This is a genomic window from Streptomyces sp. NPDC102360 (assembly GCF_044766085.1).
Lineage (GTDB): Bacteria > Actinomycetota > Actinomycetes > Streptomycetales > Streptomycetaceae > Streptomyces.
On sequence record NZ_JBIWLG010000003.1, the window covers coordinates 559170 to 616177 of the forward strand.

General features: G+C 71.8%; 48 protein-coding genes (2 of these 48 cut by a window edge). 20 read left to right on the forward strand and 28 right to left on the reverse strand.

Translation table 11 applies throughout. The features are described 5' to 3' along the window. From ACIRHA_RS16925 to ACIRHA_RS16935, 3 genes are all read right to left on the reverse strand, one after another. Positions 1–698, reverse strand: the 5' portion of a protein-coding gene (locus ACIRHA_RS16925; protein WP_403845781.1) for an LLM class flavin-dependent oxidoreductase. It extends 439 nt beyond the left edge of the window; 698 of the gene's 1137 nt are visible here — the first part of the coding sequence; the start codon lies at positions 696–698; the stop codon falls past the left edge of the window. 450 nt (positions 699–1148) lie between these two features. Next, complete coding sequence (locus tag ACIRHA_RS16930) at positions 1149–2351, reverse strand: amidohydrolase (RefSeq protein WP_403845783.1); 1203 nt, start codon at positions 2349–2351, stop codon at positions 1149–1151. Next, complete coding sequence (locus ACIRHA_RS16935; RefSeq protein WP_403845785.1) at positions 2348–3748, reverse strand: MFS transporter; 1401 nt, start codon at positions 3746–3748, stop codon at positions 2348–2350. Before ACIRHA_RS16935 ends, ACIRHA_RS16930 begins: the two co-directional genes overlap by 4 nt. A 156-nt stretch (positions 3749–3904) precedes the next feature. Between ACIRHA_RS16935 and ACIRHA_RS16940 the strand changes: the two genes are divergently transcribed. Continuing rightward, positions 3905–4924, forward strand: a complete 1020-nt coding sequence (locus ACIRHA_RS16940; RefSeq protein ID WP_403845788.1) for an Lrp/AsnC family transcriptional regulator — start codon at positions 3905–3907, stop codon at positions 4922–4924. Positions 4925–5099: 175 nt separating this feature from the next. Then, positions 5100–6806 (forward strand): amidohydrolase, encoded by a 1707-nt coding sequence (locus tag ACIRHA_RS16945; RefSeq protein ID WP_403845791.1) that lies wholly within the window; start codon positions 5100–5102, stop codon positions 6804–6806. 18 nt (positions 6807–6824) lie between these two features. Here the strand turns inward: ACIRHA_RS16945 and ACIRHA_RS16950 are convergent, their stop codons facing one another. After that, positions 6825–7706, reverse strand: coding sequence for a LysR family transcriptional regulator (locus tag ACIRHA_RS16950; RefSeq protein ID WP_403845793.1), 882 nt, complete (start codon positions 7704–7706; stop codon positions 6825–6827). Positions 7707–7842: 136 nt separating this feature from the next. Here ACIRHA_RS16950 and ACIRHA_RS16955 point away from each other — a divergent pair, with 136 nt between their 5' ends. Next, complete coding sequence (locus ACIRHA_RS16955) at positions 7843–8214, forward strand: YybH family protein (protein WP_403845796.1); 372 nt, start codon at positions 7843–7845, stop codon at positions 8212–8214. Positions 8215–8579: 365 nt separating this feature from the next. Here ACIRHA_RS16955 and ACIRHA_RS16960 read toward each other — a convergent pair whose 3' ends face one another. After that, positions 8580–9326 (reverse strand): IclR family transcriptional regulator, encoded by a 747-nt coding sequence (locus ACIRHA_RS16960; protein ID WP_403845798.1) that lies wholly within the window; start codon positions 9324–9326, stop codon positions 8580–8582. A gap of 103 nt (positions 9327–9429) precedes the next feature. Here ACIRHA_RS16960 and ACIRHA_RS16965 point away from each other — a divergent pair, with 103 nt between their 5' ends. Beyond that, positions 9430–10125: a type 1 glutamine amidotransferase domain-containing protein gene (locus tag ACIRHA_RS16965; protein WP_403845801.1), complete on the forward strand. Its 696-nt coding sequence runs from the start codon at positions 9430–9432 to the stop codon at positions 10123–10125. A 91-nt stretch (positions 10126–10216) separates the two neighbouring features. Beyond that, positions 10217–10825, forward strand: a complete 609-nt coding sequence (locus ACIRHA_RS16970; protein WP_403845804.1) for a histidine phosphatase family protein — start codon at positions 10217–10219, stop codon at positions 10823–10825. Positions 10826–10849: 24 nt separating this feature from the next. Here ACIRHA_RS16970 and ACIRHA_RS16975 read toward each other — a convergent pair whose 3' ends face one another. Together ACIRHA_RS16975 and ACIRHA_RS16980 are read right to left on the reverse strand one after the other, a co-directional pair. Further along, positions 10850–11680 carry an aldo/keto reductase gene (locus tag ACIRHA_RS16975; protein WP_403845806.1) on the reverse strand — a complete coding sequence of 277 codons (831 nt, stop codon included), beginning with the start codon at positions 11678–11680 and terminating at the stop codon, positions 10850–10852. Positions 11681–11803: 123 nt separating this feature from the next. Further along, positions 11804–12907 carry a diaminopropionate ammonia-lyase gene (locus ACIRHA_RS16980; RefSeq protein WP_403845808.1) on the reverse strand — a complete coding sequence of 368 codons (1104 nt, stop codon included), beginning with the start codon at positions 12905–12907 and terminating at the stop codon, positions 11804–11806. Positions 12908–13223: 316 nt separating this feature from the next. Here ACIRHA_RS16980 and ACIRHA_RS16985 point away from each other — a divergent pair, with 316 nt between their 5' ends. Together ACIRHA_RS16985 and ACIRHA_RS16990 are read left to right on the forward strand one after the other, a co-directional pair. Then, entirely contained in the window at positions 13224–13511 is a 288-nt protein-coding gene (locus tag ACIRHA_RS16985; protein ID WP_403845810.1) for a hypothetical protein, read from the forward strand. After that, a complete protein-coding gene (locus tag ACIRHA_RS16990) occupies positions 13508–16669 on the forward strand; it encodes an alpha-N-acetylglucosaminidase TIM-barrel domain-containing protein (RefSeq protein WP_403845813.1) in 3162 nt (1053 codons plus the stop codon). The genes ACIRHA_RS16985 and ACIRHA_RS16990 overlap by 4 nt, the downstream gene beginning before the upstream one ends. Positions 16670–16732: 63 nt before the next feature. On the opposite strand, the gene ACIRHA_RS16995 is transcribed toward ACIRHA_RS16990, so the two are convergent. After that, a complete protein-coding gene (locus ACIRHA_RS16995; protein ID WP_403845815.1) occupies positions 16733–18214 on the reverse strand; it encodes a GntP family permease in 1482 nt (493 codons plus the stop codon). Between the two features lie 155 nt (positions 18215–18369). On the opposite strand from ACIRHA_RS16995, the gene ACIRHA_RS17000 reads away from it, so the two are divergent. Both ACIRHA_RS17000 and ACIRHA_RS17005 read left to right on the forward strand, forming a co-directional pair. Then, entirely contained in the window at positions 18370–19284 is a 915-nt protein-coding gene (locus tag ACIRHA_RS17000; RefSeq protein WP_403845817.1) for a LysR family transcriptional regulator, read from the forward strand. A 70-nt stretch (positions 19285–19354) separates the two neighbouring features. Next, positions 19355–20422, forward strand: coding sequence for a tartrate dehydrogenase (locus tag ACIRHA_RS17005; protein WP_403845819.1), 1068 nt, complete (start codon positions 19355–19357; stop codon positions 20420–20422). Between the two features lie 87 nt (positions 20423–20509). Here the strand turns inward: ACIRHA_RS17005 and ACIRHA_RS17010 are convergent, their stop codons facing one another. After that, entirely contained in the window at positions 20510–20962 is a 453-nt protein-coding gene (locus ACIRHA_RS17010) for a hypothetical protein (RefSeq protein WP_403845821.1), read from the reverse strand. Between the two features lie 380 nt (positions 20963–21342). Between ACIRHA_RS17010 and ACIRHA_RS17015 the strand changes: the two genes are divergently transcribed. Continuing rightward, positions 21343–22842: a translation initiation factor 2 gene (locus ACIRHA_RS17015; protein ID WP_403846504.1), complete on the forward strand. Its 1500-nt coding sequence runs from the start codon at positions 21343–21345 to the stop codon at positions 22840–22842. Here the strand turns inward: ACIRHA_RS17015 and ACIRHA_RS17020 are convergent. Further along, the gene (locus tag ACIRHA_RS17020) at positions 22839–24803 is read right to left on the reverse strand and encodes a hypothetical protein (RefSeq protein ID WP_403845823.1); all 1965 of its coding nucleotides are present in this window, start codon (positions 24801–24803) and stop codon (positions 22839–22841) included. The two genes, ACIRHA_RS17015 and ACIRHA_RS17020, sit on opposite strands and share 4 nt — an antisense overlap. 106 nt (positions 24804–24909) lie before the next feature. Further along, positions 24910–25491 (reverse strand): TetR/AcrR family transcriptional regulator, encoded by a 582-nt coding sequence (locus ACIRHA_RS17025; RefSeq protein WP_403845826.1) that lies wholly within the window; start codon positions 25489–25491, stop codon positions 24910–24912. A gap of 105 nt (positions 25492–25596) precedes the next feature. Here ACIRHA_RS17025 and ACIRHA_RS17030 point away from each other — a divergent pair, with 105 nt between their 5' ends. Next, complete coding sequence (locus ACIRHA_RS17030; RefSeq protein WP_403845829.1) at positions 25597–26478, forward strand: SDR family oxidoreductase; 882 nt, start codon at positions 25597–25599, stop codon at positions 26476–26478. Between the two features lie 24 nt (positions 26479–26502). On the opposite strand, the gene ACIRHA_RS17035 is transcribed toward ACIRHA_RS17030, so the two are convergent. Together ACIRHA_RS17035 and ACIRHA_RS17040 are read right to left on the reverse strand one after the other, a co-directional pair. Beyond that, positions 26503–27816 carry an amidohydrolase gene (locus ACIRHA_RS17035; protein WP_403845832.1) on the reverse strand — a complete coding sequence of 438 codons (1314 nt, stop codon included), beginning with the start codon at positions 27814–27816 and terminating at the stop codon, positions 26503–26505. Positions 27817–27852: 36 nt separating this feature from the next. After that, on the reverse strand, positions 27853–29127 hold the full coding sequence (locus ACIRHA_RS17040) for an MFS transporter (RefSeq protein WP_403845835.1): 1275 nt from the start codon (positions 29125–29127) through the stop codon (positions 27853–27855). A 158-nt stretch (positions 29128–29285) separates the two neighbouring features. On the opposite strand from ACIRHA_RS17040, the gene ACIRHA_RS17045 reads away from it, so the two are divergent. Next, complete coding sequence (locus ACIRHA_RS17045) at positions 29286–30440, forward strand: Lrp/AsnC family transcriptional regulator (protein WP_403845837.1); 1155 nt, start codon at positions 29286–29288, stop codon at positions 30438–30440. A gap of 18 nt (positions 30441–30458) precedes the next feature. Here ACIRHA_RS17045 and ACIRHA_RS17050 read toward each other — a convergent pair whose 3' ends face one another. Next, positions 30459–31511, reverse strand: coding sequence for an alcohol dehydrogenase catalytic domain-containing protein (locus ACIRHA_RS17050; protein ID WP_403845839.1), 1053 nt, complete (start codon positions 31509–31511; stop codon positions 30459–30461). Continuing rightward, entirely contained in the window at positions 31508–31996 is a 489-nt protein-coding gene (locus ACIRHA_RS17055) for a DUF4334 domain-containing protein (protein ID WP_403845842.1), read from the reverse strand. Before ACIRHA_RS17055 ends, ACIRHA_RS17050 begins: the two co-directional genes overlap by 4 nt. Positions 31997–32151: 155 nt before the next feature. On the opposite strand from ACIRHA_RS17055, the gene ACIRHA_RS17060 reads away from it, so the two are divergent. After that, positions 32152–33360: an oxygenase MpaB family protein gene (locus ACIRHA_RS17060; RefSeq protein WP_403845845.1), complete on the forward strand. Its 1209-nt coding sequence runs from the start codon at positions 32152–32154 to the stop codon at positions 33358–33360. A 31-nt stretch (positions 33361–33391) separates the two neighbouring features. Here ACIRHA_RS17060 and ACIRHA_RS17065 read toward each other — a convergent pair whose 3' ends face one another. After that, a complete protein-coding gene (locus tag ACIRHA_RS17065; RefSeq protein WP_403845848.1) occupies positions 33392–34558 on the reverse strand; it encodes a TetR/AcrR family transcriptional regulator in 1167 nt (388 codons plus the stop codon). A gap of 229 nt (positions 34559–34787) precedes the next feature. Between ACIRHA_RS17065 and ACIRHA_RS17070 the strand changes: the two genes are divergently transcribed. The 3 genes from ACIRHA_RS17070 to ACIRHA_RS17080 all read left to right on the forward strand — a co-directional run bounded on the left by ACIRHA_RS17070 (position 34788) and on the right by ACIRHA_RS17080 (position 39175). Continuing rightward, positions 34788–35987, forward strand: a complete 1200-nt coding sequence (locus ACIRHA_RS17070; RefSeq protein ID WP_403846507.1) for an EfeM/EfeO family lipoprotein — start codon at positions 34788–34790, stop codon at positions 35985–35987. After that, a complete protein-coding gene (gene efeB / locus ACIRHA_RS17075) occupies positions 35984–37210 on the forward strand; it encodes an iron uptake transporter deferrochelatase/peroxidase subunit (RefSeq protein ID WP_403845851.1) in 1227 nt (408 codons plus the stop codon). Before ACIRHA_RS17070 ends, efeB begins: the two co-directional genes overlap by 4 nt. Before the next feature lie 129 nt (positions 37211–37339). Continuing rightward, entirely contained in the window at positions 37340–39175 is a 1836-nt protein-coding gene (locus tag ACIRHA_RS17080; protein WP_403845853.1) for a phospholipase C, read from the forward strand. Between the two features lie 70 nt (positions 39176–39245). Here the strand turns inward: ACIRHA_RS17080 and ACIRHA_RS17085 are convergent, their stop codons facing one another. The 5 genes from ACIRHA_RS17085 to ACIRHA_RS17105 form a co-directional block, all read right to left on the reverse strand. Then, positions 39246–39659: a VOC family protein gene (locus tag ACIRHA_RS17085; protein ID WP_403845855.1), complete on the reverse strand. Its 414-nt coding sequence runs from the start codon at positions 39657–39659 to the stop codon at positions 39246–39248. A gap of 103 nt (positions 39660–39762) precedes the next feature. Beyond that, entirely contained in the window at positions 39763–40875 is a 1113-nt protein-coding gene (locus tag ACIRHA_RS17090; RefSeq protein WP_403845858.1) for an FAD-dependent oxidoreductase, read from the reverse strand. A gap of 184 nt (positions 40876–41059) precedes the next feature. Then, the gene (locus ACIRHA_RS17095; protein ID WP_403845860.1) at positions 41060–41707 is read right to left on the reverse strand and encodes a class I SAM-dependent DNA methyltransferase; all 648 of its coding nucleotides are present in this window, start codon (positions 41705–41707) and stop codon (positions 41060–41062) included. 134 nt (positions 41708–41841) lie between these two features. After that, positions 41842–42948, reverse strand: a complete 1107-nt coding sequence (menC, locus tag ACIRHA_RS17100) for an o-succinylbenzoate synthase (protein WP_403845862.1) — start codon at positions 42946–42948, stop codon at positions 41842–41844. Beyond that, positions 42945–43745, reverse strand: a complete 801-nt coding sequence (locus ACIRHA_RS17105) for a chorismate synthase (protein ID WP_403845865.1) — start codon at positions 43743–43745, stop codon at positions 42945–42947. Before ACIRHA_RS17105 ends, menC begins: the two co-directional genes overlap by 4 nt. A 116-nt stretch (positions 43746–43861) precedes the next feature. On the opposite strand from ACIRHA_RS17105, the gene ACIRHA_RS17110 reads away from it, so the two are divergent. Further along, a complete protein-coding gene (locus ACIRHA_RS17110) occupies positions 43862–45439 on the forward strand; it encodes a PucR family transcriptional regulator (RefSeq protein ID WP_403845867.1) in 1578 nt (525 codons plus the stop codon). Here the strand turns inward: ACIRHA_RS17110 and dapE are convergent. Continuing rightward, positions 45428–46513 (reverse strand): succinyl-diaminopimelate desuccinylase, encoded by a 1086-nt coding sequence (gene dapE, locus ACIRHA_RS17115; protein WP_403845870.1) that lies wholly within the window; start codon positions 46511–46513, stop codon positions 45428–45430. The two genes, ACIRHA_RS17110 and dapE, sit on opposite strands and share 12 nt — an antisense overlap. A gap of 207 nt (positions 46514–46720) precedes the next feature. Between dapE and ACIRHA_RS17120 the strand changes: the two genes are divergently transcribed. Then, the gene (locus tag ACIRHA_RS17120) at positions 46721–48181 is read left to right on the forward strand and encodes an APC family permease (protein ID WP_403845872.1); all 1461 of its coding nucleotides are present in this window, start codon (positions 46721–46723) and stop codon (positions 48179–48181) included. Positions 48182–48217: 36 nt separating this feature from the next. On the opposite strand, the gene ACIRHA_RS17125 is transcribed toward ACIRHA_RS17120, so the two are convergent. The 5 genes from ACIRHA_RS17125 to ACIRHA_RS17145 all read right to left on the reverse strand — a co-directional run bounded on the left by ACIRHA_RS17125 (position 48218) and on the right by ACIRHA_RS17145 (position 54070). Continuing rightward, the gene (locus ACIRHA_RS17125) at positions 48218–49699 is read right to left on the reverse strand and encodes an FGGY-family carbohydrate kinase (protein ID WP_403845874.1); all 1482 of its coding nucleotides are present in this window, start codon (positions 49697–49699) and stop codon (positions 48218–48220) included. Positions 49700–49719: 20 nt separating this feature from the next. Further along, entirely contained in the window at positions 49720–50589 is an 870-nt protein-coding gene (locus ACIRHA_RS17130) for a carbohydrate ABC transporter permease (protein ID WP_403845877.1), read from the reverse strand. Then, entirely contained in the window at positions 50579–51463 is an 885-nt protein-coding gene (locus ACIRHA_RS17135) for a carbohydrate ABC transporter permease (RefSeq protein WP_403845881.1), read from the reverse strand. Before ACIRHA_RS17135 ends, ACIRHA_RS17130 begins: the two co-directional genes overlap by 11 nt. A gap of 77 nt (positions 51464–51540) precedes the next feature. Further along, positions 51541–52893: an ABC transporter substrate-binding protein gene (locus ACIRHA_RS17140; RefSeq protein ID WP_403845883.1), complete on the reverse strand. Its 1353-nt coding sequence runs from the start codon at positions 52891–52893 to the stop codon at positions 51541–51543. Between the two features lie 73 nt (positions 52894–52966). Beyond that, on the reverse strand, positions 52967–54070 hold the full coding sequence (locus tag ACIRHA_RS17145; RefSeq protein ID WP_403845885.1) for a glycoside hydrolase family 172 protein: 1104 nt from the start codon (positions 54068–54070) through the stop codon (positions 52967–52969). Positions 54071–54355: 285 nt separating this feature from the next. Here ACIRHA_RS17145 and ACIRHA_RS17150 point away from each other — a divergent pair, with 285 nt between their 5' ends. Then, complete coding sequence (locus ACIRHA_RS17150) at positions 54356–55375, forward strand: LacI family DNA-binding transcriptional regulator (RefSeq protein ID WP_403846509.1); 1020 nt, start codon at positions 54356–54358, stop codon at positions 55373–55375. Positions 55376–55435: 60 nt separating this feature from the next. Further along, positions 55436–56374, forward strand: a complete 939-nt coding sequence (locus tag ACIRHA_RS17155; protein WP_403845887.1) for a fumarylacetoacetate hydrolase family protein — start codon at positions 55436–55438, stop codon at positions 56372–56374. Positions 56375–56392: 18 nt separating this feature from the next. On the opposite strand, the gene ACIRHA_RS17160 is transcribed toward ACIRHA_RS17155, so the two are convergent. Continuing rightward, positions 56393–57008, reverse strand: the end of a protein-coding gene (locus tag ACIRHA_RS17160; RefSeq protein WP_403845890.1) for an FAD-dependent monooxygenase. Its footprint extends 875 nt past the window's final position; only the last 616 of its 1491 coding nucleotides appear in the window; its start codon lies off the right edge, out of view; its stop codon occupies positions 56393–56395.

The window sequence follows — 57008 nt, forward strand, 5'->3', positions numbered from 1 at the left end:
ATGATCGGGCGGAAGGCGACCTGGATGCGCGGGACGTCGGTACGGCCCGCGGCCTTCGCGGCGGCCTTCACGGTCTCGATCTGCTCGGCAGTCTTCGCCAGCGGCTCGCCCCACAAGCAGTAGATGTCGGCCTCCGCGCCCCCGGCAGCGTACGCGGCGGCCGAGGAACCTCCGAACGAGACACCCGGGCGGGGCTGTTGGACGGGGAAGACATCGCTGACGAAATCGTGGAAGCGGTAGTGCTCGCCCTCGTGGTCGAAGGGCTCGTGGGTGGTCCAGATCTTCTTGACGAGCCGGATGTACTCGCGGGTGCGGCTGTAGCGCTCGTCCTTGGTGAGGGTGTCGCCCTCCCGGCCCTGTTCCTGGTCGTTGCCGCCGGTGATGAAGTGGACGGTGAGCCGCCCCTCACTGATCTGGTCAAGAGTGGCGAAGGTCTTGGCGGCGAAGGTGGGGTACGAGACGTTGGGCCGGTGGGCCAGCAGGATCTGCAGGCGGTCGAGGTGACTCGCGATGTAGGCGGCGGCCGGTGCCGGGTCGGGCGACCCGGAGCCGTAGGCGAACAGCACCCGGTCCCAGTCGTGGTCCTCATGGGCGCGGGCGAGCCGGAGTGTGTACTCCTTGTCGAAGGCGGCGCCGGAACGGGGAGTGGTTTCGGAGCCGTCGTTGGTGGCGGCGATGCCGAGGAATTCCACGGGCATGGGGTGGGCCTTTCGGAGGCGGCGAAATCCGTCCGCGGGCATGCCTGAACAGCCGTGCACGCAGGCGGGATTGACGACGCGTCACAGAGACGGGTCGATACGGGCGTGACGACGCGGGGCGTCGTGGGATGCGGTGTGGTGGCAGCGCGCGAGGCGTCAGAACTCGGCCCGGGGCGGCGTCACAGGGGGAACTGGAGCCGCCGAGGAGCTTGCCGAGAGAGAAAAGGGCCGGTCAGAGGGCCCACTGCCGGTTCAGGCGCAACACGCCGCGGACCACACCCGACCGAAGTCGATGTGGTCACGCGAGACCAAGCGCTGGGCAGTCATGGATCAATTGAGCCGTCCGCAGGGCCGTTTCGTCAAGCCGCGCTCGAATGTCGGACGGCGCCGAAGTGTCGTTCCGTGGGCGTTTGTTGCAGCAGTGTGTCGTGCGTGTGTACGTCGCCCCGCTCAGGCGGACCGGGCCGCGTCCTGCCGTTGGACTCGGCGCCGCTCGACACCGGCCAGCAGCCGGCTCCGCTGCTCCTCGTCCGTTGCCGCGGCCGCGGCCGCCAGGGCCAGCGCCGCCGCCGCGTCGGTCACGGCGAGGTCCGCGCCGGGGGTGGTGCCGTGTGCGGTGAACTCGACCGTGTGCTGGCTCGCGCCCGCGGTGTCGTAGCCGATGGTGGGGTGGATCGCGGGCAGGAGGCGGGAGACGTTGCCCATGTCGGTGGACGCGGTGGTGGCGCCGTGCCGGGGCAGCGGAGTGCGGCCGAGGGAGCGGGCGGCAGCCGCATAGGTCTCGGTCAGGAACGGGTCCTGCCGCAGGTCATCGAAGTCCCGGCCGTGCGGGGCGAGTTCGAGGTGGGCGCCGGTGGCGAGGGCGCCCGCCTCGAAGCAGGCGCGGACCCGGCGCTTGACCGCCGTGAGCTGTTCGACGGTGGGGGCCCGTACCTCGTAGCGGGCCGCGGCGGTGTCGGGGATGACGTTCGGGGCCCGGCCACCGTCGGTGACGATGCCGTGGACCAGGGAGCCCGGCGGCAGTTGCTGGCGCAGCACGCCGATCGCGGTCTGGGCGACGGTCAGCGCGTCGAGGGCGTTCACACCCTCCCACGGCGCGAGGGCCGCGTGCGCAGGACGGCCCCGGTAGGTGATGTCCCAGGCCCCGATCGCGAGGGAGGAGGCGCCGACGGTGTCCTCCGGTGCGGCGTGTGCCATGAGTGCCGCGGCCACGTCGTCGAAGACGCCGGCGTCGATGAGCAGCACCTTGCCGCCGATGTCCTCCTCGGCGGGGGTGCCGATGAGCCGTACGGTGACGCCGAGCCGGTCGGCGACGGCCGCGAGCCCGAGTGCCGCGCCGACCGCCGCCGCGCCGTTCACGTTGTGCCCGCAGGCGTGACCGATACCGGGCAGCGCGTCGTACTCGGCGCAGAAGGCGAGCACCAGCTCACCGCTGCCGTACGTCGCGTCGAGCGCGGTGGGCAGCGAGTCGAGGGGGCGGGTGACCGTGAAGCCTGCGTCGTCGAGGAGTTCGGCGATCTTCGTGGCCGAGCGGTGTTCCTCGAGGGCGGTCTCGGGCTCGGCGTGCAGGCTGTGGCTGAGGGCGACGAGCCGTTCGCGCCAGGCGCGGACCGCCCGGGTCACCTCGTCGTACAGGGAATCCGAGGTCGTCACGCGAGGCTCTCCTTCACGGCGGTGTGTGCGACGGTGCCGGCCGTGGCCCCGCTCCCGTACAGCAGCGCGAGCGCCCCGCCGAGCAGTGCGACCGCGGCACAGGTGCCCCAGCCCCACAGATAGCCGGAGAGGGCGATGTGGCCGCCGAGCCGGTGTGCGGAGAAGAGGCCGCCGAGTACGGCGGCGCCGATCGCCGCGCCCAGCGACAGCGCGAGTTCGTTGATGCCGACGGCGAGCGCGGTCTGCCGTTCGGGCACGATCTCCGCCGACAGGGTCCGCGTAATCGACTCGAAGACGCCGGTGGCCAGGCCGACGACGAGCGCCGAGGCGACGTACTGCGGGAGCGTGGCGTGGAAGAGGATCATGCCCAGGAAGCCGAGCCCGACGAGGGCGCCGCCGGAGACGAGGACGGCGCGGTCGCCGATGCGGCGGGCCAGGCGCGGGGTGACCGTGGAGCCGACGAAGCCCAGCACCACCATGGCCAGGGACACCGTCGCGATGGACCGCGGGCCGAGCCCCATGCCGTACCCGACGGCAGCCGGATCGGCGCCCAGGAAGAGGGCGTTGGCACCGAGGAATCCGATGCACCCGAAAGCGGCGCAGAACGTGTGCGCGCTGACCGCCGCGAGCCGTCGGTCCCGCAGCATGCGGACACTCACCAGCGGCTGGGCCGCGCGGCGCTCCACCGTCACCCAGGCGAGGAACACCACCACCGCGAGGGTGCCCGTTCCCAGGGAGCGCGCCGAGGTCCATCCCCACGTACCGCCCTGCGCGAGCACCAGGACCAGCGCGACGAGCCCGATGGTCAGCAGCGCCGCCGCCCCGTAGTGGAACCGGCCGCCGAACTCCCCGTCGCTGTCGGGCAGTACGAGGCCCGCGGCCATGGCGAGCACCGCGACCGGCACCGCCGCCCACAGTCCTGCCTCGGCATGCCGCTCGCTGAGGGCGCCCGCCACGAGGCCGCCCACACCGACGGCGATCAGCAGGGCGCCGACGAGGAGTGACATGCCGGTGCGGCCGCGTTCGGGGGCGCGGGAGCGCAGGATCCCCGCGAGCAGCGGGAAGAATCCGACCACTGCTCCTTGCAGCACCATCCCCACGGCGAGCGTCGCCACCGTCGGCCACAGCGCCATCAGCAGCGAACCGGCCGCGACCATCGTGAGCGCCACCCGCAGCAGCCGGCGGTGCCCGTACAGGTCGCCGAGGCGGGAGAGCAGTGGGGTGAGCACCGCGAACGCGCACTGCGACAGCAGATAGAGGTTGTTCTGGGCCACTCCGTCGATGCCGAGCCGCTGCCCCAACTCCGGGAGGAGCGGGGTGAGATAGCCCTGGACGACGCCGCTGAACACGACGACGACCGCCATCGCGCCGAGCATGCCGCGGCCGGTTCCCACCACTGATCTGTGTGTGCCCGCACCTGTGCCCATAGGAGACGCCCTTCTCATGGCCGGCCGGAATCGAAGCTGGCCGGAATCGAATGCGGTGGCTACTGTGCGGGCTGCGGTCGCGGCGGGCCGCGGATTCTTCGGAAACGAGCAGTGAACGGATGCCGGATGCGAGAAACGGTCACGACGAGCGAGCTGGACCTCGCACTCGTCAACGCCCTCCAGGTGCGCCCCCGCGCCTCCTGGACCGAGCTCGCGGCGCCGCTGGGTGTCACCGCGAGCACCCTCGCCCGCCGCTGGGAGCGGCTGACCGAGGAGGGGCTCGCGTGGGTGTACGCGGCGCCGGGGCGGGAGTTCTCACGCACGCGCTGCACGGCGTTCGTCCTGGTGCGCTGCCGGCCCGGCACCCGCGCACGTGTCGCTGAGCGGCTGTGCGAGCGGGCCGAGGCCGTGACCATCGAACTCACCGGGCCCGGCAGCGCCGACCTGCTCATCGACGTCCTCGCCCCCGACCTGCCCGCGCTCACCCGGTTCGTGACGACACACCTCGAACCGCTGCCCGGTGTCACCGCCGTCGACTGCCTCTTCGCCACGTCCCTCTACGTGGAGGGCAGCCGCTGGCGGCTCCGCTCGCTGGACCCGGCGCAGGTCACCGCCCTGGGCCGGGCGGGCGCGCGGCCGTCCGAGCCCGCGCCGACCGTCGAACTCGACGCGGTGGACCGGGGGTTGCTCGACGCCCTGGTCGGCGACGGCCGCCTCGGCCTCGCGGCGCTCGCCGAACACACCGGCACCAGCCCCGCCACCGTCCGCCGCCGCCTGCACCGGCTCACCGACTCGGGTGTCCTCACCCTGCGCTGCGACATGGCGAACGCGCTCGCGGGCCGCCCGCTCCCGGTCTCGCTGCTCGGCCGCGTTCCGGCCCGTGACATCGCCGCCGTCCACCGCGCCCTCGCCGCACTGCCCGAGTGCCGTCTCGTCGCCGCGGTCACCGGCCGGACGAACGTCTTCGCCACTCTGTGGGTGCGCGACCTCGGTGACATCCAGCGCCGCGAGACCGCGATGGGCGCACGCCTGCCGACCCTGGAGGTCACCGACCGCATCGTCGGCCTGCACACGGTCAAGCGCATGGGCCATCTACTGGACGAGGACGGCAGACGTATCGGGGTGCGCCCGATCAGACCCTGGTGAGCCGCGGCGCCGGGAATCGGGAGCGTAGGGGATCTTGACCACCAGGCGGTGACTGCTTAGCTTCGGGCAGTGATCCGATTCGATCATCTTGTGGCCAACTCTCCAGGCCGCAAACCTTGTTGTTGGGAGACGTCGAATGTGTGAGTCCTGCTGCCCCACACCGCGTACGCCCCGCATGAGCCGCGCGCGGTTCCTGCAACTGGCGGGTGCCGGGGCCGCCGCGTTGGCAGGGTCCGGCGCGTTCACCGGGTCGGCCTCCGCCACTTCCCGGTCCGCGAAGGCCGAAAGGCCGGGGCCCCTGCTCGTCGACAACGTCCGCGGCTACACGCTCTCGCGCGGCAAACTGCGCAGATTCTCCCGGATGCTGCTCACCCCCGAGGGGCGGGTCGCCGCGCTCGACATCGGCGCGGCCCCCAAGGGCATCCGCCGCCTCGACGGCCGCGGCCGCGTCCTGCTGCCCGGACTGCACGACGCGCACGGGCACTTGTGGGGGCTCGGCGCCCTCGCCGTCGAGCTGAACCTCGTCGGGACCCGTTCCCTGAAGGAGGCGATGGACCGGCTCGCCGCGTACGACACCGCGCACCCCGACGACGCGTGGATCCTCGGCCGGGGCTGGAACGAGGTCGTGTGGGGTCTTGGCCGGCTGCCCAACGCGGCCGACCTGGACGCCGTCGTCGACGACCGGCCGGTGTGGCTCGGCCGGGTGGACGGACACGCCGGTGTCGCCAACTCGGCGGCGTTGAAGGCCGTGGGCGTCACCGCGGACACCCCCGACCCCGACGGCGGCCGGATCGTGCGCGACGGCGCGGGCCATCCGACCGGAGTCCTCATCGACGCCGCGCAGTCGCTGGTCGAGGACAAGCTGCCCGAGCCCACGCTGGAGGACGTCCGGGCCCGTGCGCTCGCCGCGCAGAAGCAGCTCGGCGGCGTCGGCATGACGTCGGTGTCGGAGGCCGGCACGGACGCGAGCGGTGTCGTCGTGCTGCGCCAACTCGCGGACGAGGGCGCGCTGACGATCCGCGTGAACGCCTTCCTCTCCTACAAGGCGTTCACCGACATCGGCGCGGACGCCCGCACCGACTCCTACGCCGACGACATGATCCGCATCCGCACCGTCAAGCAGTACATCGACGGCGCGCTCGGCAGCCACGGCGCCGCGCTCCTCGCCCCGTACGCCGACGACCCGGACACCAGCGGGCTGCTCCAGGTGGAGCCGGAGGAGTTGCGACGCCGCGTGGAGCAAGTGGTGCGCGGCGGCTACCAGTCGGCGGTGCACGCCATCGGCGACCGCGGCAACCGCGTCGTCCTGGACGCATACGAGCAGACGTTCCGGCGCGTCGGCGACGCCGGGATGCGGCACCGTATCGAGCACGTACAGGTGCTCTCGCCCGAGGACATCCCTCGGCTGCGCAGGTTCGGCGTCATCGCGTCCATGCAGCCGGTGCACGCCACCGACGACATGAACATGGCCGAGGACCGGATCGGGCCCGAGCGCATCAAGGGTGCCTACGCCTGGCGCACATTGATCGACCAGGGCACGCATCTGCCGTCCGGCTCGGACTTCCCCGTGTCGTCCGAGAACCCCTTCGACGGTCTGCACGCCGCCACCACCCGCACCGACCGGGACGGAAAACCGGCCGGCGGCTGGCACCCGGAGCAGGCCATGACGCCGGTGGAGGCGCTGCGTTCGTTCACGCTCGAGCCCGCGCACGCCGCCCACCAGGAGCACGTCCTCGGCACGCTGGAGCCGGGCAAGTGGGGCGACTTCGTCCTCACCGACACGGACCCGTTCGACCTGCCGTCCGGCCGGGCCGTGTGGCAGACGAAGGTGCTCCAGACGTGGGTCGCGGGGAAGCGGGTCGGCGAGTACGGCGAGCTGTGACGCGCGGCGGGCGGGGCATCACGCCGGTGCGAACGCCCGCCGAGCGTGCTCGAGCAGCTCGCGCAGCGCCGGGTTGTGCGCCCGCTTCCAGACCAGGGCGAGCAGCGCCGGTGTGTCGACGTCGTCGATGGTGCGGGCGGTGAGCCGGTCGCCGTAACCCGCGGCCATCGACTCGCTCAGGACGGCGACGCCGAGGCCGCGGTCGGCGAGCGCGGCGATGGAGTCCGCGGCGCTCGCCTCCAGGGCGATGGTGGGGTGCAGCCCCTGCGCGGTGCAGGCCCGGTCGAAGACGGTGCGCAGGCCGGTGCCGGGCGGCATGCAGACGATCGGGTGTGCCATCAGATCCTTGAGCGCGACGCGCCGTCGTTTCGCCAGCGGATGTCCGGCCGGGACCGCCACGACGAGCCGTTCGTCGACGATGGTCAGCGCGTCGAGGCCGTCGGGGGTGGTGTGCGCGGCGCCGATGAGCGCGAGGTCGACTTCGCCCGCGCGCACCCCCTCGACGAGCCGGTCGGAGCCGTCCTCGAGCAGCGAGAGCTCGACGCCAGGGTGTGCCTCGTGGAACGCGGCGAGTGCGTCGAACAGCGGCGTGATGGTGCAGCCGATGACCATGCCGACGGTGAGCCGCCCCCTGACCAAGTCGGACACCTCGGCCACCGCCCGGCCGATCGTCCCGGCCGCGGCGAGGGTGGCGCGGGCGTGTTCGAGCGCGGCCTTGCCGGCGACGGTGAGCGTGACGGTGCGGGACGAGCGGTCGAAGAGCTCCGCCCCGAGCTCACGCTCCAGCTGCCGGATCTGGGCGCTGACGCCGGACTGGCTGATGTGCACCCGCTCGGCGGCGCGCGTGAAGTTCCGCTGCTCGGCGACCGCGACGAAGTATTCGAGCTGCCTCAGCTCCATGACCCGCCCCTCCACGTCCCATCCATGTCCACCATGACCACAGGTTCTGGTTTCCAGCCAAACCATCTGTTGGACTTCTCACCGTCGCACGCCGAAGCTGGAAGCACCAAGCCCGGAACCGACGCAGGAGGAACCCATGCAGGAGTCCGCGTACGAGAAGGCCATGCGCCCCGAGGACATCACCCGCCTGTTCGTCGAGCGCTCCAACGCGGGCGACGCGGCCGGTGTCGCCGCGCTCTACGAAGAGAACGCGGTGCTGGCCTACCCGCCCGGCCAGGAGACGGTCGGCCGGGAGGCGATCCGCGAGCTGTGGGAGAAGGTGCTGGCGAACCGCCCCCACTTCGAACCGGAACAGCCGCTGCCGACGCTCGTCAACGGCGACATCGCCCTGACGTCGACACCGCCGAAGGACGGCACCGGCGCCCGCGCCCAGGTCGTCCGCCGCCAGCCGGACGGCAGCTGGCTGCGCTTCCTCGACCAGCCCGAGTTCGCCCCGCCGACGGCCTGACCGACCGCCGCCCAGGCCCCGCACGACGGGGCCTGGGGAACTTCCCGCCTACACCGACAGCAACGGCGCCAGTCGCGCCACCGGCGGCAGTTCCCCACGCCTCTCCGGGGACGCCGCGAAGGCCTCGATCACGAAGGCGGCCATGCGGCGGGAGGCGGCGACGCGGGCGGGGGCCGATCCGGCCTCGACCGTCTCAACCCCGACGGCCGCCTGGTGGCGATCGGCATGGTCGCGGGGCCGCCGCCCGCGGACCTCGCGGCGCGCATGACGGCGGCCTGGGCAAGGCAGTCCGGGCGCACAGGTTGTTGGACTCCGGTGAGGCCTTCGGCCGGATCGTGCTCGTGCCCTGATCCCCCTCGACCGGCTCAGCGCGCCAGCGCTCTGCCGATCTCGTCCGCCGCGTCCGTGACCTGGGCCGCGAGGTCCGCCCGGGCGCGGCCGGCCTCGGTCAGTCGGCGGGTGGGGCCCGCGATGCTGATCGCGCCGACCGTTCGGCCCGAGCCGTCTCGGAGCGGTGCGCCGATCGCGGCCTTGCCGTCCTCGTGTTCGTCGACGGCGGCGGCCCAGCCGCGGCGGCGTATCTCGTACAACTCCGCGGCCAGGGCGGCCTGTTCGGTGAGGCTGCGGTCGGTGAGAGCCGGGAGCTTCTCGGGTACGTCCAGGTCGTGGTCGAAGGCGAGCAGCACCTTGCCGACGGCCGAGGCGTGAAGCGGCAAGTGCGCGCCCATGCGCAGGACTTGGGCGCTGTCGTCGGGGCGGAAGACGTGGTGGATGACAAGGGCCGCCCCCTTGTGCGGGGTGGCGATCCAGACCGATTCGCCGCTGCGCGCGGCGAGGGTGTCGGCGCTGTGCAGGGAGCGGGCACGCAGCTCGTTCGTGTCGAGGTCTCCGTTGCTCAGGTGGAGCAGCGAGGCACCGATCCGGTACTTGGCCGTGGCCGGGTCCCGTTCCACCAGGCCCGCCGCGACCAGCGTGCCGAGAATCCCGTGCAGGGACTCCTGCGGCAGCCCCATCGCGCGGGCCAGCTCCGTCACCCCGAACGGCCGGGGCCCGGACGCGAGCAGCCGCAGGACCAGCGCCGCCCGCTCCACCGCCTGGATCCGCTCTGCCACGCGGGCACGGTAGCCCACCGCTGGTCGGCCGCGGCCCCCGGCCCTACCTTCGTAGACGTCAAGACATCACCGCACCGACGTCTCGCGAGGAGATGCGCACCCCATGTCGAAGATCCTTTTCGTGGTGACCGGCGCCGACCACTGGACGCTGGCCGACGGCACCCGCCACCCCACCGGCTTCTGGGCGGAGGAGGCCATCGCCCCGTACGACGCGTTCAAGGCGGCGGGGTACGAGGTCGTCGTGGCGACGCCGGGTGGTGTGGTCCCCACCGTCGACGCGGGCAGCCTCGCGCCCGAGTTCAACGACGGCCAGGAGAACGCCGCCCGGATGGCCGCCGCCGTGTCCTCGAACACCGAGCTGCACTCCCCCATCAAGCTGGAGGAGGTCGACCTGGACGACTACGCGGCCGTCTTCTACCCCGGCGGCCACGGCCCGATGGAGGACCTCTCCTCCGACGCCGAATCCGGCGCCCTGCTCACCCGCACCCTGGAGTCCGGCAAGCCGCTCGGTGTCGTCTGCCACGCGCCCGCCGCGTTGCTGGCCGCCACGAAGTCCGACGGCAGCAACGCCTTCGCCGGTTACGACATCGCCGCGTTCACCAACGTCGAGGAGGCCCAGGCCGGCTTCGCCGACAAGGCGCGGTGGCTGCTCCAGGACCGGCTCACCGAGGCCGGGGTGAACGTCCGGGTCGGCGAGCCGTGGGCGCCGCACGTGATCGTCGACCGCAACCTGGTCACCGGACAGAACCCGGCGTCCTCCGCCCCGCTCGCGGCCAAGCTGCTGGAAAAGCTGGCCTGACCGCCGATAAAGCTGGCCTGACCACCGGTTTCCCCCACGGATGGCACAGTGGACCCACGTGTTCCGTTCGTCTCGTGGAGGTTCCCCCCGCATGCGTCTGCTGCTCATACGTCACGGCCAGACCCCGTCCAATCTCAAGCGGCTCCTGGACTCCGCGGCGCCGGGCCCCGGCCTGACCCCGCTCGGCCTCGAGCAGGCGGCGGCGCTCCCCGGGACGCTGGCGGACGAGCGGATCGACGCCCTGTACGCCTCCACCCTCGTGCGCACGCAGCTCACCGCCGAGCCCCTGTCCCGGGCGACCGGCCTCGACGTCGTGGTCCGGGACGGGATCCGGGAGATCGCGGCCGGCGACCTGGAGATGCGCGGCGACGACGAGTCCGCCCAGAAGTACCTCAACACCGCCTTCTCCTGGTCCTCCGGCGACACCTCGCTGCGGATGCCCGGCGGCGAGAGTGGCGAGGAGACGCTCGGCCGCTTCGACTCCGTGGTCGCGGAGGCGGCCCGGACGGGCGCGGACACCGTGGCCATGGTCAGCCACGGCGCCGTGATCCGGACGTGGACGGCCGCGCGGGCGGCCAACGTGGACGTCGCGTTCGTCGCCGCCCACCCGCTGCCCAACACGGGCATCGTCACCCTCTCCGGCTCACCGGAACTGGGCTGGCAGCTCGAGCTGTGGGAGGGGCGGCCGCTCGGCCAGTGAGCCGCCCCTACGGGTCCGGCTTCCTCAGGACCCGAGGACGGCCGGGTCCGGGCCCACGCGCTCGCCGGTCTCCAGGCCGGCGAGCGCGGCCATGTCGTCCGCGGCCAGCTCGAAGTCGAAGACGGCGATGTTCTCGCGGATGCGCGACGGGGTCACCGACTTGGGGATGACGACGTTGCCGAGCTGGAGGTGCCAGCGCAGCACGATCTGCGCGGGGCTGCGCTCGTGCTTGCGGGCGAGCGCGGTGACGATCTCGTCGTCCAGGACGCCGTTGCCGCGACCCAGCGGGGACCACGCCTCCGTCGCGATGCCGTGCTTCGCGTCGTACGCGCGCAGCTCGCTCTGCTGGAGGCGCGGGTGCAGCTCGATCTGGTTGAGGGCCGGGACGGCGGACGTCTCGGCGGCGAGCCGGTCAAGGTGCTCCGGAAGGAAGTTGGAGACGCCGATGGCGCGCGCCCGGCCACTGGCGAGGATCTCCTCGAACGCCTGCCACGTCTCGACGTACTTGTCGCGCGACGGCACCGGCCAGTGGATCAGGTACAGGTCGACGTAGTCCATGCCGAGCCGCTCCAGCGAGGCGTCGAACGCGCGCAGCGCGCTGTCCCGGCCCTGCTCGGTGTTCCACAGCTTCGTGGTGACGAAGACGTCCTCGCGAGCCAGACCGTAGTCGGCGATCGCGCGGCCGGTGCCCTTCTCGTTCTCGTACAGGGCCGCCGTGTCGATGCTGCGGTATCCGGCCTCCAGGGCGCTCGTGACCGCGGCGTGCGCCTCGTCGTCGGGGACCTGGAAGACGCCGAAGCCGAGCTGCGGCATGGTCACGCCATTGTTGAGGGTGACCTCGGGAGTGGTGCTCATGACTCGTGTGTCCTTACGTGGTGACTCAAGTCCGGTGTCTCGCGCGACGGGCGTACGTCCCTGGAGGCGCATGCCCGCCCCATCCAACGTACGTCTCATCGAAGCGGACGGTTCACGAGGCGGTCAGCATGCCGCGGCGCCGGTGGTCGCGGACGGGTTCGCCGCGCTGCCCTCCGTGCTCAGCAGCACGACGACCGATGCGGGACCGAGTCCCAGTGCCGCGCGCCGCTCGTGGGCGCCTGTGCCGCTGAGTGCCGCGCGCAGGCCGGCGAGGGGTGCGGCGCCACAGGGGCCGCAGGAGACACCGAGGTCCGCGAGGCGGGCGGCCGCGCGGGCGCTGTCGGTGTCACGGACGGCGACCGCGGCGTCGAGGCCCTCGGACAGGACCGGCCAGGCGAGCGTGGAGGGTGTGCCGCAGTTCAGGCCGGCCATGCCGGTGTCGCCCGTGGCAACGCTGACGGGTTCGCCGCGGGCGAGGCTTTCGAGGACGCAGGCCGCGGACTCCGGCTCCACGGAGAGCAGGGCGGGCGCGTGCCCCGAGGGCCGGCTGCGGAAGTAGGTCACCACGGCCTGGGCCAGCGACCCGACGCCCACGGGCACGACGACGAGGTCCGGTTCCTGAACACCCAGCTGCTCGTCCACCTCGGCGCAGAGCGTGGAGTAGCCCTCGACGATCCACCCGGGAATCCGCTCGTAGCCGGGCCAGGCGGTGTCCTGGACGAGGAGCGCGTCCGACGCGGCGGCCACCTCGGCGGCGCGGCGCACCGCCTCGTCGTACGCGCCCGGCACCTCGGTGACCTCGGCCCCCTCTCCGGCGATCGCCGCCACGGCCTCCGGATGTACTCCTCGCGGGACGAGCACGTGGGCGCGCTGCCCGAGCAGTCGGGCCGTGCGGGCGACGGCGCGGCCGTGGTTGCCGTCGGTGGCGGTCACGAGGGTGACCGGGCCGTGCGTTCCGGCGAGTGCGCGGTGGACGGCCCAGGACGCGCCCAGCGCCTTGAAGGCGGGCAGCCCCAGACGGTTCGACTCGTCCTTGACGAGGACGCGGCCGACGTCCAACTCATCGGCGAGTTCGGGGAGTTCGTGCAGCCGGGTCGGCGCATAGCCGGACAGCGCGGCGTGGAAGTCGCGTACGTCCGCGGGGGCGGGCGCACAGCGCCAGGCACGGGCGCCGGGCCGCGCGAACCACGGCAGCGGGTCACGGGGAAAGTCAGGATTCTCGCTCACAAGATCAGCGTGCGGCCCCCTCCCGGCATCGGTCCAGCCAATCTCTTCGACCGGTACTCATCGGCTGTGACTGTGCCGCGAGGCGGGGATTCGAGGCCGACGTGCCGGATCCGACAGTCGAGTGCACTTCCGTTGACACGTTGACGTTTCGTGCTCAAACATGGGACGAATCAAGCACGCTCTTGCACAGTGGCAGCACTCAGTCCGGGTTCCATACGAACAAAGGACATGATCCGTGCGCATTTCACCCCGAAGAGCGGGACGGCCCGAACCCGGCTTCGCGAATTCGGCGGAGGCACGGGTACCGAGGTATCCGATGAAGGCGATCGGGGGCAGGGACACCAAGGAGCTGAAGCTTTCGGCGGTGGTGCGGTTCGTGAAATATGTGCCCGTGCAGCGCTCCAAGTCGGAGCTGGACTGGTCCGCCACCATCGACCAGGTGAGCTCCCCCACCGAGGTGCCCGGCGACCGCGACCCCGATGTCGTGGGCGACGCGCTGAAGTCCGCCCTCGACCTCGCCACCAGGAACCTCGACGGCCGCACCAAGGACGTCACCGACATCGAGCAGGCCAGAGCGGCCGTCATTCGGGAGTTGACCTCGTGACCGGACCTACGCCGCAGTACCCGAACCGCCCCCGCCCGAGCCGCAGACGCCTGTTGTCGAGCGCGGCTCTCGTGCTGGGTGTCACGGCCTCCCTGCCCACGCCGGGCGCGACCGCCTTCGCGGCCACCGATGACGGCGGCTTCGACACCGGCCCCGCCGACGCGGCGCTGCGCCGGCTGTTGCCCCGCCACCACGACCAGGTCACCTTCCGCCCGTCGAGCGGCGGGCGCGCGGCCGACCGCTTCCGGGTCTCCGGCACGCGCGGGCGCATCGTCGTCGAGGGATCGTCCCCGGCCGTTCTCCTCACCGGCCTGCACCGCTATCTACGCAATGTCGCACACGCCTCCGTCACGTGGAACGGCGAGCAACTGAACCTCCCGAAACAACTTCCCGCACCAACCGATGAGTTGACCGCCTCGGCGAACGTCTCCCACCGGTTCGCCCTGAACGACACCAACGACGGCTACACCGGCCCCTACCGCGACTGGGACGCGTGGCAGCGTGAGCTGGACGTCCTCGCGCTGCACGGCTTCAACGAGGTCCTGGTGACGACCGGCATGGAGGCCGCCTACTTCGACACGTTCCGGCGGTTCGGATACACCGAGGCCGAGCTGCTGGCGTGGACCCCGGGGCCGGCGCACCAACCGTGGTGGCTGCTGCAGAACATGTCCGGGTTCGGCGGCCCGGTCAGCCGCCGCCTGCTGGAGCGGCGCGCCGACCTCGGGCGCAAAATCGCGGACCGGGTACGGGAGTTGGGCATGACGCCGGTACTCCCGGGCTGGTTCGGCACCGTACCCGACGGCTTCGCCGAGCGCGTCGACGGGGCGAAGGTCGTCCCACAGGGCGCCTGGAGCGGCTTCAAGCGCCCCGACTGGCTCGACCCGCGCACCAAGGCATTCGCGGAGGTCGGCGCCGAGTTCTACGCCCGGCTCGACACACGGCTCGGCGGCACCTCCATGTACAAGATGGACCTGCTGCACGAGGGCGGCCGGCCCGGCGACGTGCCGGTCGGCGAGGCCGCGCGCGCCGTGGAGACGGCCCTGCGCACGGCCCACCCCGAGGCCGTGTGGGCGATCCTCGGCTGGCAGACCAATCCGCGCCGCGAGATCCTCGACGCCGTCGACCGCGACCGGATGCTCATCGTCGACGGCCTCTCCGACCGGTATGCCACGGTGACCGACAGGGAGAGCGACTGGGGCGACACCCCGTACACGTACGGCAGCATCTGGAACTTCGGAGGTCACACCGCACTCGGCGCCAACACGCCCGACTGGGTGTCGAGTTACCCGCGCTGGCGGGACAAGGACGGCAGCAGGCTCTCCGGGATCGCCGCGATGCCGGAGGGGGCCGACAACAACCCGGCGGCGCTCGCGCTCCTCGGCGACCTCGCGTGGACGGCGGGCAGCGTCGATCTGGACGACTGGTTCGAGCGGTGGGCGGCGTCCCGCTACGGCGGCGCCGACCGCCACGCGGCCGCGGCCTGGCGGGTGCTGCGCGAGACGGCGTACGGGATGCGCCGCACCGACTCCTGGAGCGAGGCACCCGACGGCCTGTTCGGGGCCCGCCCGGCACTGGACGTCCAGTCGGCCGCCGCATGGAGCCCCAAGTCGGAGCGCTACGACACCGCGGCCTTCGATCGGGCACTGACCGAACTCCTCAACGTGGGGCAGGAGTTGCGGGACAGCTCCGCCTACCGGTACGACCTGCTCGACGTCGCCCGCCAGGTGCTCGCCAACCGCAGCCGGGTGCTGCTGCCGCAGATCAGGGCGGCGTACGAGGTGCGCGACGCGGCACTGTTCGGGAAGCTGACGCGGACGTGGCTCGACTGGATGAAGCTCCTCGACGACGCGCTGGCCACCTCTGAGCAGCATCTGCTGGGACGGTGGCTCGCCGAGGCCCGCGCCTGGGGAGCCGATCGCTCGGAAAAGGACAGGCTGGAGTACGACGCCCGGTCGATCCTGACGACCTGGGGCGACCGGGCCGGCAGCGAGGAAGGCCTGCGCGACTACGCCAACCGGGAGTGGTCGGGCCTGATCTCCGGCCTCTACCTCCCTCGCTGGCGCCGGTACTTCGCCGAGCTGTCGGCCGCGCTGACCGAGGGACGGAAGCCCGCCGAGATCGACTGGTTCGCCATGGACGACACGTGGGCGCACGGGCACGAGACGTATCCGCGGCGCCCCTCGGGGTCGATCGAGCGGCTCGCGCGCCGGATCCACGACACCCTCGCGGGCGCCGCGCACCAGGCCGCACTGACCGCCTCCGCCGCACACACCGCCGTCTCCACGGACGAGCCGGTCACCATCTCGGTCACGTTCACCAACCGCAACGGCCTCGCGGCGGCGCGGGACGTCGCCCTCTCGCTCGACCTGCCCGACGGGCTGACCGCCCGCGCCGAAGGCCCCGCAGCCGCCGCCTCGGTGGCCCCCGGCGAGTCCTTCACGGCACACTTCACGGTGTCACTGACCGGCGCGACGGACGGGCTCGTGCTCCAGGTGCGCACCGACGCCACATACCGGATGGGCACCGCGCGCGGCGCGGCGGTCGATGCGATCCGGCTCCTGGCCGGCACCGGGGTCGAGGAGCCGTACCGGACGGTGTCGTTCAACGACGCGGTGTTCGGCCGGTCCGGTGACACCTTCGCCATCGAGGGCGGCGGCGCCGATCTGTGGGGCGGCACGGACGAGTTCGGCGCGATCTACCGACCGGGTGCCCTGACGGACGGCTCCTCCGCATCGGTCCGTGTCACCGCCCAGGACCGCACGGGCGGCTGGGCACGCGCGGGCCTGATCGTACGCAACGACCTCACCGCGAAGGCGAGCCCGGGCTACGTCAACCTCGCGCTCACCCCGTCCAACGGCTGCGCCCTCTCCTGGGACGCCGACGGCAACGGCCGCCTCGACTCCGTCACGACGGCGGGCGACTCGGCGACGACGGCCCCGGTGCACCTCCGCCTCACCCGCCAAGGGGCCTCCTACAAGGGCGAGTTCAGCACGGACGGCACCACATGGACCACGGTCGGCACGGCGACCCCGTCGAGGGTGGCGGACGGCGGGCAGGACGTGGGGGCGTTCATGAGTGCGGCGAACGGTGGGAACGGGAAACGGGGCATCGTGACATTCGACGACCTCCGGATCCCTTCAAGCCCCGCCGGCGATTGAGGCGCGGGGCCCGGGGCAGAGCCCCCGCGACCGCAACTCCATCCGCCGCACCCTCACTGCCAGTCACACGAACAGCGACACCGCCAGGATGATCGGCAACGAGATCAGCGAGGCCAGTGTCATCGGGACCGTGTGGGTCTTGATGGTGCCCCGCGTGGAGAAGCCGAGCAGTGACTGGAACATCCAGAAGAAGTTGCTGGACACGTGGGGGACGAAGAGGGCACCCGAGCCGGCCGCCAGCGCCACCAGGACGAGCGGGGTGTCCAGGTGACCCGCGATGGGGGCGAGGATGCCCGCGGCGGTGATACCCGCCACCGAGATGGAGCCGAGCGCGATGTGCAGTACCGCGGCCATCATCCAGACCAGCAGCAGCGGCGGGAGGATGCCGGACGAGAAGAGGTCACCGAGCGTCTTGCCCATGCCCGAGCGCTCGATGATGGCTCCGAGTGAACCGCTGATCCCACTGAGCACCAGGATGGAACCGCACTGCGCCAGCGACTTCCCGATGACGTCACCGATCTCCTCCCTGGACCGGACGCGACGCGCCAACACATACGCCACGGTGGTGCCGAGGAGGAGCGCGACCACCGGGTCGGTGAGGAACCCGACCGGCGCCGCGTCCAGGGAGAGTCCGTCGGCGAGGGCGCCGCCCGCGATGAGGACGAGGACGAGCAGGACCGGGGTGACGGCCAGGGCGAGGGGCAGCGGGCGGGGCTTTCGTGCCTGCGCCAGTGATGCCTCGGCCGGGGCGTCGGTGACGGTGACGGTGGTCCGAACGGCCGATTTCCCAGCGGGTGTTGGGGCAGCGGACGGCGCGGGATCGGCGGTCCGTGCGGCGGGAACGGAGGCGGGCGCATCGGACTCCTCGCCCGCTTCACCGGCCCCGCCCCCGCCGTCCTCGATCTCGTCGCTCGCGGGGTCCCACTTCATCCAACGCAGGACGATCGAGAAGACGAGCACGGTCAGCAGGGCCGTCGGCAGCGCGACGACGAGGCCGAGCAGGAACATCTGCCCCAGCGGGACGTCCAGGATGCCCGCGATGGCCACCGCCGCGACGCCCGGCGCCACGAACACCAGGCCCACCTCGATACCCGCGGTGAGCGCGCCACCCATCAGGGCGCGGCCCCGCTCACCGAGCTTCGGCGCGAGGCGTCGTGCGAGGGGTGCCGAGAGTACGAGCAGCACATCGGAGTAGATCGCCGTGAACAGCGCGCTCAGCGTCGCGGCGAAGACGTAGGGAATGCTGCGCCTGCCGAATGCCTTGAGGGTCGTCTCGACGAGCCGTTGCATCGTGTCGGCCGCCGTGAGGAGCGCGCCGAGCATGACGCCCAGCGCCACCAGGATGCCGATCTCCCCCATGACATCGGCGAAGCCGTCCGCGACCGCGTCCGGTGTGCCCTTCGCCCCGACGGAGGTGGTCAGCCCCAGGAAGAGGGTGCCGAAGAGCAGCGCGAGCACCGGCGGGAGCTTCAGCCACGTGATCGCGACGACGATGCCGCCGATGGCGACCGCCGTGCTCAGGAACAACAGGGCATCGTGGGACACGGGCAGGCTCCGCTCTCGTTCTCGCGCCGTTGCGAACTGCCGTACATCGTGACGACGGTCACCCCTCACGTCCAAGACCCATTTGCAGCCCGACCGATAACGTCGGCCTATCGAAGGCCTATCGAACGACCAGTCGCAGGAGAACGTGAGAACGCATGGACGTACGGCAGTTGCGCCATTTCCTGGCCGTCGTGGACCACGGCAGCGTGCACCGGGCCGCCAAGCACCTCTTCGTGGCGCAGCCGTCGGTGACCCAGACCATCCGCCGCCTGGAGGCCGCGCTCGGGACCAGCCTGTTTCTGCGGCAGGGGCGGGGCCTGGTCCTGAGTCCCTCGGGTGCGGCCCTGGTCGGCCCCGCCCGGGAAGTGGTGCGCTCGCTCGACGTGGCCCGGGAGTCGGTCATGGCCGTGGACGGGCTGCGGGGCGGGCAGCTGCGGATCGCGTCCATGCCGTCCCAGGTCGTCAGCCCGCTGACCGGCCTCATCGCCGCGTACTCCGAAGCGTATCCGCAGGTGCAGGTGGCGGTGGTGGCCGCCGCCCGGCCGGACGATGTCCGCGACGCGCTCGGCAGAGGTGTCGCGGAGGTGGGTGTGCTCGCCGCGGCCGGTGCGCACGAGGCGTACGCAGATCTGGACCGGGTTCCCATCGAGACGCAGTCGTTCGTGCTCGTGGCACGCGACGACGCCGACCTGCCCAAAGGCGAACACCCGCTCTCCGTCGACGAGTTGCCCGCGTTGCGGCTCATCGCAGGCCAGCCGGGGACGGGCATGCGCCGCGTCGCCGATGCCATCGTCGCCGCGACCGACTCCCGTATCGCGGTCGAGATCGAGCATCGTGAGGGGCTGCTCCCACTGGTCATGGCGGGTGTGGGGGTGGCCGTGGTCGCCGACTCGTGGCGCCCGCTGGCCGACACGGTCGGGCTGCGTGTGCGCAGGCTCGCCATCGAGGACACGCTCGACGTCGGCCTCGTGTGGCGCAGACACCGGCTGAGCCCGGCGGCCGCGGCCTTCATCGACGTGATCGAGAGGTCGCGCACCGACAGGCGCGAGGGGGATCCGGCGAACCGATAGGCGAGCGTTATCGAACGAGCTGCAAACGCGTCTTGGACAGCCCCGGACGCCACGGCATTCCATGGTCACCATGACGACCACTCGCCACCGCATCGCTCTCATCCCTGGTGACGGCATCGGCACCGAGGTGCTGCCGCCCGCCTGCGCCGTCCTCGACGCCGTCGGCAAGCGCCACGGACTCGCCTTCTCCTACGACTCGTTCGACTGGTCCTGCGAGCGGTACCTCGCCGAGGGCGCCATGATGCCGGAGGACGGCCTGGACCGGATCCGCCACCACGACGCGGTCCTGCTCGGCGCGGTCGGCTGGCCGGGGGTGCCGGACCATGTCTCCCTCTGGGGACTGCTCATCCCCATCCGCCGCCAGTTCCGCCAGTACGTGAATCTGCGCCCGATCAAGGTGCTCGACGGCGTCCCGAGCCCGGTGGCGAAGGCGGGCGCGGACGTGGACTTCGTCGTCGTGCGCGAGAACGTCGAGGGCGAGTACTCGGAGATCGGCGGGCGCCTCAACCGCGGGTTCCCCAACGAGATGGCCGTCCAGGAAGCGGTGTTCACCCGCCCCGGTGTCGAGCGCATCCTCGACTACGCGTTCACCGCCGCGCAGCGACGCGCTGGTCACCTGGTCTCGGCGACCAAGTCGAACGGCATCGTGCACACCATGCCGTTCTGGGACGAGCTGGTGCGCGAGGCCGGTCAACGGTTCCCGGACGTCGAGTGGCGGCAGGAACACATCGACGCGCTCGTCGCGAAGATCGTGCTCGACCCGTCCCGCTACGACGTGATCGTCGGCTCCAACCTCTTCGGCGACATCCTCTCCGACCTCGCGGCCGCCGTAGCGGGCAGCATCGGCATCGCGCCCGCGGCCAACCTCAACCCCGAGCGCGAGTACCCCTCGATGTTCGAGCCCGTCCACGGCTCGGCCCCCGACATCGCGGGCCGTGGCACCGCCAACCCGCTCGGCGCGATCTGGTGCGCCTCGATGATGCTCGACCACCTCGGCCACCCCGAGGCCGCGACCGAGGTCTTCGAGGCGTTCGCGTCCGTCCTCGCGACGACGGACGCGCGCACGGCCGACCTGGGCGGAACGGCGACCACGAAGGAGTTCACGCAGCTCGTACTCGCGGCCATCGCGGACCGCTGACCGCCTCTCCTCGTGTCCGGCCCGTGCTCCACCACGCGCTCGTCCGCGCGAGCCGGCCGCCACGACCGGCCGGGGCACGACTCCCCCTCAGCCGTTCAAGTCCTCCCGCGCGGCCGCGATGAACGCGTCCTTCGCGCGCCGCAGATCGTCCTGTGTGTCATGGCGGCGCAGCGCGTCGACGACCGCCACCGCCGCCTCGGCGACCGCCGGAGGCCCCTCCAGGGCCACCGCGCTCGACGCCCGGTACAGGCGCGGTTCGTCGTCGGCGGTGCCGAGGCCCGTGCGTGCGGCGACGATGCCGCTCTCGGCTGCCGCCAGGAACTCCGCGTACGTCGTGCGCCGCGCCTCACGGGCCGCGCGCTGCTCGTCGGCGCCGAGCGTCATCCGGACCGAGCTGAGCAGCGCGTCGGCCTGCCGGTCGCCGGAGTGCCGTGCCGCTTCGGCCTGGCGGATGCCGGCCGAGCGGCCGTACCAGCCCGTCACGACGCTGCCCGCGATCGCCGACCCCGCGGCGATCAACGCGACTCCCCAGTCACTCATCCCCCGACACACCCTCCCCGGCTCCCGCGCCCGGTTCGCCCCGAACGCTCGAAGGTAGGATCGGATCATGTCGCCGGACGACGCACAAGAACCAGGCCCCATCTGCGAAAACGACATCGCAGACGCCGCGCCCCCACTAGAATTGACAATTTACGGGCGACGGGCGACGGGCGACGGGCGACGGGCGACGGGCGACAGGCGACAGCGGTGACCGAGGTGGCCGGCAGCGGACCGTTCTTCTCGCCGCGCGGTCGGCCGTAGCGCTCTACCGCCTCCTTGACGTGCTTCCCGCCCTCGCGGGCGACGACCGCGTCACCCGCTGCTTCACCCTCGTCCCGGGCTCGGACTTCGGCGCAGACGCGCTGGCCGCCATCGAGCGGATGGGCGCGCGCACCGTGCCGTGGAGCGAGGCCTGTGCACGGTCGTACGACCTGGTCATCGCCGCGAGTCCCAAGGGTGACCTGGGGCGGCTGCGGGGGCCGCACGTTCTGCTGCCGCACGGAGCCGGGTTCAACAAGACGATTCCGTACGAGGGTTCGGCCGACTCCGCGTCCGGCCTCGACCCGGTGCACCTGAGCCGCCCGGAAGGCTCCGCGCCGGTCGCCCTGCACGCCCTGGCCCACCCCGACCAGCTCACCCGCCTCACGAAGGTGGCCCCGCAGGCGGCGCGGAGCGCGAAGGTCATCGGCGACCCCACGCTGGAGCGCGTCCTCGCCTCGCGCACCCACCGCGACCGCTACCGGGCCGCGCTCGGCACGGGGCCGCGCACACTCATCGCGCTCGCTTCCACGTGGGGACCCGAGTCACTCATCCAGCGCCACCCGGGTCTTGCGGCGCGGCTGGCCACTCAACTCCCCTATGACGAGTACCAGTTGGCACTCATCGTGCACCCCAACGAGTGGAGCCGACTCGGCGCGTTCGAACTCGGGCAGCGGCTCGAACCCGCCCTCGCGGCCGGGATGCTGCTGCCGCACCCGCGCGACGAGTGGGCGTCGGTCCTGGTCGCGGCGGACGCCCTGGTCACCGACCACGGTTCGGCGGCCCTGTACTACGCCGCCGCCGAGGACAGGCCCGTCGTCGCAGCCTGCCGGGGCGGCGACGAACTCCTTCCAGGCAGTCCCATGGACGTACTCCTGGGCGGAGTACCGGAGTTGGGCCTTGCACATGACCTGCCGGCAGCCCTGCGTGCGTACCGTCCGGGTCGCGCCGCCGAGGCCGCCCGAGCCGCGTTCGCCCACCGTCACGACGCCCTGCTGCGGCTGCGCGACGAGCTCTACGCCCTGCTCGACCTCGCCCCGCGGACGCTCCCCGCCGTCACGCCTCTGCCACTCCCCGGCCCGCCGAGCCGGACGCCTTCCGCCTTCGATGTGCACGCCGAGTTCACCGAGGACGGCGTCGTCATCACCCGACACCCGGCCGGGACGGGGACACCGGGACATCACCTCGCCGTGGAGCTGGGAGCGGCGAGCGGGCAACTCGTCCGCTCCGCGGGCCTCTTGTATCGGCGAGCACAGGCCGGCCCCGCCGACGCGGCGGGCCTCGCCCGAACCTTCGACGGCTGGGCACAGCGGACCTTGTCCGAGTGGCCGGGATGCCGGACGGCCGCCGCCGTCCTGCCCACAGGGAACTGCCTGCTGCGGGTACGCGGGCACGAGCGGCCGTACGTCCTCGAAGCCGAGCCCTTCGTCCACGACGAGGCCGGTCTCGTCGCCCGCGTGGATCCGGCCGCCGCCGTATCGGCCGCACACGCGTGGCTGGCCAGGAACACCACCGCAGCCCGGACCCCTCCCGGGACCACGCTGACCTGCGTGATCGGCGAGCGCTCGTTCCCCGTCCACCTGCGGCCCGCCACGCCCGGCGAGACCCAACAGCCGGTCTAGCCCAGGCCGTTTCGGCGACGGATCTCGCGCGCGGACCGCCGGTGGCCCTCCGCCTCCGCGGGCCGACCGTCCGCGCTCGCCAGGTCCGCGAGGGCATCGCGCACACGGGCCTCGTCGAACCCGGATTCCCGCTCTTGCGCGCTCGCCAGGGACTCCTCGTACAGGCGCTGCGCCTCGACCCTTCGGCCGAGTTGGGCGAGCACGCCGGCCAGCGCGAAGCCCGTACGGCGTGTCATGCGTTCACGCCCCAGCTCGCGAGCGGCGTCGTGCGCCTCGGCGAGCAGGCGGTGTGCGGTCTCCGTGGCACCGAGGCACGCCAGGGCCTCGCCCATGCGGTAGGTCTGGAGCATGACGCCGTACGGGTTGGGGATCGCACGGTGTGCGTCGCGGGACGCCTCGAAGTCCCTTGCCGCTTCCGCCCAATTGCCTTGCGCGCTCTTCAGCATGCCCTGGAACTCGACGACGGAGGCGGCGAGTTTGCGCTCCGGCACTGCTGCGCCGAGCAGGCGGGCGGCCGATGCCGCCGCGTCGAGTTCGTCCGCTGCCGCCGCGTACTCCGACATCTCCCACAGCTGCCGGGCGAGTTGGCAACGCGTGCGCACCAGCCACGCGGCGCTCCCGCCGTCACGGACCGCCGCGTCGCGCGCCAGCTTCAGCGCGTCGACGGCCTCGGGCTGCCCCGGGTGGTCCAGGGCGTACGTCCACAGGGGCTCCGACAGGGCCACCGCCTCGGCGTCCATTCCGAGGGCGTGGGCGAGGCGTACGCAGGCGAACAAGGTGTGCCGTTCGGCGAAGAGCCACTTGGTGGCGGCCGTAGCGGCGTCCGGGAGCGGTACGTCGGGGGCGTCGGGCACGGGCGCGACGCGGTCCGTCACGACCAGTCGGGGTCCGGCCGCGATCAGGTCGGCCAGCTGAGCCTGGCGTACGTACCAGCGCAGCACCCGGATCCTGGCGTCCTGTGCCTCGCCCGCCGCCGCGTCGCGGCGCGATCTGCGCAGGGCGTGCGCGTGCAGGGGGCCGGGGAGCCTCATGCGTCCGTCGCGGGCGCGCAGGTCGAGGACTCCGGCACGGTCCAGTTCTTCGAGTGCCTCTTCGCAGGCCTCGGCGCCCAGGCCGAGGAGGGCGGTGGCCGAGTCCGGTGTGAAGGTGGCGCCGGGGTGGTGGGGCAGCAGCCGGTACAGGCAAGCCGCGTCGTCGGACAGGGCGTCGTACGCCGTGTCCCAGACCCGCTCGACCCCGGGTACGCCCTTCTCGCCCCACTCTCCCCGGAGTTCGTCGATCAGGCGGGGCAGGGGCCGCAGTCGGCGGGAGCGGATCCAGCGGCCGGCGACGTGCAGGGCGGTCGGCAGGCCGTCGCAGAGGCCGATGAGCGCGCGCACGGCCGCCGGGTCGGTGGCGAGCCGGTCGTCGCGGACGATCAGGTCGAGGAGTTCGCCCGCCGCCTGTTCCGTCAGCGGTTGCAGTGGCATGCCGACCGCCGCGCCGTCCTCCAGGTCGTACAGGGGCCCGTGGCTGGCGACGATCACGAGGCTCGCGCCGGAGGCCGGGAGCAGCGGGACGAGTTCGGACGCGTAGCGGACGTTGTCGACGATCAGTACCAGCTTCCGGTCCGCCGTCATGCTCCAGTACTGCTTGCACCGCGCCTTGAACTGGCGTGCCACCAGAGCGGTTTCGACGTTCAGGGACCGCAACAGCTGCGTGAGTACGTCGCCGGGGTCGAGCACGCCGTCGAGCCGGAAGTCGTCGAGGTCCACCGTGAGGACGCCGTCGGGGTACCGGTCGCGCACCGTGCGGGCGATGACGTACGCGAGCTCCGACTTGCCGAGCCCGGCAGGGCCGCTCAACGACATCACCAGCGGCCGGGACCGGCCCCGCCAGTCCTCCACCGCGCGCAGTGCCCGCTCCCGCTCGTCGTGACGGTTCACGAAATGCACCGGCTCCGGCGGAAGTTCGATCCTCACGGGCTCCCTCTCAGCAGCATCGTCCGGTTCAACTGGGCTTGCCGCCAGGAACTTTACTAGCCCGGACCGACGAAACTGCGGAGCCGCGTGCGGAACTGGGGAGCCGCTAGCGAAGCCCCGTCGCCGCCGCGCGCAGTTCGTCGAGCGCGGCCAGCACGAGGGGTGCCAGGTCGCCGGGGACCTCGTCGCGGGAGGGGTCGGCCCATTCGGTGAAGCCGAGCTTGAAGGCGAGTACGCCGAGTTCCGCGGCGACCTGCGCCGTGGGTTCGGGGACGTCGCGGCGGCGCAACGCCCCGACCATGGCGGCGGCCATGCCGATGCTCTTCAGCGCGTTGCGCTCCTGGAGTTCCTCGTTCGCCTCGATCGCCGCGTGCAGCAGCGGGCTCAGCTCGCGGTTGAACGAGGTCATCTCGCCGCATGCGCGTTCAAGGCCCGCCGCGACGGCCGCGATCGGCGTCGCGTCGTCGGAGGCTCCGGAGACGCCCTCGACCAGCAGGCGACTGAGGGTCTTCTGGCCCGCCGTGAGGATCTCCCGCTTGTCGGCGAAGTGCCGGTGGAACGTGCTGCGGGTGAGGCCGGCGCGCTCGGCGATCTGGGCGACCGTCGTGTCGTCGTAGCCCTGCTCGGCGAACAGGGTGAGCGCCGCCACGGACAGGCGCTGCCGGGCATCCGGCTTCCATCTCGGCATACGACCATCCTAAGTGATGCGACACATGTCGCATCGCCGGGTGTACCGTGATTGGTGATGCGACACATGTCGCATCACCAAACCCCTCGCACCTGGGAGTCCGCCATGCGCGTCTTCATCACCGGCGGTACGGGCCTGATCGGCTCGGCCGTCGTCGCGGAACTGCTCGCCGCAGGTCATGCGGTCACCGCCCTCGCCCGCTCCGACGCCTCGGCGAAGAAGGCCACGGAGGCCGGCGCGGAGGTGGTCCGCGGCGGTCTCACCGATCTCGATGTGCTGCGCACCGGCGCGCAGCAGGCGGACGGCGTCGTCCACCTCGCCTTCAGCAACGACTTCAGCTCGCCGGAGGCGCTCGCTCGTGCGGTGGCCGAGGAGGGCGCCGCGCTCGGCGCGCTCGGTGATGCCCTCGTCGGTACGGACCGGCCGCTGGTCACCGTGTCGGGCACACCGCACGCCGTGGGGCGGGCCTCGACCGAAAAGGATCCGCTGTCCACCGACGGGGCCGTCGGCGGGCGCAGCGTATCGGTGCAGCGCGCTCTCGACCTCGCCTCGCGCGGGGTGCGCAGCTCGGCGATCCGGCTGCCGCGCACCGTGCACAACGAGGGCGACGGCGGATTCGCCGGACTGCTCACCCAGATCGCCCGCCGGACCGGCGTCGCCGGCTACCCCGGGGACGGCACGCAGCGCTGGCCCGCCGTGCACGCGCTCGACGCCGCCGTCCTGTTCCGGCTCGTCCTGGAGAAGGCTCCCGCCGGCACGGCATGGCACGCCGTCGCCGACGAGGGCGATGCCGTACGGGACATCACCGCGGTCATCGGGCGGCGGCTCGGCCTCCCGTCCGAGTCCGTGCCGGAGGAGAGCTTCGGTCCGCTCGGGCCGATCTTCGCGACCGACCAGCCGTCGAGCAGCGCGCTCACCCGCGCCGCTCTCGGCTGGCAGCCGACCCACCCTGGTCTGCTCGAGGATCTGGAGAAGATCGAGCCCTGACACACCGGGCCGGCCGGCGCGCGCTCAGCCCTGCGGGCCGTTGAACTCGGCGGCCACCGCGCGCAGCCCGCGCACCCCGTACTCGATGACCGGCTCGGCCTGCGGGCCGAAGCGCGGCGAGTGGTTGCCGGGAATGCCGGGACGCGCCCGCGTCGGGTCCTCGCCCTCGTAGAGCTTGGGGTCGAGGCTGCCCCACATCCAGAACACCGAGGGGCAGTCGAGGGTCGTGCCGAAGACGCCGAAGTCCTCGCTGCCGGAGAGCGGGCGCGCCATGTGCTGCGTTCCCTCCTCGCCGTACACGGTCAGCAGGGCGGCGCGGGCGCGCTCGGTGGCCTCGTCGTCGTTGACGGTGAGCGGGAAGGCGTTGAGCGGTTCGAACTCCGGCTCGCGCGGGGCTCCCGCGGTCTCGGCCTCGCCGCGGACGATCCGCTCGATCGCGGCGAGGACCCGCTCGCGTACCTCGGGATCGAAGGTCCGGACGTTGATCTTGAGTTCGGCGCTGTCCGGGATGATGTTCTCCTTGTGACCTGCCCGGAACGAGCCGACCGTCACCACGGCCGCGTCCTGGGCGGCGATCTCCCGGGACACCACCGTCTGCAGCCGGGTCACCACGTGCGCGCCGAGCACGATCGGGTCGACCGTCAGCTCGGGCTGGGAGCCGTGTCCCCCGGAGCCGAACAGGCGGACGCGGAAGCTGTCCGCGGCCGACATGGTCGTACCGGGGCGCAGCGCCACCGTCCCTGTGGGCAGCGGGCTGACGTGCTGGCCGAGGCAGACGTCCGGGCGCGGGAAGCGGTCCGCGAAGCCGTCGTCGACCATGGCCTGTGCGCCCGCCGCGATCTCCTCGCCGGGCTGGAAGACGGCGAGCAGCGTGCCGCTCCAGGTGGTGCGGTCCGCCGCGTACAGGGCGGTCGCGCCGAGCAGCGCGGTGACGTGGTGGTCGTGGCCGCAGCCGTGCATCACCGGTACCTCGTGGCCGTCGGGCCCCGTCGCGGTGTCGGTCGAGGCGTACGGCAGGCCCGTGTCCTCGGCCAGCGGCAGCCCGTCGGTGTCGGCGCGGAGCAGGACCGTGGGGCCCTCGCCGTTGGTGAGCGTGCCGACGACACCGGTGGTGCCGACGTGCTCCGTGACCTCCCAGCCCTGCGCGCGCAGCACGGTCGCGATGATCGCGGCGGTGCGGGTCTCGTGCATCGACAGCTCGGGGTGGGCGTGCAGGTCCCGGTAGAGCTCGCCGAGGGCCGGCAGCAGCTGCGGCAGCCCCTCGTCGGCGGGGGTGCCGGCGGGCAGCGTGAGCCGAGCGGGGTCGACCGGGCAGGCGGGAGACGTGGAGGTGGTCATGCGGCAAAGCTCCTTCGCTGAGTTGGGGAGGAGTGGTCAGTCCCGGACGGCCGGGCCGAGCCGGGAGCGCAGGGCATCGGAGGTCTGCGGGGCGATCAGTGCGAGGCCGGCGGTGAGCGCCGCGCCGAGGGCAAGGACGGCGAAGGCGACGGTGAACGAGTAGGTGTCCGCCAGATATCCCATCAGCATCGGCACCAGGATGCCCGCGGACTGGCCGCCGAAGTTGATCATTCCGGAAGCCGCGCCGCTCAGTCTTGTCGACAGCGTCCGCAGCGGCACAGCGAAGATCGGCGTGAAGCAGAACGTGCAGGTGGCCATGGCGAGACACAGCAGCGTCTCGAACGCCACCAGGCTTTTGACCTGCGTCATCGCCAGCACCGCCACGCCGGCGACGGCCATGGACGGCGCGACCAGGACCGCGGGACGGCCCTTCAGCCTGTCCGCGCACCAGCCGCTGAGAATCATGGCCAGGCCGCCGACGAGCGCGGGCAGCGCGGTGAGCAGGCCCGAATTCCCCAACGAGAGCCCGCGCTCGGTCTGCAGATACGAGGGCACCCAGGAGTTGAGGCCCCAGACGAGCATGCCGTAGCCGAACAGCATCCCCACGTACAGCCACATCGCCGGGGTGGCGAGCAGCGCACGCGTTCCGCCGCCGCCCTCCGCGGCCTCCGTCCGCTCGGTCGGCCGCGCCGGGGGCAGCAGGAGTTGTACGAGGACGAAGGTCACGACGCCGAGTCCCGCGACGGCGTAGAACGACATGCGCCAGCCCCACAGGGCGATGACGGGTCCCGCGATCAGCGGCGCGACGACCGCGCCGAAGGAGTTGGACGAGGAGATCCAGCCGCTCGCCGTCATCCGCTCGCGGGGTCCGGTGCGTTCGGCGACGGTCTTCATCGCGGCGGCGGGGAAGATGCCCTGCCCGGCGCCGAACAGCACGCGGATCGCGACGAGCGCGGCGAACGACCAGGCGGTCCCGGTCAGCGCCGTGAACACCGACCAGACGAGCATCGCCCACAGCAGGATCCGCTTGGATCCGAACCGGTCGGCGAGCAGCCCGCCGGGGATCTGGCACGCGGCGTAGGCGAGGAAGAACGCGGAGAGGACCATGCCCTGTTGAGTGCGGTCGATGCCGAACTCGGTGCCGATGTGCGGCAGCGCGAGGTTGATCACGAGCCGGTCGATGTAGTCGACGATCCAGGCAAGGAACAGCAGGCCGACGGTCGTCTTCGCGGCCCGGTCGAGCCGGACCCGGCCCTTGTCCGGTCCGGGGTGCCCGGCGGGTGTGTCGGTCGATGTACTGGTGGCGCTCACGGCGGCTCCACGGTGTGTCGCGACGGGGAGTGGGCGCGCACGCCTGAACCTGCGAACGGGTCCACGTCCGGGCAGGCGCGCACCTCCGCACGGCGGGCGTCCGCCGCTGGGCCGGGGCCGCCGCACGGGTGAGTACGAGTGGCCCCACAATGGTCGCCATGCCATCCGCCCCCGCACCGATGCCGGAATCCATCGCCCTACAGGCGCAGGATTCCGTCTCCCCGGATTCCGACATGTGCGACTCCGCCACGGTCGACGTGTACGACTCCGCCACCGCCGACGTGTACGACCTCGACGAGACGGACATGGCGCTCGTCGACGCCCTGCAGACCAGCCCGCGTGCCCCCTGGTCGCGGATCGGCGCGGTTCTCGGCATCGACGCCACCACCGCCGCCCGCCGTTGGGACCGGTTGCGCGCCTCCGGGCTCGCCTGGAGCACCGCGTACGAGGCGTGGGAGCGGCACGGGCGGGGGCAGCGCCTCTGCATGGCCTTCGCCGATGTGGCCGTGGCCCCCGGCAGTCTGGCCGCTGCCACGGAGGCGGCGTGCGCGGACCCGCGCGTGGCCAGTGTCGAACGCACCACCGGGGGCGGCAGCACCGGCACCGACGGCGCCCTCTTCCTCACGCTGTCCTGCTCCGGAACGGCGGCTCTGACGCGCTTCGCCGACGGCCCGCTCGCCGGGCTGCCGGGCGTGCGCGACGTCCAACTCTCCGTGGTGCTGCACAGTTACCGGGAGGGCGCGGACTGGAAGGTGCACGCGCTCGACCGCGGGCAGCGCTCCCGCCTGGCGTCCGCCGTGGCGGCCGGGGCCGCGGCCGCGCAGCACGGCGACGCCGACCGTGCGCTGCTCCGTGCCCTGTCCCGCGACGCCCGCCGCCCCTACAGCGAGCTCGCCCGGGACACCGGTACCAGCGAGGCGACGGTCCGCCGCCGGCTGGCCCGGATGCTGGCCTCGGGCCAGGTCAGGATCCGCTGCGACGTGTCCCACCTGGCCGCGGGCCGACCGGTCATCGGCACGTACCGGCTCGCCGTGCCCTCCGCCGAACTCGACGCGGCGGGGCACCTGGTGGCCGCGCTACCCGGTGTCCGGCTGTGCATGGCGGTGACCGGCGAGGCCAATCTGCTGGTGTCGACGTGGGCGCGCTCGCTGAGCGACGCCGCCGGCTTCGAGGTCCGTCTCGGCTCCAGGCTGCCCGGTGCCCGAATCCTGCGCCGTGATGTCACCCTGCTGACCGCCAAGCGGATGGGCCGCCTGCTGGACGACGACGGGCGCGCCCGGGGGCACGTCCCGGTGGACCATCGCTCGTCCTGAGCCGCCCCCGTCATCCCCTCAACTCCCCGGCAGCAGGACGGCTTTCAGCGCCCGCCCCTCCCTCTGCTCAGCCACCGCCCTATCGAACTCCCCAAGCCCGTACGTCGTCACCAGCTCGTCCAGCGGCAGCCGCCCCTTCTCGTAGCGCCCGATCAACTCCGGCACGAGCTGCGCCGGTTCCGCGTCCCCCTCGACGCAGCCCCGGAGTTGGAGCCCCCGCAGCATCACGTCCCGCACGTCGATCTCGGCCCTGGCGGGGCCGAGGCCGACCACGGCGAGCGTGCCGCGTGGCCGGAGCAGCGCGAGGGCGCGGGTCAGCAGCTCCGGGCGGCCGGTGGTGTCGAGGGCGTGCGTCACCGAGGGCAGCGGGTCGTCCAGGGAGGCGACCGCCGACGCCCCGAAGCGGGTGGCCAGTTCGCGGCGCGCGGCCACCGGCTCCGCCACGACGACCTCCACGCCCTCGGACAGCGCGGTCAGCACCGCCGCGCCGCCGACCGCGCCCGCCCCGACCACCAGGAGCCGATCGCCGGGCCCCGGCCGCAGGACGTTGAGGACCGCGCCCGCCCCGGCCAGGAATCCGCAGCCCAGCGGGGCGGCGACCCACGGTGGTGTGTCGCCGACCGGCACGCAGGAGCGGGCGTCGACGAGCGCGGCCGTGGCGAAGGACGACTGGCCGAAGAAGGAGCCGAAGACCGGGACGCCGTCCACGCGGATCGTGGCTGTGCCGTCCGGGCGTCGCCCCGAGTTGTTGAGGGTGGTCGCGAGCGCGCAGTAGGCCGGATGTCCCGACCGGCACTGCGCGCAGCGGCCGCAGTGCGCGAACGACAGTACGACCCGGTCCCCCGCCTCAAGGCCCGCGACCTCCGCCCCGAGGCGCTCGACGATGCCGCAGCCCTCGTGACCGAGCACCGCCGGGCGGTCGCCGAGCCCCTTGCGCGTGGCGAGGTCGGTGTGGCACACCCCCACCGCCTCGATCCGGACGAGCACCTCGTGCGGACGCGGGTCGTCGAGCTCGGCCTCGACGAGTGCGGTGGGCGCGGCCCCACGGGACAGCAGTACCGAGGCCTTCATGCACGGTCCGGGGTTTCGCGTTCCAGGCCGAAGTAGAAGTGCCTGCCGTCCGCGAGCACGACGCCGGGCTTGCCGTTCATCACGCCCATGAGCGTGGTGTCGTCGACCCGCTTGAAGTGGTCGAACACGGGCATCCCGTCGTACACCATCGTGGCGGTCACCTCGCCACGGAACTCGACGTTCCACAGACTGGCCTCGCCACGCCCCGACGTGGTGTCGGAGTAGAGGCTGCCGTCCTCGGCGCGGCAGATCAGCGGCTTCGCGTCGTCGAGCGCGTCGAACCGCTTGCCGTGCCAACGGCTGGCGGCCAGCACCTTCTCGATGGGGTGGCCGGTCAGGAAGGCGAAGCCGCGCCAGGAGCCGATGAGCGAGGTCGCCTCCACCGTCTCCAAGTCGGCCCACAGGGCGTCGAGTTCCGCCGGGTCCACCAGTCCGTCCACCGCGCGGAGGGCCTTCCACCGTTCGTCCGCCTGATCCGTGACCATGTGGGCTCTCCTCGCTCTTGTCGATGACTGCGCGCCTCGCTATGTTAATCAGAAATCACATCCTGGAACAAGATTTAAAGCGTGGCGGAGACCTCAACCCCCAGCACATCCGGGCTTGTTGAACCGCCTGGCCAACCAGGGAAGCGAGTAAGTCAATGACAAATCTGAGCCGCAGAAACATCCTGTCGCTCGGTGCCGCGCTGGGACTCGTGGGCGCGACGGGTACCGCCACCAACGCCTGGGCCTGGTCGCCGACCGGCTCGGTCGCGGGCTCCGGAGCGGGTACCGACCCCGAGTACGTGTGGGACGACGAGATCGACCCGCTGATGGCCAAGATCATCACCAGCGGTCAGGTCCCCGCCGTGAACAAGGCGATGGCGTCGTGGGTGAACAACGACGACCCGCTGCCCAGCGGTCTTCCGGCCGAACTCACCACATACCTTCAGGGGGTCAACAAGCTCCCCTCCTGGGCGGATCCGAAGAAGCTGGCCCGCGCCGCCGACTTCAACCGGCGCAAGGACACCTACCTGTTCCTGCTCTACGGGCTCGGCAGCGGGATCATGAGCACGGTGATCCCGCGCGAGGCGAAGAGCGTCTACTGGTCCGCGGGCGGCGCCGACATGCAGGACCGCGCGGCCAAGACGTTCACGTTCGGCTACGACCTGGCCGAGCTGAAGGGCTTCGATCCCGAGGGCCAGTTCATCGTCACCGCCAACAAGACGCGTCTGGTGCACGCCGCGGTGCGGCACATGCTGCCGCAGTCGCCGCACTGGTCGGCGGTCGCGGACCAGAAGATCCCGATCAGCAACGCCGACATCCTGGTCACCTTCCACAGCCTCGGCACGTTCGTGCGCAGGAAGCTGCTCGAGTGGAAGGTCCCGTTCCCGGCCGAGGACCAGGAGGCCTTCCTGCACAGCTGGCAGGTCGCCCTGCACCTGCTCGGCGTGCGGACCGAGTACATCCCCAAGTCGTGGGACGAGGCGGACAAGCAGTCGGCGCAGGTGCTCACACCGATCCTCTCCCCCACCACCGAGGGCATCGAACTGGCCGAGGACCTGCTCGGGTTGACCGCGCAGATCGACCTCGGTGTCACGCGCGGATTCCTCAACGAGTTCGTGCGCTACGTCCTCAGCAACGAGATCGGCGACTGGCTGGGGCTCAAGCGCGACTACGCGTCGGCGACCCTGATCCGCACCGTGTGGCCGGCCTTCATCCTCTTCCGTGAAGGGCTGAACCCCGTCGCGCCCAGCGCGTTCTACATGTTCGACCAGTTCGTCCGCGCGCTCGCCATGGCGTTCCTGAACAAGGGCGAGTCGGGGAAGACCACACCCATCGTGATCCCAACGCACAACCGGCAGGACTGACACCCCTCGCACGGGCGTTGGGGCTCTCCGCTCAGAGTCCCAGCGCCCGAACCACCAGTCCCGCCACCGTGGCCCGGTGCTCAGCACTGTCCCGCCACCGCATGCGCCGCCCGGCCTCGACCACGACGCCGAACCCGGCGTGCACCAGGACGCGGGCCTGACGCGGGTCGAGTTCGGGGCGCGCCGCCCTCAACTGCTGTTCCCATACGGCGATGTGCTCGCGCTGCGCCAGCGTCAAGGGCCGCTGCAGCTCGGCCGGAAGGCCGACGAACTCGGCCTCGGCGACGCTCGTCAGCGCGGTGTGCTCGAAGCTGTAGGCCACGTACGTGGCCGCCAGCGCCGCCACCGCCTCGTGCGGGTCGGCCGTCCCCTCCAGGTTCTGGTCCACCGCCTGGGCGAGCAGCCCCGCGGCTTGCAGGCAGGCCGCCGCCAGGATGTCGACCTTGCCCGGGTAGTGGCGGTAGAGCGCGGACGGGGCCAGCCCCACCGCCTCGGCGATCTGGCCGTTCGTGACGTTGGCGAACCCGTCGCGCGCGAACAGCGGGACGGCGGCCGCGAGGATCTCCGCCCGCCGTGAGCGCGCCACCGGGAGGTCAGGGAGCGCGATGGCGCGCCCCCTGAGGGGAACGGTCGGCGCGGGGTCCGCGGCGACCAGGCGGAGCGCGCACGTCAACAGCAGCTCCTCGGCCCGGCGTTGGGCGATGGACGTGCGGTGCATCGTGATCGAACCGATGGCGCCGAGCGCCGCCACGACCCGCAACTCCGCGCGCTCCCCCGGGTGTTCGCGGCGCACCGCCTCGGTCACCCGCCCGACGACGCGCGCGAACTTGCCGCGGAGCAGTCTGCGGTCCTCGTGGTTGAGGTACCGGGCCTCCCACCGGTACACACCGCCCTCCGCCCGGCGCTTCACGGTGATCCGGACGAGGGACCTGAGCAGCTCCGCCGCATCGGCCTCGGGCGGCAGCTCGTCGAGCGTGGCGACGAGCCCGTCCACCATGGCGTGCGCGCACTCGGAGAACAGCGCGTACTTGTTCGGGAAGTGCCGGTACAGGGCCGCCGCGGTGATGCCCACACCCGAGGCGATCTCCTCCATGGACGCCGCGTGGTAGCCGCGCTCGCTGAAGAGCCGTCCGGCCGCCTCGACGATCAGCTGCCTGCGGTTGCGGGGACGCGTGGCGGGCATCGGCTCCGCGGTCATGACCGGGCCGGCGAGTGCGGGGACAGAGACAGGGGCGGGGCCATGCGAGCCAGTCAATCACACGCCGCGACACGCGCCATGGCGTGCGCAAACCTCCGTGCGGGCGGACGAGATGAGGAGCTCTCGTCAACTCTTGGTCATGATTTTCGGTGGACTGCTGTTCGCGTACAGAGCGCCGCTTAGCATCGGCCGTCCCGCACCGTACGACTCCTGGGAGGCCCGGATGCCGATGCCCCGCCCCGGGTGGCGGCGCGGACAACGGTGGCTGATCACGGGCGCACTCGTCGTTCTGCTCTGTCTGCTGGTGGCGAATGTCATCGCGCTCACGCAGCGTCCGCACGACGACACCGGGCCCTCCGGCGCACTGCGGCGCACGCTCGTCGAGGTCTCCGGGAGCCGTTGCGGCGAGGGCTGGGACGCGCCCGCGCCGGGCGTACAGGTCTTCGCGCTGCACAACACCTCCGACGCCTCCGCCGAGGTGTTCCTGGAGAATCCGCGCAGCCACGTCGTGTACGGCGAGGTGGAGGACATCGGGCCGGGTACGACACGGGAGTTGACGGTGCGGCTCGGCAGGGGCGCGTACGCCTTCACGTGCCTGCCGGAGGACGCGGACGCCGTCACCGGCCCCACCGTCCGTATCCACAAGGGCCGTTCGGGGCCGGCCGCCGCACCGGTCACCACGCACGACCTGATCCCGCGGGCGATCGCCTACCAGAAGTGGGTCGGCGACGGCCTCGACAAGGTGGTCCGGCTGACGCGGCACCTGCGCGACGCCGTCGACCGGGGCGACCTCGGCGCGGCCCGCACGTCATGGCTGCCCGCCCACCTCCAGTACGAGCGGATGGGCGCGGCCTACGACGCGTTCGGTGACGCCGACGGGCGGATCAACGGCACGGACGCCGGGCTCCCGGGCGGCACCGGCGACAAGGACTTCACCGGCTTCCACCGCGTCGAGTACGGGCTGTGGCACGGGCAGTCGGCCCACGAACTGCGCGCTCCGACGGCGGCCCTGCTGACGGCGGTCAGCACGCTGCGGGAGGACTGGGCACAGACCCGGATGGACCCGGCTCAACTGGGCCTGCGGGCGCACGAGATCCTGGAGAACACGGTGCAGTTCGAGCTGACAGGGCGTACGGACTTCGGCAGCGGCAGCAATCTCGCCACGGCCCGCGCCAATGTGGACGGGACCCGCGAGGTCCTCTCCCGCCTGCACCCGATCCTGTCCCGGCGTTACGCCCGTCTCCCGGCGCTAGAGCGGGACGTGCGGCGGGCCGGGCAGCGCCTCGACGAGCTGCGCCACGACGGTGACTGGCCGCCGCTGGAGCGGCTGAGCCGCACGCGGCGCGAGCACCTCGACGCCCTGTTCGGCGACCTCGTCGAGCGCCTCGCGTCGGTGGCGACGCTGTGCGATCCGCGGAGGACGGTGTGAGCGGGGCGGGTGGTGTCGGGCGGCGCGGCCTGCTGCGGGGTGCCGCGCTCGCCGGGGTCGGGCTCACCGCGGGTGGGGCCGCACCCCCGGTCGATGCGCCGGGCGGCGTCCCGGTCACGCCGCCCGTCGCCGCGTTCCACGGCGTCCGGCAGGCGTCCGTCGTCGCGGCGCAGCGCCGGGCCACCGCCTTCGTCTCCCTCGATGTCACCGCCGACGGCCGGGCCGAACTCGCGGACGCGCTGCGGACGTTGACCTACCGCTGCCGGTTCCTCGCCGCGGGCGGGACGCCGGAGCCCGCCGGGATCACGGCGCCGCCCGCGGACTCGGGGGTCCTCGGTGAGCGGCTGCCGGGCGGGACGCTGGCGGTGACCGTGGGCGTCGGGGCTTCGCTGTTCGACGACCGGTTCGGGCTCGGCCGGCGCAGGCCGCGCAGGCTCGCCGCGATGCCCACCTTCCCCGACGACGACCTCGCGGCCGACTGGTGCCACGGCGACCTGAGCCTGCAACTGCACGCCGACGACCGGGACACGGTGCTGCACGCGCTGCGCGACATCGCCCGGCACACACGTGGCGCGCTCCAGGTGCGCTGGCGCATGGACGGTTTCACCAGCCCGCCGCGCCCCTCGGGGACGCCGCGCAATCTGCTGGGGTTCAAGGACGGCACCGCCAACCCGGACACCGCCGACGCCCGCGCGATGGACCGTCTGGTGTGGGTCGGCAAGGGGAGTGACGAGCCGGAGTGGGCCGTGGGCGGCAGCTACCAAGTGGTCCGGCTCATACGGATGTTGGTGGAGTTCTGGGACCGGGTCTCGCTCAGCGAGCAGGAGCGGATGTTCGGTCGTTCCCGTACGTCGGGTGCGCCGCTGGACGGCGACGCGGAGCACGACGCGCCGAAGTTCGTCGACGACCCCAAGGGTGACGTCATCCCGCTGGACGCGCACATCCGGCTCGCCAACCCCCGCACACCGCACACCGCGGGCCAGCGGATCCTGCGGCGCGCGTACAACTACGACCGGGGCACGGACGCCAACGGCAATCTCGACATGGGCCTGCTGTTCTGCTGCTACCAGCACGACGTGCGGCGGCAGTTCGAGACCGTGCAGAAGCGGCTCGCGGGCGAACCACTGACCGACTACATCTCCCCGTTCGGCGGCGGTTACTTCTTCGCGCTGCCGGGCGTGCGCGACACGGACGACTGGTACGGCCGCGCACTGCTGTCCTGACCCCGGACCGGACCCAAGAGGAAAAGTTCGGCTCACAGGCGGTCAACATGTGGTCAAGGCCGACCCATTTACATGTACGCGCCATGTTCACTGGAGGCCACTGCAGTTGAGGCCGGAGGTTGAACCCGCATGCCCAGCAAGGCACGTACCTCAGCCAGACGCACGGCGATCCGCACCGTGGGCGCGCTCACGGGCGCCGCCGCGCTCACCTTCTTCGGCGGCGCGTCGCCCACCTGGGCCGCACCCGCCTCCACGGCCACGGCCACCCCGATCAAGCATGTGGTCGTGCTCTTCGACGAGAACAACTCCTTCGACCACTACTTCGCGACGTACCCGAAGGCCGCGAACACCGACGGCACGAAGTTCACGCCGGCCAAGGGCACGCCGAAGAACATCGACACCCTCGCGCACGCGGGCCTGCTGAAGAAGAACCCCAACCAGTACACCCCGAAGCGGCTGACGCCGGACCACGCGGTGACCTGCGACCAGAACCATTCCTACGGGCCCGAGCAGTACGCGTACAACGGCGGCAAGGCCGACAAGTTCGTGCAGAACACCGAGGTCGACAAGTGCAGCGGCGGCCTGTTCGGCGAGCCGGGCCTGGTCATGGACTATTTCGACGGCAACACCGTCACCGCGCTGTGGAACTACGCCCAGCACTACTCCCTGAGCGACCGCTCCTACGGCTCGAACTACGGCCCCTCCACGCCCGGCGCCATCAACCTGGCCTCCGGGAACACCCACGGTGTCATCTCCACCGACCCGGCCTCCGGCACAGAGAATCCGAAGCAGACCGACACACCGGACAAGACCGCGGTCCAGTCGCCCGACGCGCACGGCGTCGGCACGATGATCAATGACCCGGACCCGTCCTACGACGACTGCTCCGACAAGAACCACACCTCCACGAACGCGCTCGCCACGATGCGGGGCAGGAACATCGGCGACCTGCTCAACACCCGGAAGGCGTCCTGGGGTTGGTTCCAGGGCGGGTTCCGGCCGAGCAGCGCGTGGAGCGGCGAGGACGGCTCGTACGCCAAGTGCGAGGACGCGCACGCCAACGTCGGCGGCGCGGCCACACTCGACTACAGCCCGCACCACAACCCGTTCGCCTACTACAAGTCGACGGCGAACCCGCACCACCTCGCGCCCAGGAGCGTCGCGGAGATCGGCCACGCGGGCCGCGCCAACCACAATTACGACCTGACCGACTTCTCGGCCGCCGCAAAGTCGGGCCACCTCCCGGCCGTCAGCTTCGTCAAGGCGAGCGCGTACCAGGACGGGCACGCCGGCTACTCCGATCCGATCGACGAGCAGCACTTCCTGGTGAACCAGATCAACGCGGTGCAGAGCTCGCCGCAGTGGAGGTCGACCGCGATCGTCGTCGCGTACGACGACTCCGACGGCTGGTACGACCACGCCTACATTCCGCCGCGCAACGGTTCGAAGGACACCACGGTCGGCTCCAACGGCAAGGCCGCCGACTCCCCCGCCTGCCAGAACGGCCCTGCGGCGGCCGGGGGTTACCAGGACCGCTGCGGTCCCGGCACCCGGCAGCCGCTGCTCGTGATCTCCCCGTACAGCAGGGTCAACAAGGTCGACCACACCATGACCGACCAGGCGTCGATCATCCGGTTCATCGAGGACAACTGGCACACCGGCCGGATCGGCGACCACTCCTTCGACGCCACTGCGGGCCCGCTGTCCGGCATGTTCGACTTCAAGCACCCCAACAACAGACAGCTGCTGTTGAACGCGGACGGCTCGGTGAAGTCCGACGGGCCGGTCAAGAGCGTCGCCCCCGTCACCACACACATCACGCCGGGCCCGCCGATGGAGAACACGGCCGCGACGACCGACGACTTCCCCGCGCTCCCGGTGAGCCTCGGGGTGGCCGCGCTGCTCGCCACGGGCGCCACCGGCACGTACCTCACCCTGCGACGCAGGCGGCGCACCGCCGTCTGACGCCGCTCCCCCAAGACTGCCCGGCACGGCCCAGCGCCCCCTGGACCGTGCCGGGCGGACCGTGTGCCGGCTACTCGCCGCTGATGTCGACCATCCAGTTGATACCGAAGCGGTCGGTGCACATGCCGAACTCGTCGCCCCACATCTGCTTCTCCAGCGGCACGGCGACCGTCCCGTCGGCGGCCAGCTTCTCCCAGTAACCGCGCAGCGCCCGGGCGTCGTCGCCGCTCACGCTGACCGAGATGTTCGTGCCAGCGGTGTGGTCCATGCCGGGTGGGGTGTCCGAGCCCATGATGGTGAAGCCGTCCGGTGTCTCCAGGAGGGCGTGCATGATCTTGTCGGCGAAGTCCGCGGGCGCCCCGCCGCCACCGGCCTCGCCGAAGGTGTTCAGGGCGAGCTCGCCGCCGAACACCTCCTTGTAGAACTCCATGGCCTGGCGGGCGTCCCCGTTGAAGGCGATGTACGGGTTGAGGCGAGAAGCCACGGGCCGATCCTTTCCACGGGGGGCGCCACGCTGCGCCCCGGCCCTCCGCATTATTCGGCGTCCGCACCGCCCCCGCACGGGGAACACCGGACAGCCGGAACTCTCAGCCGGACTGCTTCTGCCGGGTCAGCTCGTCGAGCATTTCCTGCATCGCGTGGTCGTCGATGTCGGGCCCGTGGGTCTCGGCCGTGCGGACGAACATGGTCTCCTCGTAGGCGCTCAGCGCGGCCTCGACGTCCTCGGGGTGCGCGGCCAGCGCCCTGCCGAGTTCGGCGCCGTCGAGCATCGCCAGATTGGCGCCCTCGCCGTTCGGGGGCGCGAGGTGGGCGGCGTCGCCCAGCAGGGTGACGCCCGGGGCCCGGTCCCAGCGGTGGCCGACCGGCAGGGTGAACAACGGGCGCAGGACCGGTGTGCCGTCCGCCTCGGTGATCAGCGCGGTGAGCTCCGGCGCCCAGCCGTCGTACTCCTTCGCGATCCTCGCTGTGGCCGCGGCGGCGTCGGTGAAGTCGATGGCGTCGAACCACTCCGGAGGCTCGGCGAGACCGATGTAGGCGTGCAGGGTGCCACCCCGCTCCCGGTGGGCGAAGAGCTCCCGGCCGGGCTTGAACGAGATCATCATTCCGTCGCCGACCGCCTTCGCCGTGGCCGGATGCCGGGTGTCGGCCTCGTACAGGTAGGTCTCGACGACCGACTTGCCGCTGTACTCGGGGGTGGCCGGGGAGAGCAGCGGCCGGATCCGTGACCAGGCGCCGTCCGCGCCGACCAGCAGGCCGGTGACGACGCCGGTGCCGTCCGCGAAGGTCACCTCGTGGCGGCCGTCCCCGAGGGCGCGGGCGCCGGTGACCTTGTGGCCCCAGTGGACGGTGCCCGGAGGGAGGGAGTCGAGGAGGATTTGCCGCAGCTCGCCCCGGTAGACCTCGGGACGGCCGCCCGTTCCGTCGTCGGCCTGCTCGTACAGCAGGGTGCCGTCCGGGTCGAGGACCCGCATGGCCTCGTGGCCCTCCAGGACGAGGCCGCGGAACTCCTCCATCAGGCCGGCGGCCTCGACGGCGAGCTGACCGTTGTAGTCGTGGATGTCGAGCAGGCCGCCCTGCGAGCGGTCGGCCGGGGAGGCCTCCGCCTCGTGGACGGTGACGGGTATGCCGTGCAGGTGCAGGACGCGGGCGAGAGCGAGGCCGCCGAGACCGGCGCCGATGATCGTGACGTCGTGGGTCATGAGGGGTCCTTCCGGATCGTGCGTGGGCCGCAGGTTGGGATGCCCGCGACCGGCGCCGCTGTTGCGCGACGCCGACCGGCACCAATCTCCCTGCGGCCCACGACAGATCACCTACACACCACCGACCGCCGCCGACAGCTCACCGACAGCGGCCCCATCGGCGGGAGCCCGCCGCGCGGATCCGTCAGCGCAGCACCTCGAGTGCCCAGTAGTCCGCGGGCCCTTCGGCCGTGTACGGCACGTCCTGCCGACGCTCGACGACCTTGAGGGCGCCGTCGTCCGCCTGCCCCTGCACGTACTCGACGAAGTCCGAGCCCGCGAGGTACTTGGAGAAGGTGCTCATCAGGACGAGGCCGCCGGGCCTGGTGACGCGCAGCAGGCCGCGCAGTGCGGGCGGGGGGACGTGTCCCAGCGTGAACACACCGCACGACACGACGACGTCGTAGCTGTCGTCGGCGAACTCCACCAAGCCCTGGTTCATGTCCACGCCCGCGGTGAGCGAACGGTAGATCCCGGTCTTGCGGGCCTCGGTCACCATGCCTTCGCTGAGGTCGAAGCCGTCGATCACCGACACACCACGCCGCGACAGCACCGCGCCGACGAGGCCGGTTCCGCAGCCGGCGTCGAGGACCACGGACCCGGCCCCGACGGCTCCGGGATGGTCGCCCGCCAGTGAGCCGAACAGTTCGCCGATCTCGTGCGGACCTCGGTAGTCGGTGGTCCGCAGATCCTCGTCGTACGAGGCCGCCCAGTCTCCGTAGTACGTGTCGATGCGGTCGGGAATCCCATCGAGACCGTGCGCCCGCTTGATCCGGTCCTGACTCTCTGACACCCAAGTCTCCCTTGTCGTCGGACAGTTCACGCCACCGGCGGCCCTGGAGGGACCCGCGCCCGGTGACGCCCTTCACGCCGCTACCCAGGAAGGACGCCCCCGAACTCCCGACCGGGGCCGTATACGAGCCCCGCCTACAGCACGTGTGTGGCGGTGGTGAAGCGCGCCAGCGTGTCCGGCAGCGGGTCGATGCCGATGCCGGGGCCCGACGGCACCGTCAGACAGCCGTCCTTGTCGAGCACGAACGGCTCGGTGATGTCCTCGGCGTAGTACCGGCTGGAGGCCGAGGTGTCGCCGGGGAGGGTGAAGCCGGGCAGTGCCGCAAGGGCCAGGTTGGGGGCGCGGCCGATGCCCGTCTCCAGCATGCCGCCGCACCACACCGGCACACCGTTCGCGACCGCCACGTCGTGGATGCGGCGGGCCTCCAGGTAGCCGCCGACACGGGCCGGCTTGACGTTGATGATCCGGCAGGCCTCCATGGCGATGGCGGTGGCGGCATCACGCGCGCTGTGGATCGACTCGTCCAGGCAGACGGGGGTGTTGATGCGCTGCTGGAGCCGGGCGTGGGCGCGCAGATCGTTCTCGGTGAGCGGCTCTTCGATGAGCAGCAGCCCGAACTCGTCCAGTTTCCGCAGGTGTTCGGCGTCGGCGAGCGTGTACGCGGTGTTGGCGTCCACCTGCAGCGGCAGCGCGTCGCCGAAGCGCTCGCGCACCGCGCGCAGCGGCTCCAGGTCCCAGCCGGGCTCGATCTTCAGCTTGATCCGGACATAGCCCTCGGCGAGATACTCCTCGACGTCGTCGAGCAGCTCCGGGATGGAGTTCTTGATGCCGACGGAGACACCGGCGGGCACTCGCTGTCCGGTGGTGGAGCCCAGGTAAGTAGCCAACGGCATTCCGTAGGCGCGCAGTTCGGCGTCGAGCAGCGCCGTCTCCAGCGCGGCCTTCGCCAGCTCGTTGCCCTTGACCGGCTCCATCGCCGCCCCGGCGGCCGCCGCTCGCGGCTCGGGCAGCGCCTTCACGCGCGGCAGCAGGAAGTCGCGGATGACGATCTCGGCGCCCGCGATGAACTCGGAGCAGTACAGCGGGTCGGGGTCGCCCGCGAACTCCGACCAGCCCTCGGCCTCGTCGGTCACCACGTGCAGCAGGAAGGCGTCTTTGCTGTCGACGCTGCCGAACGAGGTACGGAACGGCTTGACCAGCGGAATCGCGATGTGCAGCAGCTCTACGCGCTCGATCTTCATGCCTGGTCCTCCTGGGCGGTGAGGCGGGTGCGGTCTGTGAGGTGGGTGAGCAGGTACCAGCCGTCGCGGGACATCGCCGTCGCCCGCATGCCCTCCGCGTACGCCGAGGTGAACACGTCACGCACGGCGTGCCGCCAGCGCAGCGCGGTGTCCGGGTCACTGGCGCGCAGCGCGACGATGTCCTCGGGGACGCGGCACCACAGCCGGGTCGCGTCACGGGCGGCGAGCGGTCCGCCGTCGGGGGCCTTGGCGGTCACGGCGGCCTCGGCGCGGCCCTCGGCGGGGTCCGGGTCCTGAGCGGAGGAGGCCGTCAGGTCCCACAGGGCGGTGAGGCGGTCGGTCTCGTCGCCGTTGTTGATGCCGTCGTCCATCGGCCCGTAGAAGTCGACCTGGTACTCGCCGGCGACCGCGCCGAGCTTCACCAGGTTGAAGCGGGCGTTCCTGGCGACGAGCGGGTCGAAGGTCCAGCGCATGGTGCGGGCGCCGCGTTCCAGGGCCCAGACGCGCTGGGCCTGCTTGACGGCGTGGCCCGTGCCGCGGTCGGAGACGGCCGCCGCGGCGGCGAGCGAGTACACGTCCCGTTCGGCGGGCGGCCCGAACACCGCCACCGACGCACCGACCACGGCGCCGCCCGACCGGGCCGCGTGCACGGCGCCGCCCGCGTGGGCGACGCTGTGCAGCACATCGGTGTGGAAGGGCGGGGCGTCGCGGGGCATCTGCCACACGTCGGCGAGGAAGTCGGCCACCGCCCGCAGTCCCGCCACGTCGTCGACGGTCGAGGTCGTCAGATCGTTCATGCCACGAGTCTCAAGGCGGCCCCTGGGGAGGGCCTTGTGGTGGTGGCCAATCATCGGCCTCTAGCCTGTTGCGATCGGACAATCCCCCGCTCCCGCCGTCGGCGAAAGGTTCACCCATGGACACCTGCACACTGGGCAACCTCCTCGACGCGCTCGGCGGCTCCACGCTGCGCCTGCTCAGCGCCCCGCACGGGCTCACCGTCCCGGTCGCCGACGTATTGCTGCACGATCCGCACGCCCCGCTGCCGGAGCGCGCGCCGGGCGCGCTGCTCCTCGCCGTCGGCGTCCGCGCGGGCGAGGCGGGGCCGCTGGTGCGCGAGGCCGGGCGGGCCGGGATGGCGGGCGTCGTGGTGCGCGGCGACGGGTCGGATGCGGTCCCCGATGCCGAGGCGGCGGGTGCCGCGCTGCTCGGGACGGACCGGGACGCGGCCTGGCACCAGGTGTTCCAGCTGCTGTCGTCCGTCGTCGGGGCGCACGGCGCACGCACGGCGCCGCTGGGCGAGGACGCGCTGCCGGGCGATCTGTTCGCGCTGGCCAACGCCGTCGCGGCGGCCGTCGGCGGGGCGATCGCCGTGGAGGACCTGGGCCGCCAGATCCTCGCGTACTCGACCGTCCCCGGACAGCCGGTCGACGAGACCAGGCGGCAGGGCATCCTCGGCCGCCAGGTCCCCGGCAGCCCGGAGAACGACGATGACTACCGCCTCCTGTACGCCGCCCGGGGCCCGCTCAAAATCCCCGGGGTGACCGCCGACGAGCTGCCCCGCCTGGCCACCAGCGTGCGCGCCGGAGGCGAGCTGCTCGGCTCGATCTGGGCAGTGGACACGGGGAGCCTGGCCGCCGACGCCGAGGACGGGCTGCGTCAAGGCGCCTCGGCCGCCGCGATGCTGCTGCTGCGGGCGCGGGCCACCGACGAGCTGGCCCGACACCTGAGCAGCGACCTGCTGCGCCGCCTGCTCGACGGCTCCATCGAGCCGGCCGCGGCCGCGCACCGTCTCGGCCTCGCGCCGGACGCCCCGGTGCGGGTCGCGGCATTCGCGCTCGCGGGTGCTGCCACCGCGCAGGACGGCGGGCAGGCGGCACTGCGCCTGCTCGACCTCGTACGCCTCCAGTGCCAGACCCGCTACGGGCAGCACGCCTGCGTCCTACTGGACGGCGTGGTGTACGCGCTGCTGCCGGTGGTCGGGGCCGCCGACCACGCCGCCGACCGGCATCTGCGGATCGCCGAGGACATCGTGCGGCGCGCGGAGGAGGCGCTGCGGATCTCCGTGCGGGCCGGGCTCGGACACACGGTGCCGGGCGTCGCCGGGGCCCGGGACTCGCGCGACGACGCCGATCTGGTGCTGCGGGTGCTGAGGGCCGGGCAGGTCGCGGACGCGGGGCAGGTGCGGGCGCGGACCTCGCTGCTCGTCCTCGGCGAATTCCTCGCCGACCGCAGGGACCAGGCGGCCGGGCCCTGGCGGGACGTCCTCGCGCACGACGCCGAGCACGGCACCGAGTACGCCCGCACGCTCATCTGCTGGCTGGACGCGGGCTGCGACGCCGGACGCGCGGCGGAGCGCCTGGTCGTCCACCCCAACACCTGCCGCTACCGGCTGCGCAAGGTGCAGCGGCAGCTCGGCATCGACCTCGACGACCCGGACGAGCGCCTTGTGCTGTGGGTGCAGTTGCGTACGTTGGCGGGGCTACGCGGCTGAGTCCCGGGACAGCAGCCACCCGCGCAGCCGCTCCTCGCACGCCCGCACTTCCGCCATCGGCACGAACTCCCCCGGCGTGTGGGCCAGTTGGGGATCGCCGGGCCCGCAGTTCACTCCCGGTACTCCGAGCGACGCGAAGCGTGCCACGTCGGTCCAGCCGAGCTTCGGCTGCGGTTCGACGCCCAGGGCCTTGACGAGACCGGCGGCCATGGGCCGGTCGAGCCCCGGCAGCGCGCCCGGCTCGACCTCCGTGATCCGCAGCTCGTACTCCGGGAAGAGCCCGCGCAGGTACGCCTGCGCCTCCTCGGGTGAACGGCTGGGCGCGAAGCGGAGGTTGACCTTGACCACACACTCGTCGGGCACGACGTTGGACGACACCCCGGCGCGTACGGCGACGGCGTTGAGGCCCTCGCGGTACTCCAGGCCGTCGATCGTGATCCGCTCCGGGACGTGCGCGTGCAGCCGGGTAAGCACCTCGCCGGCGAGGTGTGCGGCGTTGCTGCCCATCCAGGCGCGCGCGGTGTGCGCCCGCTGCCCCGGCACGACGATGTCGGCGAGGAGGAAGCCCTGACAGCCCGCCTCCACACCGCCGTCGGAAGGTTCGAGGAGCAACGCCAGGTCTCCGTGCAGGAGTTGGGGCCCGCGGGCGGCGATCACGGCGAGCCCGTTGCGGTCGCCGGCGATCTCCTCGCACTCGTAGAAGGCGAAGGTCACGTCGCGGTTCAGCGATTGGCGCGCGCCGGACGCGGCGGCGGCCAGTTTCAGCGCGACCGCCACGCCGCCCTTCATGTCGCAGGCGCCGAGCCCGTACAGCCGCTCTCCGTCCCGGCGCGCCGGGAGGTTGCCGGCCTCCGGGACGGTGTCGAGGTGTCCGGCGAGGACGACCCGTTCGGGGTGGCCGAGGTCGGTGCGGGCGACGACGGAGTTGCCGACGCGCTCGACGTCCAGGCCCGGCAGCGCGCGCAGCGCCTCCTCGACGGCGTCGGCGAGCGGGCCCTCGGCGCCGCTCTCGGAGGGCGTGTCGACCAGCGCCTCGGTGAGTGCGACGACGTCGGCGTCGAGGTCGAGGGGCACGGCTGGTCTCCTTCATGTCTGCGTCGCGGGGTGTCCGCGGGGGTGCGCCCACCATGGTCGGACGACGCCGCGGGCCGCGGGTTGTGACATCGGCCAACACCCCACGTCGCACTCGTGCCGATCGGCCAATGTGCGGGGCCCGCCGGTCCCGAAGGATCCGCACCCTCACCGACCGCTCGCCGTGTCACTCGTCGTACAGGAGGACCCATGGGCCCTGTGGCCACTCAGCTGTGCCGCCGCAAACCTCTGGACAGCATCGTCGCGGATGCCGAGGGCACGGCGCACGACGGCCCCCGCCTGGAACGCACCATGGGTCTGGGGCGGCTGACGCTGCTCGGGATCAGCTCCGTGCTCGGCACCGGCATCTTCTTCGTCCTCGGCACCAGTGTGCCCACGGCCGGTCCCGGCGTCGTGCTGTCGTTCGTCATCGCGGGCACCGTCGCCGCGCTCGCGGCGCTCTGCTACGTGGAGTTGGCCGGGGCGATCCCGGTGGCGGGCAGCACCTACTCGTACGCGTACGCCTCCCTCGGTGAGGGCATCGCGTACCTGGTGGCCTGGTGTCTGGTCCTGGAGTACGGGGTGGCGGTGTCCACGGTCGCGGTCAGCTGGGGCCAGTACCTGAGCGAGGTCTCGGACGCACTCTTCGGTGTCACGCTGCCCGCCGCGATCAGCCAACCGCCGGGCGCGGGCGGCCTGGTGAACATCCCGGCCATCGTGGTCGTCCTCGCATGCACGGCGTTGCTCGCCCGCGGCACCCGCGAGTCCATCCTGGTGAACTCGATCCTGGTGTGCGTGAAGCTGGGCGTCCTCGTGATGTTCGTGGCGGTGGCGCTCACCGCCTTCCAGGCCGACCGCTTCACCGACTTCGCCCCGCACGGCGTCGGCGGCATCACGGCGGCGGCCTCCGCGGTCTTCTTCTCGTACGTCGGTTTCGACACGGTGTCGACGGCGGGCGAGGAGGTCCGCAACCCACGCCGCACCATCCCGCTGGCCCTCCTGCTGACTCTCCTCGTGGTAACAACCCTTTACATCCTGGTCGCGGTCGCCGGCATCGGCGCGCAGCCGGAGGGTGCCTTCGCGCGTCAGGAGGCGGCCGGCGAGGCGGTGCTCGCGTCGATCCTCACCTCGGTCACCGGCTCCGGCACGGCCGCGCTCGTCCTGTCGGCCGGGGCGGTCGTCTCCATCTTCAGCGTCGTCCTCGTCACCCTCTACGGGCAGACCCGCATCCTGTTCTCGATGGCGCGGGACGGCCTGGTGCCTCAGATCTTCCGCCGGGTGGACCGCAAGCGGCACACCCCCGCGGCCAACTCCTGGATCGTGGGCGTCGGGGTCGCCGCCCTTGCCGGCTTCGTCCCGCTCCAGGAACTGGCCGACCTGACCAGCATGGGCACGCTGATCGCCTTCGTGGCGGTGGCCGCGGCGGTGATGGTGCTGCGCCGCATCGCCCCCGACGCCCCACGCCCCTTCCGGGTCCCCCTCTACCCGGTGGTCCCGATCCTCACCGCGGCCGCCTGCGCCTACCTCGCCTACCAACTGCCGGGCCTGACCTGGACGTTGTTCCTGTGCTGGCTGGCCCTGGCGGCCGCGCTGTACCTGGCGTTCGGGCGGCGCAGGTCGGCGCTGCGGGAGGGGGTCGGGCGGGAGACGGAGCCGACGGCGGCGCACTGACCGGCCGGTCGCTGACATCCCCGCGTGGCGGGGGTGTCAGCGTGTCTGGAGGTCGGCCAGGGCGTGCGTCACGTCCGCCGACGCCGGGTAGAGGTCGCGGTACAGCGCGTACAGCTCGTCGTAGCGGGCCGTCACCTCGGGGCGCGGGGCGATCCGTTCGGCGACGGGGTTCCAGTCGTCGATACGGGCGTCGTCCGTGACGAGCTGCGCGGCGAGCAGTGCCCCTCCGTAAGACGCACCGACGGACGTGGTCCGTACCTCCTGCGTGCGACCGGTGACGTCGGAGACGATCTGGGTCCACAGCCGCCCCTGCGTGCCGCCGCCGACGGCGACCACGCGGCGGATGTCACCGCCCGCGGCCTCCAGCGCCTCGATGTTGTGCCGCACGCCGAACGCGGTGGCCTCCAGGGCGGACCGGTACAGGTCGCCGCGCGTGTGGCCGAGCGTCAGGCCCGCGATCACACCACGTGCGCGCGGGTCGTCGACGGGGGTGCGCTCCCCGGCGAAGTACGGCAGCATCAGCAGGCCGTTCGCGCCGGGCCCCGACTTCTCGGCGAGGCCCAGTAGTTCGGGGTAGTCGACGTCGCCGAACAGGTCGCGCAGCCAGCCGGTGACGGCGCCCGATGTGGCCATGCCGCCGGCGAGGTTGCGGGTGTCGGGCAGGGCGCCGACCGTGCTCCACAGCGCCGGGTCGCGCAGCAGGTCGGGCACGGTGTGCACGAGGAACATCGTGGTGCCGTACATGAGCATCAGGTCACCGACGCCGTGCGCCCCGACGCTGAGCGCCTCGGCCCAGGCGTCGACGGTGCCGGTGGTGACCGGGATACCGGCGGGCAGGCCGGTGGCGCGGGCGGCCTCGGCGGTGACCGTGCCGGCCGCCTCGCCGGACCAGCACAGCGGCGGGAGTTCGAGTCCGGGCGCGATGCGCTCGGCCCACGGCGCGTACCAGTCGCGGGCCAGCGTGTCGTAGAGCGGGGTGCTCTGGCTGGCGGAGTGGTGGTCGAGGACGTAGGCGCCGGTGAGCTTGCGGGCCAGCCAGGAGCTGGGCATGTAGAGGCGGCGGGCGCGGGCGAACAGCTCCGGTTCCTCGTCGGCGACCCACGCCACCTTGGCGCCCGCCGCCTGCGACGTGAGCCGCGAACCGCACCGGTGGACGATCTCGTCCGCCCCCAACTCCCGTTCAAGACGCTCGATCTGGGCGCCGGAGCGGGTGTCGACGCCGTACAGGATCGCGGGCCGCAGCGGCGTGTCGTCGGCGTCGGTGAGCAGCACACACGGTCCCATGCCACTGACGCCGACGGCCACGACGTCCGCGTCCCGGTCGGAGGTCAACTCGCGGGCGAGCGAGACGAACTCGTCCCACCACACCTCGCCCGCCATCTCCACGTGCCCGGGGGCGGGACGGTCGACGGTGTGCTCGCGGACGGCGGTGTGCAGCACGGTTCCGTCGAGGGCGACGAGGATCCCCTTGCTGCTGGACGTACCGATGTCCACGCCGATGACTGCTGACTGGGGCATGGTGGCCACCCTTTCTGGTGCTACTTCAGGCCGGAGGTCTTAATGGATTCGACCATCTGGCGCTGGAAGACGAGGAAGAGGGCGAGCATGGGGACGACCGCCACCACGGCGGCGGCCAGTACGTAGTTCCAGTTCGCGCCGTACTGCGTGCTGAACGAGGCGATGCCCACCTGGGTGACCGTCAGAGCCTCGCTGTTGGTGGCGACCAGCGGCCAGGCGAAGGCGTTCCAGTTCGCGAGGAAGAAGAAGACCGACAGTGCGGAGAGGATCGGCCGGGACAGCGGCAGGATGACGTTCCAGTACACGCGCCAGTATCCGCAGCCGTCGACGATCGCCGCCTCCTCCAGCTCCTTCGGGATACCGAGGTAGAACTGGCGGAGCAGGAAGATCCCGAAGGCGTTGAAGAGCGGTGGGACGATCAGTGCCGCGTAGCTGTCGAGCATCCCCAGTGTGCGGACGACGATGAACAGTGGGATCAGGATGACGGGTGCGGTGATCAGCAGCGTCGAGAAGATGACCACGAAGATGCCGTCCCGGCCGGGGAACTTGAGCCGGGCGAGCGCGTACGCGGCCATCGAGTGGAAGAGCAGGGCCACCACGGTGATCACCGCCGCCGTGATGAAGCTGTTGAACAGCCAGCGCGCGAAAGGCACTTCGGTGAAGACGTAAGCGAAGTTGTCCCACGTCAGGTCCGTCGGGATCAGCTTGCCGTCGGTGACCGTGGCGCGGGTCTTCACGGAGGCCGTGAGCATCCACAGCACCGGGAAGATGCTCACGGCGGCCAGCACGATCGCCAGGGCGACCAGGCCGGCGCGGGGCCCGAACCGACGCCGGGAGGGGCCGGCCGCGGTGCGGGCCGTCCTCACCAGGGTCGCGGTGTCACTGCTCATCGTCGAACCTCCCGCCCTTGGTCACCTTGAAGATCAGTCCGGAGAGGGCGACCATGATCAGCACCAGGAAGGAGCCGAGCGCCGCGGCGTACCCGTACTCGCCGAACACGAAGGCCTGTTGGTAGATGTAGAACATCGCCACGGCGGTGCCGTTGGCCGGGCCGCCGGAGGTCAGCACGAAGACCAGGTCGAAGGTTCCGGTGATGGCCGCGACGGTGGTCATGATCAGTACGAAGAAGCTGGTCGGCCGCAGCAGCGGCCAGGTGATCCGCCGGAAGGCCGTCCAGGCTCCCGCACCGTCGAGCTTCGCCGCCTCGTACAGCTCCTGGGGTATCTCGTTGAGACCCGCCAGGAAAATGATCATGTAGTAGCCCATCATGTACCAGACGGTCACGGCGATGACGGCGTACAGCGCGAGGTCGGGGTCGCCCAGCCAGGACAGCGGGTTCATGCCGAGGGCGCCGCCCGCCTTGTTCACCACGCCCGTCTGCTCGTCGAGCATGAACTTCCACAGCAGGCCTACGACGACCAGGCTGAGCATGTGCGGCAGGAAGAACGCCGTGCGGTAGGCGGCCATGCCCGGCAGCTTCTGCTTCATCAGCACGCCGAGCGCCAGGCTGACACAGAAGAGGGTGGGCACGAGGATCACCACGTACTTCGCGGTCACCCCGATCGAGGACCAGAAGTACGGATCGTGCAGCATCCGCTCGTAGTTGCCGAGGCCCACCCACTCGTAGCTGCCGAAGCCCGAGACCTGGAAGAAACTCAGCGCGATCGACAGGAACATGGGCAGCACGACGAAGACACCGAGCCCGATGCCGTCGGGCAGCAGGAACAGCGCGGCGGCCAGCCACTCCCTGCGGGCCCGGGACATGCGACGGCCCGCGGGCTGTGCGGAGTTGGCGGGGGCCGGTGCCGACGGCCTGTCTGTCGTCCGTGACGCGACGCTCGTCATATCAGGCTCGCCCCCTGGTAGCTCTGCATGAAGGCCTCGATGCTCTGAGCTGCCCGGTCCGTCTCGCCCGCCACGCCCTTGCCGGCCAGCATCGTGGCCTGGATGGCGTCGGAGACAGCCTTGTAGACCACGGGTGGGTAGCGGGGTTCGGCGCGGCCGCCGGGAAAGATCTCTTCCTTGAACTTCTTCATCGCCCAGAAGTCGTAACCGCCCTTGGCCGCCGCCCGTTCCAGGGCCGAAGTGCGAGGTGAGATGTCGGACTTGGAGCCGGTGCACCAGTCGACGGTCCGCCCGATGGACTCGTCGTTCATCCCGCCGAGGGCCCAGGCGCAGAACTCCGCCGCGATCTCGGGGTTGCTGCCCTGGGTGCTGGCGCAGAACGACCAACCGCCGAGGACGGTGGCGTACTTGCCGCCGCTCGGCAACGGCAGTTTGAAGACTCCGTACTTCTGCTTGGGCGCGGACGTCCGGAACCCGGAGATCTCCCAGATGCCGCTCTGCCACATGCCCGCGAGCCCGGAGGTGAAGGCGGTGATCGGGTCGTCGGCGGCGGGCATGGTGCGCGGCGCGATCCCCGCCCGGACGGCGTCCTGCCACAGCCCGAGCGCCTGCCGTGCGGCTTTGGAGTCGAAGCCGACCCGCCCCTGCTCGTCGACGACCTCGCCACCGCCCTGCCACATCCACGGGTACCAGGTGAAATTCTGGTAGTACCCGGGGTCGGTCTGGAAGACGAGACCAGCACCGGCCTTGGCGCGCAGCTTGTCGCCTGCGTCGAGCATCGCGTCCCACGTGGTCGGGATGTCCCCCTCGGACAGTCCGGCCTTCTCCCAGACGGGGACGTTGTAGTACATGGCCAGCGGCTCGACTTCCATCGGCAGGGCGTAGACCTTGCCGTCGACCATGCGGCTGTCGAGGCTGTGGCCGTAGTCCTCGACGACTCCCTTGTCCAGGTGCGGGGTGAGGTCGGCGAGGATGCCGCCGTTGTAGTAGCGCAGGAAGTCGCCGGGACTGAGCAGGAAGATGTCGGGTCCTGCTTCGGAGGCGAAGGCGGTGACCATCTTCGAGCCCTGGTAGCTGTCACCGGGCACGTAGTACAGCTCGATCTTGACGTCGTGGTCGGTGTTCCAGTCCTTGACGAGGTTCTGGAACCACTTCGCGCGTGCCCGGTCCGCCGGTTCGGGCGAGTGGGCGTCGTAGAAGTACCAGAACTTGAGCGTGCGCCCGTCGGCCCTGGCCGGTCCGCCGCACCCGCTGAGCAGCGGTGCGGCCGCGCCGGCCGCCGCGAGCCCGGCGGTGCCGAGGAAGCGGCGGCGGGACGGCGTCACGGCGCCTTTGCCGTGCTGGAGCATGGCGTGCTCCCGTCTCTCTTGGTGGGTGTGGGTACGTGCCTGCCTGCGAAGGGGTGCCGGGCGCGCGGCCCGGTCACATGTGCGTGTCGACCTCGAGGTCGAGCAGGTCAGGGGTGGGCGGCAGGCCCGAGCCCGCGGGGCGGTCCAGGTAGAAGAGGGACGTCGACGCGATGTCGTCGTGGTTGGCCCGGTAGCGGTGGCGCAGGCCGTTGCCCTGGCCGCGGCCGATGCCGAGGCACTGCACCGTGACGCGCAGGTCGTCCTGGAAGCGGATCGGGTCGAGGACGTGCCAGCGGTACATCCCGAACCGCTGCTGGCTGTCGTAGAGTCCGTCCGGCTTCAGGATCTGGTTGAGGCCGAGGTACGGGGTGGTGAACGCGGTGTAGCCCTGGCCGGGGACGTCGAAGTTCCAGGCGCCGCCGAAGTAGTCCTCGGTGCCGGTGCCGCAGATGGTCGGCCACTCGTCGTCGCCGTCCAGGAAGAACTTCAGCTCGCCCTCGCCCCACCAGCCGGGGCTGTTGACGGCCCAGGCGAGGTACGTGCCGACGTACTGGCCCTTGCCCTCGACGCCTTCGAGGAGCGTGTGGTCGGTGCCCGCCGTGACCGGGTTGCTGCGGCGCCACTGGGCGTGGAAGTAGGCGGCGTCGTCGGCGACTTCGCCCAGTTCGTAGTCGACCTGGTAGTAGAGCGTGAGCTGCTCCGGGGCCAGGTTCTCCAGCGTGATCCGGGCCCTCCGGAGGAACGGCATCGGCCAGTACGCGTTGAGCCCGCCGTTCGGGTTGGCGGCCACGGGGATGGAGCTGACCTGGCTGAAGACGTTCCAGCCGTTGCAGAAGAAGTCGCCGAGCGGGACCTCTACGGCCGGGGCGTCCTCGCCCTCCCAGTAGAAGCGCAGAAGCGTCTGGCGCCAGGCGGCGTGCGGGGCCGTGGTGCACCAGATGTGGGTGATCGTGCCGGGCCCGTCGATGTCGGCCAGCTCCACGGTCTCGCCGGCCGCGATGTCGATGCTCGGCGAGATCTTCCAGCCGCGGCCGAGCCTGCTCGCGGCCCGCGCGCCGGTGCCCTCGGTCGCCATGCCGCCCGCGCCCTTGGCGCCCGTGAAATTCTCCGCGCTGATCGAGCGGGTGACCGCGCTGGTGGTGCGGGCGAGGCCGGTGAGGCCGGGGGCGATGCTCATCGAAGCTCCATCGTTTGAAATCGATTTCGCGTGACATCGCGGAGGTTCTCTCCGTCAATGTCTGGAATGCCGAGCTGAGGAATCCGCTCCCGTAGCGGGTCGCAGCCGAACGTCTTGAAATCCGTTTCACGGGAACGTAGGTTTCCCGCCACACGCTGTCAAGAGGTGGCGTGGGAAAGGGAGTTGGTCGGGCGGAGAATGACGGCAGTGCCGGACACAGCACTGACACAGCACGGATCGCGGGGCCGACTCCCCTGCCTGGACGAGAGGTTGAGTGAGAGGTCTGTGGCGACGATCTACGACGTGGCGCGCGAGGCCGGGGTCTCCCCCGCCACCGTGTCGCGGGTCTTCAACGGCGGCCGGGTCACCGCGGAGCGCGCCGCGACCGTGCGCGCCGCCGCGGCCGTGCTCGGCTTCGCGCCCAACCGGGTCGCCCGCTCCCTGCGGATGCAGCGCGCCTCTGTGATCGGCCTGATCATCCCGGACATCGGCAACCCGTTCTTCACCGCGCTCGCCCGCGGCGTCGAGGACGCGGCGCAGGAGACCAACCTCTCGGTGGTGCTGTGCAATACCGACGAGGACGTGGACAAGGAGCACCGCTATCTGGAGGTGGCCGCGGCCGAGCAGATGGCCGGGGTGATAGTCGCCGCCGCCTCCCGCCACCGCACCGACCTGTCCGCGCTCGCCGGCCGGGGCACCCCGGTCGTCGCGGTCGACCGGCGCCCGCGCGGCGCCTCCGTCGACGCCGTGATGATGGACAACCGGCACGGCGGCGAGGAGGCCACCGAGCATCTGCTGGCCCGTGGCTACCGACGCGTCGCCTGCATCGCGGGCCCCGAGGGCGCCTCCACGTCCGACGAACGCCTCGCCGGGTACCGGGCGGTGCTGCGCGACCATCTGGGCGACTCCGGGCAGCCGGCCGAGCCACCCCCCGAATACGTCGTGCACGGGGACTTCCGGGTGGACGGCGGGCGCGCCGCCATGGAGCGGTTGCTCGCGCTGCCCGAGCCGCCGGACGCCGTGTTCGTGGCCAACAACCTCATGACGGTGGGCGCGCTCGCGGCGCTGCGCGAGGCTGGGCTGGCACCGCCGCGCACCGGACTGCTCTCGTTCGGCGACGTACCCTGGCCGGAGCTTGTGACGCCGCCCCTCAGCTCGGTCCAACTCCCCTCGTACGAGCTGGGATTCGCGGCCGCGCAACTGCTGCAGGAGCGCATCGCGGGGACCGCGAAGCCGCTGCAGACGGTGGTGCTGCGCACCTCGCTCCAGGTCCGGGAGTCGACGAGCGGCCCGGCACCCGACTGACCGCGCACCCATCAGGGAAGCACACCCACCGAACCCGTAACCCCAAGGGAAGGACCCCGCATGACGCGCATCGTCCGCTTCGCCGATGGCACCGGGACCGTGAGGACAGGGATCGCCGACGCATCCGGTGCGATCCGCCGCTTCGACGGGGCGCCCCGCGTCGCCGACCTGTTGCGGCTGCCGGTCGAAGGGCTGCGGGAGTTGGTGGCGGCGACGGCCGCGCGGCCACGGGCCGACGTCGACGAGGGCGACGTGCTTCTGCTGCCGCCGATGGACGGGCTGATGGAGCTGTGGGCGGCCGGCGTGACGTACGAGCGTTCGCGCGAGGCACGCGTCGAGGAGAGCACCGAGCAGTCCGTGTACGAGCGGATCTACGATGCCGAGCGGCCGGAGCTGTTCCTGAAGGCGCTGCCGTGGCGCCTGGTCACCGACGGTGAACCGATCGCGGTGCGGGACGACTCCGAGCTGAACGTGCCGGAGCCGGAGCTCGGCGTGGTGCTCAACCAGGCGTCCGAGACGGTCGGTTACGTGATCGTGGACGATGTCAGCTCGCGCTCCATCGAGGGCGAAAACCCGCTCTATCTGCCGCAGGCGAAGATCTACGCCGGGAGTGCGGCGGTGTCCTCCGGGATCGTCCCGGTGTGGGAGGTCGATGCTCCGCAGGCGCTCAAGATCTCGCTGACCGTTTGGCGGGACGGGGTGGCGGCATTCCAGGGGACGACCTCCACCGCCGCCTTCCACCGCTCCCCGGAGGAGCTCGCCGACCATCTCTGGAAGTGCCAGCCGTTCCCCGACGGCGCGGTGCTGTCCACCGGGACCGGCATCGTGCCGGAGATCGACTTCACCCTGCACGCGGGGGACCTGGTGGAGACGGCGATCGACGGGGTGGGCGTGCTGACCAACCATGTGTGCGTCGGCCGGGCCGAACTCGACTGGCTGGTCGAGGCGGTGGACCGTCCGCTCGACCGTCGCGCCGTCCGGCGGCCCGCCGGCAGGTGACACACCCGCACCCCGCCTCTACGGTGCGCCGAACCACCGGTGCAGCGCCGCCTCCAGTCCGGTCGCGTCGTCCGTGCCGTGGCCGTGGCCGTGGCCGTGGCCGGTCCAGGCGACATGGGTGTCGGGGCGCAGCAGCAGTCCCGTCGCGTCGGCGCCGGCCGCCGTGCCGGTGATGACGTCGACCCGGTCGTGCCAGGGCTTCGCCACTTCGGCGAAGCCGCCGCCGAGGTCCAGGAGCAACGGGCGGGCGGTGACCGTCAGTTCGGCCAGCTGGTGCGTGCCCGTGGTGGTGTGGATGGTGAGGTCGGGGGCGAAGCCTTCGGTGGTGCCCGCGACGAGGTGGGCGATGCGTTCCGTGCCCGCGGGCGTCGTCAGCAGCTCGCCGAAGACCGTACGCAGCGCCGTGACCTCCGGGCCGGGGCGCAGCAGCGCCGACTGGGCCAGGGTCGAGTCCACGACGCGTTCGGCGACGGGGCGGCGCTCCTCGTCGTACGTGTCGAGGAGCCCCTCCGGCGCCCAACCGCGCACCGTGGCGGCCAGCTTCCAGCCGAGGTTGACGGCGTCCTGGAGGCCCAGGTTGAGGCCGGGGCCGCCGATCGCCGAGTGCACGTGGGCCGCGTCCCCGAGCAGCAGG

Excerpts from the sequence above, each read along its gene's own strand:
- ACIRHA_RS16945 (WP_403845791.1), top strand. The coding sequence starts at position 5,100 with ATGAGCCGCGCGCGGTTCCTGCAACTGGCGGGTGCCGGGGCCGCCGCG.
- ACIRHA_RS17005 (WP_403845819.1), top strand. The coding sequence starts at position 19,355 with ATGACGACCACTCGCCACCGCATCGCTCTCATCCCTGGTGACGGCATC.
- ACIRHA_RS17090 (WP_403845858.1), bottom strand. The coding sequence starts at position 40,875 with ATGACCCACGACGTCACGATCATCGGCGCCGGTCTCGGCGGCCTCGCT.
- ACIRHA_RS16970 (WP_403845804.1), top strand. The coding sequence starts at position 10,217 with ATGCGTCTGCTGCTCATACGTCACGGCCAGACCCCGTCCAATCTCAAG.
- ACIRHA_RS16975 (WP_403845806.1), bottom strand. The coding sequence starts at position 11,680 with ATGAGCACCACTCCCGAGGTCACCCTCAACAATGGCGTGACCATGCCG.
- ACIRHA_RS17045 (WP_403845837.1), top strand. The coding sequence starts at position 29,286 with ATGCCATCCGCCCCCGCACCGATGCCGGAATCCATCGCCCTACAGGCG.
- ACIRHA_RS17145 (WP_403845885.1), bottom strand. The coding sequence starts at position 54,070 with ATGAGCATCGCCCCCGGCCTCACCGGCCTCGCCCGCACCACCAGCGCG.
- ACIRHA_RS16940 (WP_403845788.1), top strand. The coding sequence starts at position 3,905 with ATGCGAGAAACGGTCACGACGAGCGAGCTGGACCTCGCACTCGTCAAC.
- ACIRHA_RS17070 (WP_403846507.1), top strand. The coding sequence starts at position 34,788 with ATGCCCCGCCCCGGGTGGCGGCGCGGACAACGGTGGCTGATCACGGGC.
- ACIRHA_RS17065 (WP_403845848.1), bottom strand. The coding sequence starts at position 34,558 with ATGACCGCGGAGCCGATGCCCGCCACGCGTCCCCGCAACCGCAGGCAG.
- ACIRHA_RS17060 (WP_403845845.1), top strand. The coding sequence starts at position 32,152 with ATGACAAATCTGAGCCGCAGAAACATCCTGTCGCTCGGTGCCGCGCTG.
- ACIRHA_RS17135 (WP_403845881.1), bottom strand. The coding sequence starts at position 51,463 with ATGTCCCGGGCCCGCAGGGAGTGGCTGGCCGCCGCGCTGTTCCTGCTG.
- menC (WP_403845862.1), bottom strand. The coding sequence starts at position 42,948 with ATGAAGATCGAGCGCGTAGAGCTGCTGCACATCGCGATTCCGCTGGTC.
- ACIRHA_RS17025 (WP_403845826.1), bottom strand. The coding sequence starts at position 25,491 with ATGCCGAGATGGAAGCCGGATGCCCGGCAGCGCCTGTCCGTGGCGGCG.
- ACIRHA_RS17000 (WP_403845817.1), top strand. The coding sequence starts at position 18,370 with ATGGACGTACGGCAGTTGCGCCATTTCCTGGCCGTCGTGGACCACGGC.
- ACIRHA_RS16950 (WP_403845793.1), bottom strand. The coding sequence starts at position 7,706 with ATGGAGCTGAGGCAGCTCGAATACTTCGTCGCGGTCGCCGAGCAGCGG.
- ACIRHA_RS17130 (WP_403845877.1), bottom strand. The coding sequence starts at position 50,589 with ATGAGCAGTGACACCGCGACCCTGGTGAGGACGGCCCGCACCGCGGCC.
- ACIRHA_RS17110 (WP_403845867.1), top strand. The coding sequence starts at position 43,862 with ATGGACACCTGCACACTGGGCAACCTCCTCGACGCGCTCGGCGGCTCC.
- ACIRHA_RS17125 (WP_403845874.1), bottom strand. The coding sequence starts at position 49,699 with ATGCCCCAGTCAGCAGTCATCGGCGTGGACATCGGTACGTCCAGCAGC.
- ACIRHA_RS17140 (WP_403845883.1), bottom strand. The coding sequence starts at position 52,893 with ATGCTCCAGCACGGCAAAGGCGCCGTGACGCCGTCCCGCCGCCGCTTC.
- ACIRHA_RS17050 (WP_403845839.1), bottom strand. The coding sequence starts at position 31,511 with ATGAAGGCCTCGGTACTGCTGTCCCGTGGGGCCGCGCCCACCGCACTC.
- ACIRHA_RS17010 (WP_403845821.1), bottom strand. The coding sequence starts at position 20,962 with ATGAGTGACTGGGGAGTCGCGTTGATCGCCGCGGGGTCGGCGATCGCG.
- ACIRHA_RS17015 (WP_403846504.1), top strand. The coding sequence starts at position 21,343 with ATGGGCGCGCGCACCGTGCCGTGGAGCGAGGCCTGTGCACGGTCGTAC.
- ACIRHA_RS16955 (WP_403845796.1), top strand. The coding sequence starts at position 7,843 with ATGCAGGAGTCCGCGTACGAGAAGGCCATGCGCCCCGAGGACATCACC.
- ACIRHA_RS17030 (WP_403845829.1), top strand. The coding sequence starts at position 25,597 with ATGCGCGTCTTCATCACCGGCGGTACGGGCCTGATCGGCTCGGCCGTC.
- ACIRHA_RS16985 (WP_403845810.1), top strand. The coding sequence starts at position 13,224 with ATGAAGGCGATCGGGGGCAGGGACACCAAGGAGCTGAAGCTTTCGGCG.
- ACIRHA_RS17105 (WP_403845865.1), bottom strand. The coding sequence starts at position 43,745 with ATGAACGATCTGACGACCTCGACCGTCGACGACGTGGCGGGACTGCGG.
- ACIRHA_RS17155 (WP_403845887.1), top strand. The coding sequence starts at position 55,436 with ATGACGCGCATCGTCCGCTTCGCCGATGGCACCGGGACCGTGAGGACA.
- ACIRHA_RS17035 (WP_403845832.1), bottom strand. The coding sequence starts at position 27,816 with ATGACCACCTCCACGTCTCCCGCCTGCCCGGTCGACCCCGCTCGGCTC.
- ACIRHA_RS17055 (WP_403845842.1), bottom strand. The coding sequence starts at position 31,996 with ATGGTCACGGATCAGGCGGACGAACGGTGGAAGGCCCTCCGCGCGGTG.
- ACIRHA_RS16965 (WP_403845801.1), top strand. The coding sequence starts at position 9,430 with ATGTCGAAGATCCTTTTCGTGGTGACCGGCGCCGACCACTGGACGCTG.
- ACIRHA_RS17120 (WP_403845872.1), top strand. The coding sequence starts at position 46,721 with ATGGGCCCTGTGGCCACTCAGCTGTGCCGCCGCAAACCTCTGGACAGC.
- ACIRHA_RS17080 (WP_403845853.1), top strand. The coding sequence starts at position 37,340 with ATGCCCAGCAAGGCACGTACCTCAGCCAGACGCACGGCGATCCGCACC.